55 protein-coding genes and 8 pseudogenes (1 of these 63 cut by a window edge) are annotated in these 56,734 nt (G+C 49.5%); 22 read left to right on the plus strand and 41 right to left on the minus strand.

Features of this window, described 5'->3' with window-relative positions; all coding sequences use genetic code 11:
- From glgX to MKZ32_RS15380, 6 genes and pseudogenes are all read right to left on the minus strand, one after another.
- A protein-coding gene (glgX, locus tag MKZ32_RS03850) for a glycogen debranching protein GlgX (protein ID WP_239796057.1) crosses the window boundary here: on the minus strand, nucleotides 1-947 show its beginning. The gene continues 1,228 nt to the left of window position 1, outside the view; only the first 947 of its 2,175 coding nucleotides appear in the window; its start codon is at nucleotides 945-947; the stop codon falls past the left edge of the window.
- A gap of 106 nt (nucleotides 948-1,053) precedes the next feature.
- Nucleotides 1,054-2,157, minus strand: coding sequence for a transaldolase (tal, locus tag MKZ32_RS03855; protein WP_239796058.1), 1,104 nt, complete (start codon nucleotides 2,155-2,157; stop codon nucleotides 1,054-1,056).
- 11 nt (nucleotides 2,158-2,168) lie between these two features.
- Nucleotides 2,169-2,534 carry a hypothetical protein gene (locus MKZ32_RS03860; RefSeq protein WP_239796059.1) on the minus strand — a complete coding sequence of 122 codons (366 nt, stop codon included), beginning with the start codon at nucleotides 2,532-2,534 and terminating at the stop codon, nucleotides 2,169-2,171.
- Nucleotides 2,531-2,851: an HAD family hydrolase gene (locus tag MKZ32_RS03865; RefSeq protein WP_239796060.1), complete on the minus strand. Its 321-nt coding sequence runs from the start codon at nucleotides 2,849-2,851 to the stop codon at nucleotides 2,531-2,533. Before MKZ32_RS03865 ends, MKZ32_RS03860 begins: the two co-directional genes overlap by 4 nt.
- Entirely contained in the window at nucleotides 2,848-3,207 is a 360-nt protein-coding gene (locus tag MKZ32_RS15375) for a hypothetical protein (RefSeq protein ID WP_275584245.1), read from the minus strand. The genes MKZ32_RS03865 and MKZ32_RS15375 overlap by 4 nt, the downstream gene beginning before the upstream one ends.
- Nucleotides 3,089-3,568 (minus strand): annotated as a pseudogene (locus MKZ32_RS15380) (hypothetical protein). Before MKZ32_RS15380 ends, MKZ32_RS15375 begins: the two are co-directional and overlap by 119 nt.
- A 772-nt stretch (nucleotides 3,569-4,340) precedes the next feature.
- Between MKZ32_RS15380 and MKZ32_RS03875 the strand changes: the two are divergent.
- A protein-coding gene (locus tag MKZ32_RS03875; RefSeq protein ID WP_239795800.1) for an IS5 family transposase occupies nucleotides 4,341-5,133 on the plus strand; the annotation gives its coding sequence in 2 pieces (ribosomal slippage) (nucleotides 4,341-4,612 and nucleotides 4,611-5,133; 795 coding nt in all).
- 38 nt (nucleotides 5,134-5,171) lie between these two features.
- Nucleotides 5,172-6,232: pseudogene (locus tag MKZ32_RS03880) on the plus strand (IS5 family transposase).
- 221 nt (nucleotides 6,233-6,453) lie between these two features.
- On the opposite strand, the gene MKZ32_RS03885 reads toward MKZ32_RS03880, so the two are convergent.
- Nucleotides 6,454-6,720 (minus strand): hypothetical protein, encoded by a 267-nt coding sequence (locus MKZ32_RS03885; RefSeq protein WP_239796061.1) that lies wholly within the window; start codon nucleotides 6,718-6,720, stop codon nucleotides 6,454-6,456.
- A complete protein-coding gene (locus MKZ32_RS03890; RefSeq protein WP_239796062.1) occupies nucleotides 6,710-7,306 on the minus strand; it encodes a hypothetical protein in 597 nt (198 codons plus the stop codon). The genes MKZ32_RS03885 and MKZ32_RS03890 overlap by 11 nt, the downstream gene beginning before the upstream one ends.
- Nucleotides 7,307-7,908: 602 nt before the next feature.
- Between MKZ32_RS03890 and MKZ32_RS03895 the strand changes: the two genes are divergently transcribed.
- From MKZ32_RS03895 to MKZ32_RS03905, 3 genes are all read left to right on the plus strand, one after another.
- The gene (locus MKZ32_RS03895) at nucleotides 7,909-10,350 is read left to right on the plus strand and encodes a hybrid sensor histidine kinase/response regulator (protein ID WP_239796063.1); all 2,442 of its coding nucleotides are present in this window, start codon (nucleotides 7,909-7,911) and stop codon (nucleotides 10,348-10,350) included.
- 914 nt (nucleotides 10,351-11,264) lie between these two features.
- Entirely contained in the window at nucleotides 11,265-11,882 is a 618-nt protein-coding gene (locus MKZ32_RS03900) for a uracil-DNA glycosylase family protein (protein ID WP_239796064.1), read from the plus strand.
- A gap of 34 nt (nucleotides 11,883-11,916) precedes the next feature.
- Nucleotides 11,917-12,303, plus strand: coding sequence for a DUF488 domain-containing protein (locus tag MKZ32_RS03905; RefSeq protein WP_239796065.1), 387 nt, complete (start codon nucleotides 11,917-11,919; stop codon nucleotides 12,301-12,303).
- 113 nt (nucleotides 12,304-12,416) lie between these two features.
- Here the strand turns inward: MKZ32_RS03905 and MKZ32_RS03910 are convergent, their stop codons facing one another.
- The 6 genes from MKZ32_RS03910 to MKZ32_RS03935 form a co-directional block, all read right to left on the minus strand.
- Nucleotides 12,417-12,650, minus strand: coding sequence for a universal stress protein (locus MKZ32_RS03910; protein ID WP_239796066.1), 234 nt, complete (start codon nucleotides 12,648-12,650; stop codon nucleotides 12,417-12,419).
- A gap of 681 nt (nucleotides 12,651-13,331) precedes the next feature.
- On the minus strand, nucleotides 13,332-15,068 hold the full coding sequence (locus MKZ32_RS03915) for a molybdopterin-dependent oxidoreductase (protein ID WP_239796067.1): 1,737 nt from the start codon (nucleotides 15,066-15,068) through the stop codon (nucleotides 13,332-13,334).
- A gap of 27 nt (nucleotides 15,069-15,095) precedes the next feature.
- The gene (locus MKZ32_RS03920) at nucleotides 15,096-15,404 is read right to left on the minus strand and encodes a DUF488 family protein, N3 subclade (RefSeq protein ID WP_239796068.1); all 309 of its coding nucleotides are present in this window, start codon (nucleotides 15,402-15,404) and stop codon (nucleotides 15,096-15,098) included.
- Between the two features lie 58 nt (nucleotides 15,405-15,462).
- Nucleotides 15,463-15,678: a hypervirulence associated TUDOR domain-containing protein gene (locus MKZ32_RS03925; protein ID WP_239796069.1), complete on the minus strand. Its 216-nt coding sequence runs from the start codon at nucleotides 15,676-15,678 to the stop codon at nucleotides 15,463-15,465.
- Nucleotides 15,675-15,947, minus strand: coding sequence for a hypothetical protein (locus tag MKZ32_RS03930; RefSeq protein ID WP_239796070.1), 273 nt, complete (start codon nucleotides 15,945-15,947; stop codon nucleotides 15,675-15,677). Before MKZ32_RS03930 ends, MKZ32_RS03925 begins: the two co-directional genes overlap by 4 nt.
- Nucleotides 15,948-16,004: 57 nt before the next feature.
- Nucleotides 16,005-16,520 carry a hypothetical protein gene (locus MKZ32_RS03935; protein ID WP_239796071.1) on the minus strand — a complete coding sequence of 172 codons (516 nt, stop codon included), beginning with the start codon at nucleotides 16,518-16,520 and terminating at the stop codon, nucleotides 16,005-16,007.
- Between the two features lie 232 nt (nucleotides 16,521-16,752).
- Between MKZ32_RS03935 and petA the strand changes: the two genes are divergently transcribed.
- From petA to MKZ32_RS03960, 5 genes are all read left to right on the plus strand, one after another.
- Entirely contained in the window at nucleotides 16,753-17,262 is a 510-nt protein-coding gene (gene petA / locus MKZ32_RS03940; RefSeq protein ID WP_239796072.1) for a ubiquinol-cytochrome c reductase iron-sulfur subunit, read from the plus strand.
- Nucleotides 17,263-17,271: 9 nt separating this feature from the next.
- Nucleotides 17,272-18,534: a cytochrome b gene (locus MKZ32_RS03945; RefSeq protein ID WP_239796073.1), complete on the plus strand. Its 1,263-nt coding sequence runs from the start codon at nucleotides 17,272-17,274 to the stop codon at nucleotides 18,532-18,534.
- Entirely contained in the window at nucleotides 18,531-19,172 is a 642-nt protein-coding gene (locus MKZ32_RS03950) for a cytochrome c1 (protein WP_239796074.1), read from the plus strand. The genes MKZ32_RS03945 and MKZ32_RS03950 overlap by 4 nt, the downstream gene beginning before the upstream one ends.
- A 701-nt stretch (nucleotides 19,173-19,873) precedes the next feature.
- On the plus strand, nucleotides 19,874-20,869 hold the full coding sequence (locus MKZ32_RS03955; protein WP_239796075.1) for an IS30 family transposase: 996 nt from the start codon (nucleotides 19,874-19,876) through the stop codon (nucleotides 20,867-20,869).
- A 310-nt stretch (nucleotides 20,870-21,179) separates the two neighbouring features.
- A protein-coding gene (locus tag MKZ32_RS03960; protein WP_239796076.1) for an IS3 family transposase occupies nucleotides 21,180-22,357 on the plus strand; the annotation gives its coding sequence in 2 pieces (ribosomal slippage) (nucleotides 21,180-21,447 and nucleotides 21,447-22,357; 1,179 coding nt in all).
- On the opposite strand, the gene MKZ32_RS03965 is transcribed toward MKZ32_RS03960, so the two are convergent.
- The gene (locus tag MKZ32_RS03965) at nucleotides 22,350-22,727 is read right to left on the minus strand and encodes an NAD-binding protein (protein WP_239796077.1); all 378 of its coding nucleotides are present in this window, start codon (nucleotides 22,725-22,727) and stop codon (nucleotides 22,350-22,352) included. The two genes, MKZ32_RS03960 and MKZ32_RS03965, sit on opposite strands and share 8 nt — an antisense overlap.
- 4 nt (nucleotides 22,728-22,731) lie before the next feature.
- Nucleotides 22,732-22,923, minus strand: a complete 192-nt coding sequence (locus tag MKZ32_RS03970) for a hypothetical protein (RefSeq protein WP_239796078.1) — start codon at nucleotides 22,921-22,923, stop codon at nucleotides 22,732-22,734.
- A 129-nt stretch (nucleotides 22,924-23,052) separates the two neighbouring features.
- Between MKZ32_RS03970 and MKZ32_RS03975 the strand changes: the two genes are divergently transcribed.
- The 3 genes from MKZ32_RS03975 to MKZ32_RS03985 all read left to right on the plus strand — a co-directional run bounded on the left by MKZ32_RS03975 (nucleotide 23,053) and on the right by MKZ32_RS03985 (nucleotide 26,397).
- Nucleotides 23,053-23,796 (plus strand): HAD family hydrolase, encoded by a 744-nt coding sequence (locus MKZ32_RS03975; RefSeq protein ID WP_239796079.1) that lies wholly within the window; start codon nucleotides 23,053-23,055, stop codon nucleotides 23,794-23,796.
- A 526-nt stretch (nucleotides 23,797-24,322) separates the two neighbouring features.
- The gene (locus MKZ32_RS03980; RefSeq protein WP_239796080.1) at nucleotides 24,323-24,757 is read left to right on the plus strand and encodes a hypothetical protein; all 435 of its coding nucleotides are present in this window, start codon (nucleotides 24,323-24,325) and stop codon (nucleotides 24,755-24,757) included.
- Complete coding sequence (locus MKZ32_RS03985) at nucleotides 24,694-26,397, plus strand: DUF6600 domain-containing protein (protein ID WP_239796081.1); 1,704 nt, start codon at nucleotides 24,694-24,696, stop codon at nucleotides 26,395-26,397. Before MKZ32_RS03980 ends, MKZ32_RS03985 begins: the two co-directional genes overlap by 64 nt.
- Before the next feature lie 715 nt (nucleotides 26,398-27,112).
- Here MKZ32_RS03985 and MKZ32_RS03990 read toward each other — a convergent pair.
- The 14 genes and pseudogenes from MKZ32_RS03990 to MKZ32_RS04045 form a co-directional block, all read right to left on the minus strand.
- Nucleotides 27,113-27,379, minus strand: a pseudogene (locus MKZ32_RS03990) (transposase); the annotation flags it as partial.
- A 204-nt stretch (nucleotides 27,380-27,583) separates the two neighbouring features.
- Nucleotides 27,584-27,763 (minus strand): DUF1993 family protein, encoded by a 180-nt coding sequence (locus tag MKZ32_RS15625; RefSeq protein WP_420887717.1) that lies wholly within the window; start codon nucleotides 27,761-27,763, stop codon nucleotides 27,584-27,586.
- 21 nt (nucleotides 27,764-27,784) lie between these two features.
- Nucleotides 27,785-29,170: a YecA family protein gene (locus MKZ32_RS03995; RefSeq protein WP_239796083.1), complete on the minus strand. Its 1,386-nt coding sequence runs from the start codon at nucleotides 29,168-29,170 to the stop codon at nucleotides 27,785-27,787.
- Nucleotides 29,171-29,551: 381 nt separating this feature from the next.
- A complete protein-coding gene (locus MKZ32_RS04000) occupies nucleotides 29,552-29,926 on the minus strand; it encodes a 3'-5' exonuclease (RefSeq protein ID WP_239796084.1) in 375 nt (124 codons plus the stop codon).
- Complete coding sequence (locus tag MKZ32_RS04005; protein ID WP_239798181.1) at nucleotides 29,880-30,026, minus strand: hypothetical protein; 147 nt, start codon at nucleotides 30,024-30,026, stop codon at nucleotides 29,880-29,882. The genes MKZ32_RS04000 and MKZ32_RS04005 overlap by 47 nt, the downstream gene beginning before the upstream one ends.
- Before the next feature lie 21 nt (nucleotides 30,027-30,047).
- A pseudogene (locus MKZ32_RS04010) lies at nucleotides 30,048-30,740 on the minus strand (IS630 family transposase); the annotation flags it as partial.
- A 51-nt stretch (nucleotides 30,741-30,791) separates the two neighbouring features.
- Nucleotides 30,792-31,028: pseudogene (locus MKZ32_RS04015) on the minus strand (3'-5' exonuclease); the annotation flags it as partial.
- Nucleotides 30,931-31,509 (minus strand): UvrD-helicase domain-containing protein, encoded by a 579-nt coding sequence (locus MKZ32_RS15385; protein ID WP_275584314.1) that lies wholly within the window; start codon nucleotides 31,507-31,509, stop codon nucleotides 30,931-30,933. The gene MKZ32_RS15385 and the pseudogene MKZ32_RS04015, both read right to left, overlap by 98 nt.
- Nucleotides 31,500-32,057, minus strand: coding sequence for a UvrD-helicase domain-containing protein (locus MKZ32_RS15390; protein WP_275584246.1), 558 nt, complete (start codon nucleotides 32,055-32,057; stop codon nucleotides 31,500-31,502). The genes MKZ32_RS15385 and MKZ32_RS15390 overlap by 10 nt, the downstream gene beginning before the upstream one ends.
- Nucleotides 32,058-32,330: 273 nt before the next feature.
- Entirely contained in the window at nucleotides 32,331-32,669 is a 339-nt protein-coding gene (locus MKZ32_RS04025; RefSeq protein WP_239796085.1) for a hypothetical protein, read from the minus strand.
- Between the two features lie 3 nt (nucleotides 32,670-32,672).
- Complete coding sequence (locus MKZ32_RS04030) at nucleotides 32,673-33,332, minus strand: IS630 family transposase (protein ID WP_239798090.1); 660 nt, start codon at nucleotides 33,330-33,332, stop codon at nucleotides 32,673-32,675.
- Nucleotides 33,332-33,775, minus strand: coding sequence for a helix-turn-helix domain-containing protein (locus MKZ32_RS04035; protein WP_239796086.1), 444 nt, complete (start codon nucleotides 33,773-33,775; stop codon nucleotides 33,332-33,334). The genes MKZ32_RS04030 and MKZ32_RS04035 overlap by 1 nt, the downstream gene beginning before the upstream one ends.
- A 657-nt stretch (nucleotides 33,776-34,432) precedes the next feature.
- The gene (locus MKZ32_RS04040; RefSeq protein ID WP_275584247.1) at nucleotides 34,433-35,827 is read right to left on the minus strand and encodes a heavy metal sensor histidine kinase; all 1,395 of its coding nucleotides are present in this window, start codon (nucleotides 35,825-35,827) and stop codon (nucleotides 34,433-34,435) included.
- A complete protein-coding gene (locus MKZ32_RS04045; protein WP_239796088.1) occupies nucleotides 35,827-36,504 on the minus strand; it encodes a heavy metal response regulator transcription factor in 678 nt (225 codons plus the stop codon). Before MKZ32_RS04045 ends, MKZ32_RS04040 begins: the two co-directional genes overlap by 1 nt.
- Nucleotides 36,505-36,728: 224 nt before the next feature.
- Here MKZ32_RS04045 and MKZ32_RS04050 point away from each other — a divergent pair, with 224 nt between their 5' ends.
- The 3 genes from MKZ32_RS04050 to MKZ32_RS04060 are packed head-to-tail and all read left to right on the plus strand — an operon-like array spanning nucleotide 36,729 to nucleotide 39,960.
- Complete coding sequence (locus tag MKZ32_RS04050; RefSeq protein ID WP_239796089.1) at nucleotides 36,729-37,094, plus strand: hypothetical protein; 366 nt, start codon at nucleotides 36,729-36,731, stop codon at nucleotides 37,092-37,094.
- 23 nt (nucleotides 37,095-37,117) lie between these two features.
- Nucleotides 37,118-38,554 carry a TolC family protein gene (locus MKZ32_RS04055; protein ID WP_420887718.1) on the plus strand — a complete coding sequence of 479 codons (1,437 nt, stop codon included), beginning with the start codon at nucleotides 37,118-37,120 and terminating at the stop codon, nucleotides 38,552-38,554.
- Nucleotides 38,555-38,580: 26 nt separating this feature from the next.
- Entirely contained in the window at nucleotides 38,581-39,960 is a 1,380-nt protein-coding gene (locus MKZ32_RS04060) for a multicopper oxidase domain-containing protein (RefSeq protein ID WP_239796090.1), read from the plus strand.
- A gap of 132 nt (nucleotides 39,961-40,092) precedes the next feature.
- Here the strand turns inward: MKZ32_RS04060 and MKZ32_RS04065 are convergent, their stop codons facing one another.
- Nucleotides 40,093-40,512, minus strand: coding sequence for a MerR family DNA-binding protein (locus MKZ32_RS04065; RefSeq protein ID WP_239796091.1), 420 nt, complete (start codon nucleotides 40,510-40,512; stop codon nucleotides 40,093-40,095).
- Nucleotides 40,513-40,605: 93 nt separating this feature from the next.
- Between MKZ32_RS04065 and MKZ32_RS04070 the strand changes: the two genes are divergently transcribed.
- Nucleotides 40,606-43,032 (plus strand): heavy metal translocating P-type ATPase, encoded by a 2,427-nt coding sequence (locus tag MKZ32_RS04070; RefSeq protein WP_239796092.1) that lies wholly within the window; start codon nucleotides 40,606-40,608, stop codon nucleotides 43,030-43,032.
- 378 nt (nucleotides 43,033-43,410) lie between these two features.
- Here MKZ32_RS04070 and MKZ32_RS04075 read toward each other — a convergent pair whose 3' ends face one another.
- From MKZ32_RS04075 to msrB, 7 genes and pseudogenes are all read right to left on the minus strand, one after another.
- Complete coding sequence (locus tag MKZ32_RS04075; protein ID WP_239796093.1) at nucleotides 43,411-43,944, minus strand: DUF4142 domain-containing protein; 534 nt, start codon at nucleotides 43,942-43,944, stop codon at nucleotides 43,411-43,413.
- A 384-nt stretch (nucleotides 43,945-44,328) separates the two neighbouring features.
- Nucleotides 44,329-44,472: pseudogene (locus MKZ32_RS15630) on the minus strand (ATP-binding protein); the annotation flags it as partial.
- A gap of 401 nt (nucleotides 44,473-44,873) precedes the next feature.
- Nucleotides 44,874-45,104: a hypothetical protein gene (locus tag MKZ32_RS04080; protein ID WP_239796094.1), complete on the minus strand. Its 231-nt coding sequence runs from the start codon at nucleotides 45,102-45,104 to the stop codon at nucleotides 44,874-44,876.
- 128 nt (nucleotides 45,105-45,232) lie between these two features.
- Nucleotides 45,233-45,451 carry a TMEM175 family protein gene (locus MKZ32_RS04085; protein ID WP_239796095.1) on the minus strand — a complete coding sequence of 73 codons (219 nt, stop codon included), beginning with the start codon at nucleotides 45,449-45,451 and terminating at the stop codon, nucleotides 45,233-45,235.
- 138 nt (nucleotides 45,452-45,589) lie between these two features.
- On the minus strand, nucleotides 45,590-46,216 hold the full coding sequence (gene msrA, locus MKZ32_RS04090; RefSeq protein ID WP_239796096.1) for a peptide-methionine (S)-S-oxide reductase MsrA: 627 nt from the start codon (nucleotides 46,214-46,216) through the stop codon (nucleotides 45,590-45,592).
- 18 nt (nucleotides 46,217-46,234) lie between these two features.
- Nucleotides 46,235-47,800 carry a cytochrome c biogenesis protein DipZ gene (locus tag MKZ32_RS04095; RefSeq protein ID WP_239796097.1) on the minus strand — a complete coding sequence of 522 codons (1,566 nt, stop codon included), beginning with the start codon at nucleotides 47,798-47,800 and terminating at the stop codon, nucleotides 46,235-46,237.
- Nucleotides 47,801-47,933: 133 nt separating this feature from the next.
- Nucleotides 47,934-48,479, minus strand: a complete 546-nt coding sequence (msrB, locus tag MKZ32_RS04100) for a peptide-methionine (R)-S-oxide reductase MsrB (protein ID WP_239796098.1) — start codon at nucleotides 48,477-48,479, stop codon at nucleotides 47,934-47,936.
- A gap of 261 nt (nucleotides 48,480-48,740) precedes the next feature.
- Between msrB and MKZ32_RS04105 the strand changes: the two genes are divergently transcribed.
- Together MKZ32_RS04105 and MKZ32_RS04110 are read left to right on the plus strand one after the other, a co-directional pair.
- Nucleotides 48,741-49,280: a sigma-70 family RNA polymerase sigma factor gene (locus MKZ32_RS04105; protein WP_239796099.1), complete on the plus strand. Its 540-nt coding sequence runs from the start codon at nucleotides 48,741-48,743 to the stop codon at nucleotides 49,278-49,280.
- Complete coding sequence (locus tag MKZ32_RS04110; protein WP_239796100.1) at nucleotides 49,280-49,915, plus strand: DUF1109 domain-containing protein; 636 nt, start codon at nucleotides 49,280-49,282, stop codon at nucleotides 49,913-49,915. Before MKZ32_RS04105 ends, MKZ32_RS04110 begins: the two co-directional genes overlap by 1 nt.
- Before the next feature lie 191 nt (nucleotides 49,916-50,106).
- Here MKZ32_RS04110 and MKZ32_RS04115 read toward each other — a convergent pair whose 3' ends face one another.
- Nucleotides 50,107-50,766, minus strand: a complete 660-nt coding sequence (locus MKZ32_RS04115; RefSeq protein ID WP_239796101.1) for an ankyrin repeat domain-containing protein — start codon at nucleotides 50,764-50,766, stop codon at nucleotides 50,107-50,109.
- Nucleotides 50,767-51,535: 769 nt separating this feature from the next.
- Here MKZ32_RS04115 and MKZ32_RS04120 point away from each other — a divergent pair.
- Nucleotides 51,536-51,847: a hypothetical protein gene (locus tag MKZ32_RS04120; protein ID WP_239796102.1), complete on the plus strand. Its 312-nt coding sequence runs from the start codon at nucleotides 51,536-51,538 to the stop codon at nucleotides 51,845-51,847.
- A gap of 131 nt (nucleotides 51,848-51,978) precedes the next feature.
- Here the strand turns inward: MKZ32_RS04120 and MKZ32_RS04125 are convergent, their stop codons facing one another.
- On the minus strand, nucleotides 51,979-53,613 hold the full coding sequence (locus MKZ32_RS04125) for a YncE family protein (protein WP_239796103.1): 1,635 nt from the start codon (nucleotides 53,611-53,613) through the stop codon (nucleotides 51,979-51,981).
- A gap of 274 nt (nucleotides 53,614-53,887) precedes the next feature.
- Between MKZ32_RS04125 and MKZ32_RS04130 the strand changes: the two are divergent.
- Nucleotides 53,888-54,703, plus strand: a pseudogene (locus MKZ32_RS04130) (IS30 family transposase); the annotation flags it as partial.
- 35 nt (nucleotides 54,704-54,738) lie between these two features.
- Here the strand turns inward: MKZ32_RS04130 and MKZ32_RS04135 are convergent.
- Entirely contained in the window at nucleotides 54,739-56,100 is a 1,362-nt protein-coding gene (locus tag MKZ32_RS04135) for an IS110 family RNA-guided transposase (protein ID WP_239795878.1), read from the minus strand.
- Between the two features lie 265 nt (nucleotides 56,101-56,365).
- Here MKZ32_RS04135 and MKZ32_RS15635 point away from each other — a divergent pair.
- Nucleotides 56,366-56,563 (plus strand): annotated as a pseudogene (locus tag MKZ32_RS15635) (IS30 family transposase); the annotation flags it as partial.
- Nucleotides 56,564-56,734: the final 171 nt, after the last annotated feature.

The raw sequence follows: 56,734 nt of genomic DNA on the forward strand, positions 1-56,734 counted from the left end.
CCGCGGAAACATAAGGTTGGGCCCAGTTCGTTTCCCTCCGACGTATGATTGAACACGACATCCAGGATCACTTCGATACCGGCATGATGGAGCGCCCGGACCATTTCCTTGAACTCCAGCTTCTGTTGACCCATGCCTCCCGCACTGCTGTAGGATGCTTTCGGCGCAAAGAAGGCCACGGGATCGTAGCCCCAGTAATTTCTGAGTGGCTTGCCTGTTTGCGGATTGATGCCCGGTACTTCGAATTCGTTAAACTCATGGACGGGCATCAATTCCACAGCCGTCACTCCCAGCTCTTTCAAATAGGGGATCTTTTCCATAAGGCCGCGGTATGTGCCGGGATGCTCCACGACGGAACTGGGATGAATGGTGAAACCACGAACATGCGTTTCATAAATCACTGTCTTTGACCAGGGATGTCGGAGCGGCTGGTCGTCATGCCAGTGGAAGTGCTCATTAGTGAACACGCATTTCGGCATGGCTTCAGCATCATCCACTTTCGAACAAATCAAGTCCCGCTCTGGCGTCGACAGGTCATATCCCCGCGCCGGGCCAAAATCCCAGTTGGGCACCCGCGAGATCGCTGTTGCAAAGGGGTCCAGGAGCAGCTTGTGAAAGTTGAAACGATGTCCTTCTCTGGGCTGGTACGGGCCATCTACCCGGTAGGCATAGAGTTGACCGGAACGAATTCCTTCAACCCATACGTGCCATATGTCACCAGTACGGTTGCGTGTAAAATCGAAATCAATAACCCTAGCTGGCGTTGCGTCTACGGGATGATCAAACAACTCCAGACGAACGTGGGTGGCATGACGGCTAAATAAGGAAAAGTTAACCCCTCCCTCAGATTCATGGGTTCCAAAGGGCAAAGGAACACCTCTCCGAACTTCAGTATGTTCGGAGATATCTGCTACGTAATCATGCAGTGTGCGTTCAGGCGTATTCATGATTGTATTGAATCATCGCTGCCACAGAATTGGAGCGGCTTCTACGCCGGACATTTTGTCATGCCTTGCGCCTGTAGGATCGAACCGGCAGTCAGAGTCGTGCTGCTCATGCTTGATTGGTCTTCGTCAGCGCTTCGCTTTTTGAGGCGATGCAGTACATCAGATCACTCCATGACTTAGCGAATGTTTCGGTGCCCTCGCGCTGGAGGCCGGCGGCAAGCGCCTCATCGTTGACGCCCTCGTGGGTGAATTCCTCGATGATAGCTTCCACCATTTCGGCATGAACCTCATCAAACGGTAAAACGTTATTTACTTTGCCGTGCTCGGCGAAGGCGAGCAGTGTCTTTTCCGGGATGGTATTGACCGTATCCGGCGCAGCGAGCGCTTCGACGTAAAGGGTGTCCGAGGCTGCGGGATCCTTGGTGCCGGTGCTGGCCCACAGCAAGCGTTGCGGTTGAGCCCCGAAATCGGCCAGTTTCTGCCAACGCCTGGATGCCAGCAGATCGCGGTAGGCTTTGTAGGCGCGCATGGCGATGGCGATGCCAAGACGGTTGTTGCGGAACTCGCCCTGCGCTTTCTCCTTGACGGCCACGTCCCAGCGACTGACGAAAATCGATGCCACGGAAGCGACCTTCGGATCCAGACCAGCGGCGATGCGCCGCTCGATGCCGCGCATATATGCTTCGGCCGCCGCAATGTAATGCTCGCGGGAGAACAGCAACGTGACATTTATCGGCACGCCCGCGAAGATCGATTCCTCGATCGCGTGAATGCCTGCGCGGGTACCTGGGATCTTGATGAAAAGATTGGGACGTTGCGCACGCGCATGCAGTTGCGCCGCCGCCTTTATGGTGCCAGCGGTGTCGTCCGCGAGCAGGGGCGATACCTCCAGCGACACCCAGCCGTCAATTCCACCAGTGGCGTCGTGGATCGGCCGGAAAAGATCAGCTGCCTGAATCAAATCATCCAACGCAAGCTCAAAGAACAACGCCTCGCCCGATTTGCCGGCAAGCGTTTTTTGGCGGATCGCGTCATCGTAGAAATCACCATTTTTGATGGCGTGATCGAAGATCGTGGGATTGGAGGTCAGTCCTGTCACCGCATACTCCCTGATATAGCGGCTGAGTGTGCCGCTCGTCAGCAGCTCACGCGTGATGTTGTCGAGCCAGAGGTTTTGGCCCAGATCGTGCAGTTGTTGTGTGGCGTTCATGATAGCTCCTATTATGTGAAGTCAGCATTGTGGATGCCGAGCAAGACGGGAAAATCGACATTGATCAACTCGCCGATACGGTCAATCGTTATGTCAGCCGGCGAATAGGTGGCGATATTGCTAGTGTCGAGCGCATAGTGTCCTTGGCGCGGGAAGACGGTTGTCAGACGATTACCCCAGACCTTTTTCATCGCCGCCAGAATACGCAGTTTGTCGTCCACCATGACGTAATGGCGAGCAGGGTAACTCTGTTCGACATCATCGAGCATTTGCTCTTTGTGCAGGTAAATCAGCACCCGGCCCTCGACGGCCTCCCATAATCCAGATCGCTGTACCTTGCGCGGCTGGAACACCACATCGCCATCCGACAGAATCATCGTCGGTACCCAACTGCGATGAAATCGAGCGCGCCAGGGTACAAGCGCTCTGCAAACGGATAGTCCACCAGAAATGAAGACATCTTCAGCAAGCGCGGATCATTCATGGCACCAATACGGTAGCGCTGCAAGGCGCCCAGATAGTCCGCATAGCCGAGTTCAACACGCAGCGCTTCAAAAATTTCCCAATATCGATCCCGGCTCTCGTCACCAAACTCATGCGCAAGATGGTCGCTCAGGTCGGCTACGATGCAATCGTTATCGAGCAGCGTGTTGTCCACATCCAGCAGGAACACCACCTCGCTCACCAATGTCATTTTGCCGCCTTCACCGGTATCGGGTTGTGCCAGTTTCCGTCTGCCGCAATGAGCGCGTCGGCTTGTTTCGGCCCCCAACTGCCGGGCTTGTAGGGGTGAGCCCGGTGGTGCGTGTCAAGGACTGGATCGACCACCGCCCATGCGGCCTCAACCGCGTCCTCACGGGTGAAGAGCGCACCATTACCTGCCATGGCGTCACCCAACAGCCGCTCGTAGGGTGTTTCCTTTTCCGGCTGTTCATTCCAGCAGGTAGAGCTCGCGCTGATCGCCGACGAACTCCCTGCCTGCACGCTTGAGGCGCGCGGCGAGGGCAACAGCAGAGTTGGGGGATATCCGGAAGCGCAGATAATTGGCACGCCCGGACACCGGTGCTGAATCGTCGAACAGCCTTTGTGGTGGCGGTTTCAACTCCACCAGGACTTCTGATGCTGTCGCAGCCAGACATTTGCCGGAACACAGGTATCACGGCACTCCCTCCCAGCGCCACGAGTCGATGAACAAACGCAGCGCGGAGAACGTCTCGACGTCCGATCCCTTCGCCACACCCGGCTCTTTCCGGTAACCGGCGTACTGGCCGCGCACCACGTCGTCTGGCTGCAGAGGGCGCATGGCCATCGCGTAAAGCGCCGGAAAGATCATCTTGTGGACGAGGTCGCCGGTCACGCCGAAGATCACCAGTGCATCAGACGGCATCGTGCATTTATTGGTATTACCCATATCAACACATCTCCTTGCTTCTTCTCAGTCTCGAACGCCAGAAGCTCAACAACTTATATTTATTCGGCGGCTGGACTGATAATCCTACCATCTACATGGTAGCCAGGATAGAAACGATTGCTCGACAGTCAGCCACTTCATTACCTCCATAGCTGCTCCGATTACTTCCGGCTAAAGCGATTAAACCGGGTAGGATTTACACCCACTGGAACAACGCCACCTTTTTAGGGCGTGCACCCATTCAGGTCATTCGTGCCGCCCGAAAGTGGTCATCGGAACTTTGCGTTCAGGTCAATCTATTCAAGTCATCCAGTAGCAATACGGATGACAAGAAGCCTCCAATATGAAATGAGTCTGAAGGGTTATCGTATTTCCACCGAGGAATGAGTCTGAAATTGAACTTCTGAATCGGTCATTATGCGCAGCATGGGCGATCAATATGGAAGAAGCAGTGCGACACGAAGTCGCTTGTAACAGTTGTTTCCACATTGATAAGGAGGAAACCATCAGTGTCACCTGATAAATCTAAGAGCCTGAATAAAGAGCGGCCTCGACAATGCAGCGAAATGCCGCAAGGTGTGGGGTATCAATCATGAGAGGCGTACCCTTCTGGTAGTTACATGCCGGGTCAGCGCTAGACATGAAGTCTTAACTTCTCCCATTAATTAAGGGCACCTCTAAAATTCACTGTCTCTGTAATCGAATTTGCTGTGTTTTGCGTTAATACTAAGAGCCTGTTCACGATCTTGCTGAAATCCGAGACAATGTCCGAATGCGCAAGAAAAAATACCCAAGCGACATCAGCCGCGAGCAGTTCGAGCAAATTAGGCCCTTGCTGGAAGGGGCGCGCAAGCGTACCAAGCCCCGCACGGTGGACTTATATGAGGTCTGGAGCGCGGTACTGTACCTGCTCAAGAGCGGCTGCCAGTGGCGAATGCTACCGAGGGAGTTTCCGAAATGGCGCACGGTGCACTCCTACTTTGCCAAGTGGAGTGAGCAGGACGAGGAAGGAATGAGCCTGCTGGAGCGGGCGTTAAAAAAATCAGGTTGGCGTGGCCCGTACGAGACAGGGGCGCAACGCACAGCCGACGCTATTGATTGTGGACGCGCAGAGCGTGAAAAACACGGACACGGCGGGTCAGAAGAGTTATGACGCAGGCAAGAAGATCTCTGGAATCAAGCGCCACATTGCGGTGGATACCCAAGGACTACCGCATGCAGTTGCGGTGACCACCGCTGAGGTCACTGATCGGAAAGGTATCTTGCAGGCGATGGCACGGTGCAAACCAGGCCTTGCGCAGGTACAACGTATTCTGGCTGACGGTGGTTATGTAGGTCGACCATTTGCGTTGGCAGTCGATGAAATACTGGGGGCATCGGTGCAGATCGCCAAGCGCAACGAACTGCACACCTTCGCCGTCATCCCAAAGCGTTGGGTGGTTGAGCGCAGCTTCGCCTGGTTGGAGAAATGCAGACGGCTATGGAAGAACTGCGAACGCAAACTCAATACCAGCCTGCAATTCATCCACCTTGCCTTCCTGGTTCTGCTGCTGCGAAGATCGTGAACAGGCTCTAAGGATAAATACAGACAGGGTAGGCAAACATGCAAAGCAGCTTTTTCGACTTGGACAACCGGTACGCGCAGCTGAGTAAGTTGCGCGACCCACTGATTAAATTGAACCGAGTGATCGATTGGGAGTTATTTCGTTCCACCCTGTTGACGATAGCCGAGAAGCCCCGCAAGAGCGCGGCGGGACGAAAACGGATAGACCGGGTGCTGCTATTCAAGATGCTGGTATTGCAGCGACTCTACAATTTAGCAGATGAAGCGCTGGGATTTCAAGTAAAAGACAGGCTATCATTCATGAGATTCCTTGGGCTGAGCCTCGCCGCTTCAGTGCCGGATGCAAAGACGATGTGGATATTCAGGAAGAGCTGAAAGAACACAAACTCACAGAGAAGCTGTTTGACCGATTCGACGAATGCCTACGCGCCCTGAATGTTGAATTGAAATCAGGGCAGATTGTAGATGTGACCTTTGTCATCGTTCCGATCCAGCGGAACAAGCGGGAAGAGAATGCACTCATCAAGGAAGGTGCAATCCCCATAGAGTTGGGCAAAGAACCGCACAAGCTTGCGCAAAAAGATACGGACGCACGCTGGACCAAAAAGAATGGCGAAAGCATCTACGGGTACAAGGATCATGTCAACGTGGATCGTGACACCAAACTGATCACGGCGTGGGAAGACACTCCGGCACAAGTGCATGACAGCCAAGCTTTGGAGGCCGTGCTCCGCAGTCCGGAAGAAGGGGGGGCGGAAATTCATGCAGACAGCGCCTATCGGAGCGCGGAACAGGAAACCCGACTGATTGAGACTGGACACGTCAGCCAGATTAACGAGAAAGGGTCACGCGCCCACCCGTTATCGGACGAGCAAAAAACAGTTAACCGCACGAAATCAAAAATTCGTTCACGAGTGGAGCATGTCTTTGGGGCGATGACCAACGAGATGGGCGACATTTGCATCCGCACCATTGGACGCGCACGAGCGCAAGTTCAGATTGGTTTGTTGAACCTGACTTACAACATCAAGCGTGTGGCGTTTCTGATTCGCAAAAAGCATTGGAACTTCGACAGGGTTATTGCGCCTGCTGCAAGCTGAAGTGAGGAGAAAGACGTGAAACAACTGGAGAATTAAGACATTCCGAGAAACAATCGTCATTGTTGCGTGAAAATTTATCGTCACGAAATGTGACGCGCTCCATTCATCAGAAATATTGGATTTTTAGAGATGCCCATATGTTATTTAAGCTGGCTGCTGAGGGGCATTTCTCCGCGATAGCGGCTTCGTTCAACTCGGCGGTCAACGCGGACGTTAGCGCATCAATGATTGGGTTGGGGCAGTTCTGTCGTAATTAAGTTTTCGAGCTTGTATTTTTCGATGTACTTCAGAACGGTGGGTATCTCATTTACATCTTTAGCAATGCCGCTTTCTTCTGCTGTGAGTGCAAAATCTTCAAACGAAGGATTGGTGAGCAGACAGCCATCTAAAAAATCCCATGGAATTTTTTTCTGTTCAAGGACGTTTTGCAATTTCGCAGGACTGATGACAAAAAAAGGTACGGGAGTATAGAAGATTTTATAAATCATCCGAGCTATCGCCCTTTAATTGTATGCGAGTTGGTGCATAGCCCCAATCAAATTCATCGTTAAAAATGTAGTAACGATAAATCAACTCATCGCCAAATTCCGCAATCTTTTCGACCAGGACAGGCACCAGCAATTGTTCCCGGCCATCATTGCAATCTAAGTTTTTGGTACTGGAAAGAATACGGAACGGGGAAAGAGAAAAATCGTAATTGGCGCAACTTTGCAGGGTGGCAAGAAGTTCAAAGAAAAATTCGGGCTGCTTGTAGCAAGAGAGGTATTCGTAAATTTTGTCATCCACGCCCTCTAGCCATTTGCTGCGAATGCCGAACAAGTGCGCAGTTTGATACAAAACCTCGGTGGTGAGGGCGGTTAGCAATGCGTCTTCGGATTTAAAGTCATCCAATTTGATTTGGGGTAGTAGCCGGGGGATTTGTGCGGCCTGAACGCCGTGATCATGGAAGACTTGGAGGAAACGCTGGGCGACAACATTTACCGGATTGATTTTAGTTTTTCCGTCAAAGCCTTGCCAAAATTTATTGACGCTGTGAAGAAGGGGCATGCAGTAAGGTGTAGCTTTTTTGACCATACGCTATCTGTGTCGGTTAGAATTTTACCTGATGAAATAATGACTGAGAACCACCAGTCGGATTTTATCACCACAGCTACCCTCAAATAAGTCATCCGCGCCAACCACCGCTTAAGTTTCAAGAACGAAGCATTACACCAATTTCAAGCAATATGGTCCGCTACGAAATGTAGCTGCATTCACGTTGACTTATCATTCTGCTGAATGTAGAGTTAAGAATCCATAGTTATTTAATACTTTATTTATCAGTAGGTTAGATTTAATTTGTACTGCCATAAAACATTATGACAAGGAGAATCAAGTGTAGAATGAATACGCTTATCAACAAGTTAGGGATTCGCAGGGAAGATACCGTTGCCAAAGTGCAAAAGATCGCAGCGAAGCACCCGGTTTAGTCCTTATTATTTTTGCAATGGAAGCCTGCACAGACTTGTGAACCATGGCACGATCAGCAGACCCACAAAGCGTTTCTGCGCACAAGCTCTGGGAAATACCTGCATTACTATTTCTACTTCATAGACGAAGAAGTTGGCCTGTGCTTGGTGCCGATTGTTGGGCGTCTAGATACCACCTTCAAGGCAGAGATGGAGCGAAGCTGAAAAATGATTTCAAAAAAAATCCGCAGCGAAGTAACTCCAAAGATTGGGCTGACGATGGCTATCTTCTTTGCACTTTTTGTTGTTTTTAGCTTTTACGTCATTTCCGAAAAAAAGGTTGATCGAGCTAACGAACAGCGGCTAATCTCCTTTGTGTTGGCGAATCAATTGCACCAAAGTTCAGATGATTTGACCCGAATGGCCAGAGCCTTCGTGGTGACCGGTAATCCCCGCTACAAGAAATACTATCAGGACATACTGGACATCCGTGACGGCAAGAAACCGCGACCGGAGGGGTATTTTTACGGCTACTGGGATATGGTGCTGGCAAATGCTCAACCACCAAACTCAGAAAACGGACAGGCCATTCCCTTGCTGGACTTGATGCGTCAGTCCGGTTTTCCTGACGATGAACTTGGCAAGCTGACTGAAGCTAAAGCGAATTCGGACGGGTTGACCACCATGGAATTCGTGGCCATGAAACTGGTTGAGTCCGCCGATCCGGACATGCAAGTTAAACAGGAGAGGGCGCGTCTGATGCTGCACAATGAAAATTATTATCAGGCCAAGGCAAAGATCATGGGGCCCATCAATGACGCTTATTTTTTGATGGAAAAGAGAACTCTGGATGTCGTCCATAATGCGAAATACATCGCCTTAATATTCCGACTGATATTCATCGCAGCCACGCTTGGGGTGATCTTCATGCTCTGGCGAACTTATGTTTCCTTGCGAGCAACGCTGGGTGGTTCTGCTGACGAAGTACAAACACAAATAACTAGAATCGGTCGCGGTGACTTTTCTACCATCAGCACGATTAAAGGCGGCATGGAGAACAGCGTGGTTGCTGGCCTGTCAAAAATGCAAAACAAGTTGCAAGCCAATGAGATTGAGCGCAAGCAAGCCGAAGAAGCGCTTCGCATCGCTGCCGTCGCTTTTGAATCACAAGAAAGTTTGATGATCACCGATGCCAACGGGGTAGTGTTGCGAGTCAACAAGGCATTTACAAAGACTACTGGTTATACAGCCGAAGAAGTCATAGGTCAGACTCCAAAACTATTCCAGTCTGACCTATACGATGCTGATTTTTACGATGCGATGTGGGAGACTATCCAGCTGACTGGAACATGGCATGGGGAAGTTTGGGGTAGTCGCAAAAATGGTGAGTTATATCCCAAATGGCTGACCATCTCCGCTGTCCAAGGGGACGACGGAGCGGTCACCCATTATGTCGGAGCAGACATCGACATTACGGAACTAAGTAATGCCCGAATTGCCGCAGAAAAAGCGAATCGTGCAAAATCGGAATTTATTTCCAGCATGAGCCATGAGCTACGCACCCCGCTCAATGCCATCCTCGGTTTCGCCCAATTATTGGAGCATGGTTCACCCGCGCCAACTCCCACTCAAATGATCAGGCTTAAAGAAATTCTTCGTGGTGGATGGTATTTGTTAGACTTGATCAACGAAATCCTTGACCTTGCATTGATCGAGTCCGGCAAGGTGTCGTTGTCACCAGAGCACATGTCGCTGCAAGAAATTCTGCTCGAATGCAAAACCATGATGGAACCGCAAGCGAAACTGCGTGACATCCAATTGAATTTTCCACAACTTGACCATTCACTGTTTGTCTATGCCGACCGCACTCGTGTAAAGCAAGTTTTGATTAATCTACTGTCCAATGCGATTAAATATAACTGCGAGCATGGAACAGTTGAGGTGACATGCAACGCAAATGCCCTAAAGCAGGTTCGCATCAGCATCAAGGATACCGGCGAAGGATTATTTCCGGAAAAACTTGCACACCTGTTCCAGCCATTTAATCGTCTCGGACAAGAATCCAGTGCGGTCGAAGGAACAGGCATCGGACTGGTGGTGTCCAAGAAACTAATAGAGCAGATGGGTGGCAATATCGGTGTGGAAAGCACTGTAGGGGCGGGAAGCGTGTTCTGGTTTGATCTGGCTCTGGCAGAAGAGTTGCAGCGTACAGAGGTTCCCAACGAATCCATAACACATGTAACAAAGGTTTACGATCATTCTCAACAACGCACCCTGCTGTATGTTGAAGACAATCCAGCTAACTTGTCGCTGGTTGAGCATATCATTGAGGGTCGTCCCGATATTCGGCTGTTGAGCGCGATGAACGGCAATGTCGGTATCGAGCTGGCAGGCGCTCATCTGCCGGATGTAATATTGATGGATATCAATCTGCCGGGCATCAGCGGTGTCGATGTGATGAGAATTTTACGCAGTGAGCCGTTAACAAAACATATCCCCATCATTGCCCTGAGTGCGAATGTTATGCTCCATGATATTGCGAATGCCATGGAAGCAGGGTGCTTTCGGTACCTTAGTAAACCCATCGAACTCAATGAGTTTATGAGCGCAATCGACGAGGTGTTGGGATTTGCAGACATGCTATCAGATAGAAAAATAGAGACAACGTAGAAGTTTTGGGTTAACGCTGTAAAACCGCGTCCAACAATTACTACTTATAGCAACAATTTTTACGAGGTTTAAAATATATTATATGGATTTAACAATGCAATAGAAATTTTCAATGATCATTCATGGCGCTGGTAGCTGGAAAATATTCAACGCTAAAAAACAGATGTTGGAGCGATTATCGCCCTGGGTCGACAGTAACTTTTAAATTAAATTCAGATAGTGAGAGTCGGCCTGTTTTTTAGCAATCAAATTTTTTTGAAATGCTACAGAGGAATGCTATATTTATATATTCCATGATGGAAAAAATTTTGGGGAAAAAAGCTAAAAATCCAGTGCGCAAAAAATAAACGTCTATTGCAAACATTGGCTAGACAGGGCATATAAAACAGCTTTTGCGGACTTAACATTGCCACCTCAGTCCGTGCCAGCATAGGAAAACATGGTGGACTGTTAATCAGCAGGTCCGTGGTTCGAGTCCAGGTCGGGGAGCCAATAAAAATTTAAATTCTAAACGTGCGGTTTGGTAATAGTGAATAGCGGCAATGTGTCTAAGTAATATCACGTATCACTAGTTGGCTTTTAGTATTTCTAAATATTAATCGCTGGTCTGCTAGCAATGAGTCCTTCTTTCTCGGCAAACACACAAATGAATAGTGTTGTGACGTGGGCGATAACTGTTAGCAAGTTTTGATCGGCAGTTTTCTGAGCGTTGTGGACAAAATTAGGTATACCATCAGAGATTGTTAGATTTTCTTCTTTGCTATGCTTTTTTTATCAATGCTTGAGCAGGTAGAGCGATACAGTTAATACTGATCATGTTGTTTTCTGATCCATTATCATGTTCAACAACATCAACAGGAGGTATAAGCCATCCCAGTTTTTCGACTTATCCACAGCTGTGAAATGGACGCAAAGTGAATAAGCGCGAACACTCTTCCCTCGATGTGCTTTTGACTGAGGTGCGTGCTTGTCGCGCATGCGCGCAGGATCTGCCACTCGGCCCTCGTCCGATAGTACGGGCAGAGCCCGATGCACGCATTCTCATTGTCGGGCAGGCGCCTGGCGCCCGCGTGCATGCGTCCGGCATTCCGTGGGATGACGCAAGCGGTGATCGCCTACGGAAATGGCTTGGAATAGATATTGCCTCATTTCATGACGAATCGCAGTTCGCGATTATCCCGATGGGATTCTGTTATCCGGGGCGGGGTAAGGGCGGCGATAAACCGCCGCGCCGCGAGTGCGCGCAACTGTGGCTAGATAGACTATTGGAAAAGCTGCCGGAGATTCAATTGACGTTGCTGATTGGTCAATATGCGCAACATCATTTTCTAGGCACTAATCGCAAATCATCGCTAACTGAAACAGTCAGAGCATGGCAGGAATACGCGCCTGCCATCATTCCATTGCCGCACCCGTCACCGCGTAACCAGGCATGGTTTCAGAAGCACCCGTGGTTCGAAAGCGAAATTCTTCCCATGCTGCGTGGGAGGGTCGAATCATTGGTGACGCGCGACTTGAGACAAGTTAAATAAAACGTAGCGTACGTCTTCCCGAACGGAGCAAAGAATGTCCCATATAAACCGCAAGAAGTTGAATATTTCCATCAAGCGTGCGTACGAAGATGCGACACCGGAGGACGGTTATCGTGTCCTAGTCGACCGCATCTGGCCCCGCGGACGCAATAAGGTGACACTTAAACTCGATCAGTGGGCGCGGGACCTCGCGCCAAGTGCGGATTTGCGCAAATGGTTTGGACACGACCCAAAGCGTTGGGAAGCCTTTCAGGAACGCTACCGGAGCGAACTTGATGCTGAAGAGAAGCGAGAGCAAATACGGCGCCTATTAGCCGAAGCCGATGATCGATCAGTCACACTCATTTATGGGGCGAAGGACGAAGAGCACAATCAGGCAATCGTGCTGCGGGACGTGTTATCGCATCTATATAAAGGATGATTTCAACGATCTTTGCCGCTGAGGACGTAAGGGGCATCGACGCATGCCGCAATTCCGGATAGAAATGGCGCATGGATTGTATGAGTGGCCTTCTGTTCACGATTGCTGGTGCCTCATCGAACCTCGCGCCAATGGCCCGAACAAACACCTGCATGCGAGAACTGTTCTGTCAGTGATGCTCTTGCTTCGGACACGCTACCGATCATCATCGTGCGCACCCCGCGCAGTTCATGCGCTCCCATGACGACGAGGTCTGCGCCGTAACGCTTCAGGCAGCTTGCGACGTCCTCTGTCACTCCGCCCGTTTCGGCAACTTCGACATCACCTGCCCCGTAGTTCGCAGTCATGTTTTTCTGCGCATCCTCCAGTACGACTCGCACCTCTTTACACAGCGCGAGCGGGTCGTAGTAGGAGTAGCATCAAGATTCGGAAAAAACGTACGTTAATCGTACTGAAAAATAAATTTAGTCAATTACTTAGAATTGTTATCGATTGACACAGAGATTGCCAAAGCCGGCGTTAGTGCTGAACACTTATGCAGCATGGCATGGATGAGCCGGCATAGATCCGGCCATTAAATAGTTTGAATTTTTGGTGATTTTGCATGCCATGGTTGCATGGCAAAAATAGATCCCAGAACCCTCAAAGACGAAGCACTGCATGAACGTCGCAGGCAAGTCATTCGACTACATAAGCGTGGTGGCAGCCCCGCGCAAATAGCTCAAGTTCGGAGTTGAGCGACCTCGCTGTGAGGAAGATCATTCGCCTCTATGAAACAGGTGGCACGGTTGGAATAAAATCTGTTAAGTGAGGCTGTCATGCAGGTGACGCAGCCTGACGGAATAGCAAGAGCGGTTATCGGCGTGTCAGGATCGCCTGAAATGCGTAACGGCGCTTCCTGATTCGTGGTAGTCATAAATGAGACAAAAAAGCAACCTCAAGCATTCGACAGAATGCACATTGCGGTATTTATCTGATCTCTCAGTCACGCGGCTGCCTCGGCATCGAGAGGAAACGGCACGATGGAATCAAATTGGCATGCGGTAGCCATAAAACTCGTGATCCTCGTTGTAGCCGCCTTCACCCGCGCCAAGATCGGCAAAATCGTGTACAAACTCGATGGCTGCAATCCATTTGACCATCTTGAACCCTAGCTCGTTTTCGCAACGTAACCGTAATGGCGCACCATAAAGCACACTGATCGGTGCCCCGTTCATTTCGTAGGCGAGAATCGTCAGCGCGTGCCGCATATTTTCTATCTTGTGGACGTCGTAGTAACCTCCACCTTCCGAGCCCTCGGAGAATGAATAAAAGACTGCATAGCGCGCATCTGATGTCGGCTTTACGATGTCGAGGATGAGGCGCATGGGAACACCACCCCATTTAGCGACCCCCGACCATCCCTGTATGCAAAAGTGTTCGGTGATCTGTTCTTGCTTCGGCATCACCTTGATCTCCACGTAGGAGAATTCTCTTGGGTTCTCGACCAAACCGCTCACGCGCAAACTATAGTTCGCAAAATCATCTTTCATGAGCGCATTGAATGCATCGGAGTCCGGCAGTCTGCCATTGAGCCAGAAGTACGGCGAAATGTCTTTTTCCGAATACTCGGTGCCGGGACTCCACCATTCGGCCATGCCTTTAATGGGGCCGATCATAGTGTGGCCGACTTTCTGAACCAGGCGCGCGTGCTTGATTGTAAAGGGCGAGGCGAGCACCCAAGTTACTATAACCAGCAACATCGCCGCGCAAAAGATAATAAATCCTTCCCAAGAATTGTTATCCCTACCCGCGAACATGTAGCCCAGGTTTTGCCGCATTCCGGTGATGAACACTAGTGTCACATGGGTAAAGATATAAAGCAAAAACCAGCACAACAGGAAGAAGTGGATGGTCCGGGCTGCTTGCCGGTTAAGTATTTTTGCGAACCAGCCGAGCTTGTTGGCGATGGCTGGACCCTGCATCAAGCCGGTGATGATCGCTAGGGGGGCGGCAATGAACACCGTGATGAAGTAGGTGAGTTGCTGCAGGCTGTTATAACGGGTCCAGGCATGCTCTACGGGAAAATTCAGCGACCAATACTGAAGAGTAGTCGAGAGCGCGTTGGGAAAAACCGCCCAGGTCGTCGGCACCAACCTCTGCCATTGGTCGGTCGTAAACAACAATATGAAAAAGAACGTGCCGTTTATCACCCATAAGAGATTGAAGGAGAAATGCCACCAGCGAGCGAGCCCTATCGAGTGGCGAATGCCCGGAATGCCCAGCCATTTCGGGATGGTCACCGAGTCATTCTTCGAAGTCCAGATCCGATTCCGAGGAACTTCCTTTTGGAAGCGGAACCACTCCGTGCCAGGGGTGCAATCGCGCTTCCAATATAGGCGTGGGTGGTCAGCGAGGATCTGTATACCCGCGCGGATGATGAACACCATAAAGAACAAATTGAAGAAGTGCTGCAGGCGCAGCCACCAGGGAAAGCCGGAGTAAACCGCGGGCGCGGACGCAGGTGTGCCCGGGTATCGCGCTATAAATTCCTGTACTGCCGGGATCGCGCGTAACCCTTGGCAGACAGCGACGCCGATGATCAAGATCGCGGTCACAATCGGGATAATCCACAATACATTCACCCAACGCTTGCCGATATGAAGACGAGGCACTACACCTGCTTGCGGAGGCGTCCAATCGCTCAGGCGGATGCGGTCATCCGCGGTGGTGAGACGCATCTCAAGGGAATCGTGGGGCGTCTGAACTTCGCGTGAATTTGTCATAGGAACTTCGCGTGGAAAGTAATGGGATTAGGCCGATCTCGGCGTCATGCGCGGGAAGCACAAGTGTACTCGATGTAGCCGCGCCATGGCGCGCAATGGCCTGGAGTAGATCGGCGTGTAGGTGTGATTCTCCCGCATAGCGGCAACGAAATTTACGCCAAGAGCGGGATCGTGTCCGAACCGCTCCCACAGCGCCGGGTTGAGCGCGGAGTTTTTGACGTATTTATCTAGTGCCGTATCCATCTTGTCAACGCCTTGCGGGAGCAGCAAGCAGATCAATATTCGAATACAGTCGCCACAAGTAACTTGCTCATAATGCCCGTTCCGGTTCGACATGGCTCGCGATCCGCTTCCTCATCGGCATTTCCTCGGGATCATGGTGCCGGATAGCCTCTCAGTATTTCGACTTTTTCAGCGCCGAGCCCTTATGCATGGCGATATGATCGGTCTTATCGCTCTTGATTTCATACTGGGGATCATTCGAGTGCGCGTGGTGCGTATATCCCTTGTAATCGATATCTCTTTTGTGCACCTTGATGATTGTCCCGCTGACGTGTCCAGCCTCGGAGTTCCAGGTCACGTGATCACCGACTTTGAATTTTCTTGTCATGATGGTTCGCCGCCATTGTCTTTGAGGTAATGCGTGCCGCCGACGGCGATGTTTAACCCAATGGCGGGGCCCAGCCCGAAACTGGCGGCGTTAATCAAGGCACAGCGTCCTGACGGATCAATGGCGGTCATGATGTAACTCATTTCCAAGCGGTCTTGAGGAGTCGCGGAACCTTTGCGCGCGATGAAGCAGAGCGCGCGGCACACCATGTCGCCGACCCGCACCTCGTCTAGCGCTTCACGCTCCGTCAGCGCGCTGGCAAGCAGCACCAGAAACGCCGCTTCATCAAGCTGGATGCCCTGCCAGAAAAGTTTGCCGCCCCTCCATCAATTTTGCAACCAGTGCCCATCGGCCTGCTGGGTGGCGATGAGGTAAATCAAAATGCTCTGCGCGTCAGCAATATAGCCGAGTGTCACCAGCGCGCTGGGCATCTCCACGATCGCGCGTCCACACCAGATAGTAGCTGCCGCGTCTGCTGCTGGCATCCCCCATACCAACACCAAGCTGGCTATACACGCGCCGGGAAGGGTGTGATCTTCGTGATATTTGACGACAGGCCCAGCAAAATAAATTGGAATCGCCATTCCATGCTGGAGACCCAGCATCTTGAACATGAGAGCCACGTCAATCGGCTTGGCCCCGGCGTTGCTCTTCCTTTCCTTGGCATGTACCCGTGCCAAATCAGGTTGAAAGGCTTCCCAGTTGACCTGGGTATTGAGTTTCACCAGTGGGTAACCCATCACCGTCAACTTGACGGTGCGTGTCTCAACACCAAAAAAGCTGGGTATGTGGGTATGAGCACAGAAAGATTGGGTAGAGCAGTGATGGACGTATGATCTCAAAGTTTTGACCGTAACTTATGCCTCAGGGAGCGATTGGTGGTGAATTTTTAGAAGTGCCATTAATGCGACAGAACCGGCTTGTAAGGATGTCTGAGTGTTTTCTTGAAGCGTATTTTTACTTCGTGCTCATGACCACGTCCGCTCTTTCATCGAATTTATTGTGAAGGGCAGAATGCAGGCGTAGGATGCGCCGTTAAATTAGTGATCGGTATTATTCTCAGGGGGCGGCAAGATGAAGAAAGCGATTTTAAACGATGGCGATCGCCGCAATTTTTTAATCAAACTGACTTCTGTGGTTGGTGGCGCGGGCGTAGTCGTAACCTGTATCCCATTTGTCAACAGCATGAATCCGAGTTCAGATGTGCTGGCGAAGGCAGAGACTGAAGTGGATCTATCTGATATTGCGCTGGGAGCAATGCATACCATCGCCTGGCAGGGCAAGCCAGTGTTCATTATGCGACGCACGCCAGAGCAGATCAAAACGGCGGGCGCTTCTAATGGCGGGTTCGATCCGGAGCCGGATGGCAAGCGTGTGCAAAAGCCTGAGTGGCTTATCGTGATCGGCGTCTGCACGCACATGGGATGTGTGCCGAACAAGGAAGGTCCAGGTTGGGTATGTCACTGTCACGGTAGTGAATATGACGAAAGCGGTCGCGTCATACGCGGTCCCGCACCGAAGAACCTTGAGGTGCCGCCGTATCACTTTGTGACGGAAAACAAAATCGTCATCGGAGTGACTTAGGAGACGATCATGCCCAGCCGCATCATCAATTGGATAGATCAGCGTTTTCCTCTCACCAGCTTCGTCAAGCATGAACTGGCGGGTTATCCCACACCGCGCAATCTCAGCTATTGGTGGAACTTCGGCTTTCTCGCCGGATTCGTGCTGATGCTGCAAACTGCCACTGGGATATTCCTGGCTATGCATTACAAGGCCGATATTGCGCTTTCCTTTGATTCCATCCAGCACATCATGCGCGACGTGAATTACGGCTGGCTGTTGCGTTATATGCACTCGACCGGTGCTTCCGCCTTCTTCTTAGTGATCTACATCCACATGGCGCGCACGATGTATTTCGGTTCCTACCGGGCGCCGCGCGAATTGCTGTGGTGGACGGGACAGGGTTTGTTACTGCTGTTGATGGCAACCGCCTTTATGGGGTATCTACTGCCGTGGGGACAAATGTCTTTCTGGGGTGCGACGGTAATCACCGATCTGTTTCGCGTCACCCCCTTTGTCGGCGACCAGGTGGTTATCTGGTTGCGCGGCGACTACACCGTGGGTGATGCCACCCTGACTCGTTTCTTCGCACTGCACTATCTGTTCCCATTCCTTATCATCGGCGCGGTGGTGGTGCATCTGGTGGCGCTGCACAAGGTGAAGAGCAGCAATCCAAGCGGTATCAATCTGGCCGATAAGGACAACATCCCGTTTCATCCGTATTTCACCATCAAGGATTTATTTGGACTGGGGCTGTTTTTGATCGTGTACTGCTGTTTTGTATTCTTCCTGCCTAACAGCTTAATGGAGCCAGCCAACAACATTCCGGCCAACCCCATGCAGACCCCAAACCATATTGTTCCGGAATGGTACTTCCTGCCGTTCTACGCGATTTTGCGCTCAGTACCCAACATGGTTGGCGGCGTGGTGGCGATGGGTTTATCTGTGATGATGTTTGCCTTTATGCCCTTTCTGGATCGCTCGCGCATTCCCGGCGGGGCGCATTTTCGTCCTGTCTACAGGGTGCAATTTCACCTCTTTTTGCTGGACATGTTGGTGCTGGGTTATGTCGGCTACATTCCTTCGACCAACCAAACCATTTTGATCGGGCAGGTAGCGGCGTTGTGCTACTTTGGCTCGTTCTTTTTCATCCCGTTTATATCCAAAGCGGAAGAGCGCTGGCTGATCAAACGCGGCTTGCCTCCTGAAGTGGAGACTCAGATGGAGAGCGAATCACTCGCCATGGAGAAACATAAACTCAAGAATCGCCGCCGTAGTGGCGACAAAACATGAACAGGCTCCTGAAGATTGCGATGTTTTCTTGCTTCAGCGTACATGCATGGGCGACAGACGTAACGCTGGAAAAAATACGCATAGAGACCGATGTGCCAGCCGTAAAGCGTGGCGCCGAAACCATGATGAATGCTTGCCATAGTTGCCATAGCATGAAGTACATCAAATACCGCGATTTAGTTAACTTTGGAATGGATAAGCAGAAAGTGGATGTTTGGCGTGGCAATCAATCCTTGGACGCATCGTTGCTTGCGCAGATGTCAGAGAGCGATGCCTTGCAGGCATTCGGCAAAGCACCACCCGATCTTACTCTGATGGTGAAGGCGCGTGACGGCGGAGCGGACTATGTTTATTCCTATCTGGTGGGTTATTACCTCACCCCCGAGGGAATGCAGGGCAATCATGTCTATCCCGGGACCAAGATGCCCGACATACTCAGCATCAGCATTGCTACCGAAGATGCGCAGCGTACCGAGATACAAGGCCGGGCGCGCGACATTGTATCTTTCCTTTCCTGGGCAGCCGATCCGCACGAAGCGGAGCGTATCCGGCTAGGCTACTATGTAATCGCCTATCTGGTCGTGCTGACCACGTTGCTCTATTTCGTCAAGAATCAGATATGGTCAAGGTTGGAATGAAATTTCATGGAGCGCAATATGAAAAACTGAATTTTGCAGTGCGTCGCTGTTCTTGCAAAGCTGTCATTTCCATCGCTTGCATTCTCTACACCAGAGGTTAGTCTGCACGGATGTGGACGCTGCACTTTTGGCCACGGAATGCTGCTCTGGTTATGTTGATCTATAGTTGGTTAGCAATCCTCATTTTTCCGCTTTACGTACGCCATCGAACATATAACATTTTGTGTGTAATGGACAATTCAACAGTGCGTAAAAGCTCGTAACCCGAATATTCCATAAAGTGTGAAGCTATCTCACTGATGGCTTCTGTAAAAGCGGGCTTGTCCGCGTAGCAGCCAGAAATCGCGTCCGGAACAAATTTGAAAGAATGGTTATGAGCGAACAAACAAGAATCATTCATCCCAAGGAGCTTCTTTTATCCACGGACATAGAGGGATTCGACTCCTTGGCCGAGCTAGCCCTGGACATGCGTTCGTCATGGAATGCGGTTCCACTGGAAGATGCTCATATCTTATGGCAGCGGTGATTTAGTTTTAAAACTAAATGAATGAATAAAAAAGATCTAAATATTTTTTAATAATCACAACGAAAATTAAGATACGGGGCGGATTCAACTCTGAAGTGCAACTTATGTAAGTAAATTTAGGTGGCGAGCTGCGTTAATATCGAGCCACTTAAACGACCAAGTAAAAGGAGCACAGATGAAGAAATATAAGCAGCTCACAAGCGGGCAACGATATCAGATTTACGGGTTGAAACAAGCGGGTTTGAATCAAACTCGGATTGCCCAAAAGATGGGCGTGGACAAGTCGACGATTTCACGAGAGTTCAGGCGAAACAAAGGTCAACGCGGCTGGCGACCAAAACAGGCGCAATCGTTACGTGATGAGCGCAAGCAAGCCTGTACGAATGGCAAGTGCTTCTCATCGGATGCATGGGCGGAAGTCGAGCGGTTGATTCAGGAAGACCTCAGCCCGGAACAGGCCGCAAATCGGCTTGAGTTGGAAGGTGGCTTACAGATTAGCCATGAGATCATCTACCAACACATTTACGCGGACAAACGAAATGGCGGAGACCTGCACCAACATTTGCGCAGCCAGAAACCGCGCCGCAAGCGTTATGCAAGCGGGCAAGAACGACGTGGCGCGATCAAGAACCGTATCAGCATTGATGAGCGTCCGGAGATCGTTGCGGAAAAAACACGTATGGGTGATTGGGAAGGCGACACTGTGATCGGCAAGAACCACAAAGGCGGATTGGTTACGCTGGCTGAACGCAAGTCGCGCTATGTGTTGGCGGGGCATATACGCAGCAAGCATGCTGCTGGGGTCACGGCTGTGACAACGCGCCTGCCGACGCCTTACAAGGATAAGTGCCACACCATCACATTCGACAATGGCAAGGAGTTTGCGGAGCATGAGAAAATGGCAGCAGAACTAAAAGCGGACATTTATTTTGCCAATCCCTATCACTCCTGGGAGCGGGGGTTGAACGAGAACAGTAACGGGCTATTGAGGCAGTACTTCCCCAAGGGCATGGAGCTGACAGACATCACCGAGGAACAAGTGCAGGAGGCGGTAGAGCGGATCAACCACCGACCTCGAAAAGTACTCGGATTTAGAACCCCGCATGAAGTATTCTTCGGGGTGGAATTACGCTACACCAAGCAACCACTGGCTGTTGCACTTCGAACTTGAATCCACCATTTGTTTGAGACTGGCAATAATTTTTGTACCGTGGAATACGGACACCATTTGCGTTTTAACACAGCCACGCCTCAAACCTGCCGGTTACTCTCCTTCTAAGCAGACATTCAGACTGTGTCTGCAAAAGCAGGGAGCAATTCAAAGATCAGCTGCCGCAGAAGTAAGAAAACCCCGCTTACACAGATATCGGGCATACTCAACTAAGGAATGAGAGCAGCATCTTTCGCTGCAAGGCTTTGTAGTGGTCTAATTTACGAGGACACCTCGATAGGTGGAAAATCCACCATCAGAGGAGTACTAAATGACAAAGCAACGAAAAAAATTCGACACCAGTTTCAAACTGGAAGTTGTGCGCATGATCAAGGAACAGGGACTGAGTGTTCAGCATGTCAGCCAAAGCATGGGAATCGGTCTGACTGCGATCCGTCGTTGGGTGACGCAATATAAAGCCGAGCAAAATGGACAGCGTGGTATCGGCAATCCACTCACTGCTGAACAACAGCGTGTCCGCCAACTGGAGCAAGAAAACCGTCGACTTCGTATGGATGTTGATATTTTAAAAAAAGCGTCAGCCTTCTTTGCCCGGGAACTGAAATGAGCTACCAGCTTATTTGCCTGTTGCAACAGAAGGCGATCCCTGTTCAGCAGAGTTGCCGCGTCTTGGAAGTGAGTCGTTCCGGTTTTTATGAGGCTAGAAGCCGTCTCGCCAAACCAATGATTTGCAAAACAAGCACTCATCTGCGAGCTGCTTTCATGGCCAGTCATCAAAGCTATGGCAGCCGTCGTCTGGTCACCGCATTGGAAGCGCAAGGTATTCAAGTTGGTCGCTATCGGGTGCGCTGCCTGATGCGTCAGGCAGGCTTGAAGCCAGTATGGAAGCGTAAATTCATCCACACAACTGACAGCAAACACAATCTGCCAATTGCTGCCAATATTCTGGATCGGCAATTCAATCCGGTCGCACCCAATATTGCTTGGGTGGGCGATATCACCTATATCCGCACCGGGTCAGGCTGGCTCTATTTGGCGATAGTGTTGGATTTATTCTCGCGCAAGGTGGTTGGATGGGCGATGGCGCCGAGCATGCCTGCTGAATTGGTCTGCACCGCACTGCACATGGCAATACAGCAGCGTCAACCAGCGCCGGGGTTGATCGTCCACTCCGACCGTGGCAGTCAATATGTCTGCGGCCAGTATCAGGCTTTGCTAGTGAAGCATGGCTTCGTCTGCAGCATGAGCCGTAAGGGCAACTGTTGGGACAATGCAGTGGCAGAACGCTTTTTTCTGAACCTCAAAATGGAGCGCGTTTGGCAGCGCGAATATGCCAATCAAACGGAAGCTAAAACAGATATCACCGCATACATCGTGGGATTCTATAACTGTAATCGCATACACTCAGTATTGGGCAATCTGTCGCCCTCCGTCTTTGAGCGGAACAGGGCAGCAAAAAAACCTATCGTTGTGTCCGAAATTACTTGACCACTACACTTCCTATGGCTGACCAATCGAGATTCTCACCGCCATGTGCCGCCAGATCGAGAAAGCGATCACGTAAAATGCTGGCGAACGGAAGAGCCACCTTCAATTCTTCTGCAGCCGCCAGGACTAACTTCATATCTTTTTGACCCAGATGGGCGGCAAAACCAGCAGGTTCAAAATGCCGATCAGCAATTATGGTTCCATACTTCTCGTATACAGGGATGCTGAAGAGGCTAGATGTAAGTAGATTAAGAAATTGATGTCGGTTTACCCCCCCTTTTTCCACCAGAGCCATGGCCTCACCCAGAGATTCGATTACAGTGGCGATCAGGAAATTGCCACTCAACTTCACCAGATTTGCCTTCGGCAAAGGATTACAAGTAATCGCGTTCGATCTGGAGAGAACCAAGCGCGCTGATCGCGTTTTCGATACAGGCCGCATCGCCGGAGAACTGAAGCATTTCTTCATGCGTGCAACCGGCAATAAGAACGACGCCGAGCCTTTCATCGGCCACTTCCTCTGGGAATATGCCTGTCACTTCCCAAATCGCGATAGCGCCTTTCAATCGATCACCGGTAGGACTCCGTTCTACATGGGAATCACGCTATTGCGCATTGCGCGAAACAATTGGATCGAACCGGAATATCGCCATCACTTGATCAGAGAGGCAAAAGAATGCCTGAGGAGGTTTTAAATGATCGTCAAAGGCATTATTTTCGATAACAACGGAACACTTTCGGATATCCAGACGAACGAATGGCACGACGATGTCTATCGCATCATCAGCAATCTGCTGTCATATCAAGGCATATCGCTCGCTCCGAACGTCGTTAAGTATTTTTATTTTCAGATAATGAAGGAACAACGCGCGGCATCCGGTGAGCGTCACCCGGAATTCGATGCCATCGACATCTTCCGCGAGATTGTCACGCGGCACTCGACGGACTTCACCCGCGGCCTGCCGACTGAGAAGATTGCACAGCTCCCGATACTGCTTGCCGAGACGCACCGTGCCGCATCACGCTTCCAGTTGCAGCTCTATCCTGGTGTAGAGCACATCATCCGGCAACTGCACCCGAAATATCATCTTGCAATAATTTCCGATGGTCAGACCGCCTACGCAGTCCCAGAGCTGAACGCCGTCGGGCTATCTGGATTGTTCGACCCGATCATAGTCTCGGGAGATTTCGGGTGCCGCAAGCCCGACGAACGCCTGTTCACAGCAGCATTGACTGACATGAAAATGGTGCCGTCAGAGGTTCTATATGTGGGCAACGATATGTACCGCGATGTTTATGGAGCGCAGAGACTCGGGATGAAAACGGTCTTTTTCAAGTCAAACCAGGGGACGCAGGAAAAGGAGGGCGTAAAGCCCGACTATATTATTTACAATTTCCCTGAGTTGCTAAACGCCATCCGCTTCTTCGAGGAGCTGTGACTCACGGGATAAATCGAAAAGGGGCGGCAATGAATGCCATTTTCATGGCTTTCAGAATTACATATGAATTCCTCGGAGTTTCAAAAAAAAATATTTGTGGGCACTTCTATAAATCCCTCGCTCTGACGACGGATTTATAGAAGTGCCCTTAAGTGTGACGAAATAAACAAATCTACGCTTTCATGAACTAAGGCTGTTATCTGAGCTACTATTATTACAAGTTTATTCGCACTAATATTCCGTTACTTCATCATATGTTTGCCTTGGACATTTTGTCGACGCTTCTTAAAAAGGCAACAGAGATAACATGCCTTATATACGCTAGCAAACAGACAATCTGGAAAGCGGAGTGAGAATTGAAATATACCGGTGGGGGAGGCCTCTCATGGAACCCAATCAGTTCACTATGCCGCCTCCCGCTATTCTTTTGACTGATCTGCCTAGCTGCGTACTTTCCAATGACAGGTTTGAATATAGATTGGCACAGGCAGCTGCAATCGGAATTTTTACAGAATAAGGTACGGTCATGCATAAGAATAATAGTTGTAACCGAGTCGTCGCGTTATGTCTCGGCATCATCGCATTCGTATGGGCCGCGACGGCCTGCACCGATCCGTCAGCGCGCGTTGCGCGGCTAGGTTATATCAGTGGCGCCGTGAGCTTCTCTCCGGCTGGTGATGACGTATGGGTACAAGCGACTAGAAACCGACCACTGATTACAGGTGACCATCTGTGGATGGATACTGGCGCACGCGCCGAACTACAAATAGGATCAGCCGCAATCCACTTGGATGGCAGCACCAGCGCGACGCTACTTAATCTTGACGACAGCGTCGCTCAGTTACAGCTGGCACAAGGCTCATTAAACGTAGGGTGCTGCGCCTTGGTCCTGATGATGTGTTTGAAATCGATACGCCTAATCTTGCATTTTCAATTCGCGAGCCTGGCGACTACCGGATAGACGTCGATGCAGATGGCAGTTCGACGGCCGTCACCGTGCGCAGTGGCCGGGGCGAGGTATATGGTGAGGGTTCTGCATATACCATCTATGCACAGCGGTCGTACCGCTTTTTCGGGACCGACTTGCGCCACTATGACAGGTACGCCTTTCTACCGCCACCAAATGAATTTGACCTCTGGTCTAACCAACGCAATCGTCGAGGTGAGAGCTCGATGTCCGCACGCTATGTCTCACGCGATGTGATCGGCTATGAAGATCTTGACGAATATGGCTCGTGGCGTAATGACCCAAGCTATGGCTACGTGTGGGTGCCTAGCCGGGTGAGCGTCGACTGGGTTCCCTACAATGATGGTCGCTGGGTGTGGGTCAATCCTTGGGGCTGGACTTGGGTTGACGATGCGCCGTGGGGGTTTACTGTGTCGTATTATGGCCGCTGGGCCCACATCAGAGACAATTGGTGCTGGGTTCCTGGGCCGATCATCGCCAGACCGGTCTATGCTCCTGCGCTGGTAGTATTTGTCGGCGGCAGTAATTTCCAGTTGTCGCTCTCAATGGGTAGCGGTGGTGGTGTTGCATGGTTTCCCCTCGGCCCACGCGAGGTCTACCGGCCCGCGTATCCGGTGAGCCGCAATTATTTCACCAACATCAACACTAGCAATACGGTCGTCAATAATGTCAATATCACCAATGTGTACAACATTACAAACGTGACCAACATTACTTATGTCAACCGACAAGTACCTGGCGCCGTCGTCGCTGTGCCTGCAACTACATTCGTGAAGTCTCAGCTCGTGGCGAGATCCAGAGTAGAAGTATCGGAAGAGGTCATCAGGTCAGCGCCTGTCAGCGTGACTGCCAGTGTGACACCGGATCATGAGAGTCTACGTGGTGCAGCTGCACTTGGACACAAACCACCAGCAGTAGCGATGGAGCGAGAAGTGGTGGCAAAAACAGCGCCTCCGCCCAAACCGGTGTCTTTTGCAAGGCAGCTGCCAGCCCTCGCGACCAACCCAGGCAAGCCACTGGATGAAGCTGCGCTGGCGACCGTGAAACTGGCAGCGCCCGTACCGGTAGCAACAGTCAAGCTTGTTGCTCCGTCACGCTCAAGAGATGTAGCTGACAAACCGCAAGCCGATCCATCAGCGCGGCAACAAACACCGTCCACTCCGACACTATCACTTGACCGCAAAGGGCAATCTGAACCGCGCAGGCCGCTAGGACAGACTGCTGAACCAAAGACTATTGCACCGATTATTGCACCGTCAGGTATAGAAAAGCCAGCTGAACCGGCCGTCGCACCGCCATCAAAGGTAGAGCCTGACCGCAAAGAACAACCCGAACCGTTCAAACAACGAGAGCAGATTACTGATCCAAGGACTACTGCCCCGACTATTGCACCAGCAGGCATAGATAAGCCAGTTGAACATTCCTCCGCACTGCCATCGATGATAGAGCCAGCCCGCCCACCGATGAACCGCGAAATCAGGCAAACTCCACAACCACAAACCCCTGCCGAACAACGCGTCTTGGTACCTAAACCTGAAACCATTAAAGGCGGAGTGCAGATGTCCAAAGAGCAATTGAAGCGCGAGGAGGAGTTGAGGAAGGGCGAGATGGAAGACAAGAGGCTCAACCAGTAGCCATGCTGCTGAACTTATTCTGCCTAGTATTTTTTGAGATGACGCTAAACAACGCCGTGAATAAATTGGCATGATAAGTTGTAGTCATTGTTGGATCAACGGCAATACAAATTTAATGTATCAGCGGCTCAATCTAGCATGCATTCTAATACATGCGTACTCCTGCCAATCTTATAGAATATTATTACCTGTTGACGTTTTAACCGTAAGGTATGCTAACTAGGCTTTCCTAAATCAGGAGCAAGTCCTATGTAGCAAGGCTTCTAGAACCAATCAAGACAATGACACTTTAGTTTTCCAGTGCCCAGCTTCATCTCGGGCGCACCAAATAGTGTTTCAATATAAAATGGTTGACGCTGTAGAAAATCCCCATCCATCACACCACTGAATGACTACTGTTCGCAGCCATATTGCTGCCGGTCGAACAAGGTGTGGCCACCGTCTCCTTATGGCACAATGTGGAAGTAACGACCTCAAGGTCTCAATGACTGCTACGGCCGAAAAGCTGACTAACGAGGCTGTAGAAAAACCCCATTTTGAACACCTGATTCAGCTTTGGGTAGAAATTTTTCAAACCAAACCGTCATCTTCATTTCCTGCTCCCTGTTCTTTTCTTGCTCCCTGTTCTTTTCTCGAATATCCTCATTGCAGACCAGGCTAGTCTGACAGGCATATGCATACGACACATAGGTAAGGATGCATTCTCCTGGCATCCTTACCTCGCATAACCATAATTCGCCAGCTTCTCAATATTATGCATCATGCAGTACAATTTCCACTGCCCATCTACCTTGGTTTTTCCGCGCAGCGTAAAGCGATGCAGACGTTTATTGCCGCGCAGGTTGCCAAACACCGGTTCCACCGTCGCAAAGCGGCGCGTGATCATCTCTCGCCCCGTATCCGTATCGATTTTCACCTTCATCCGCTCAACATGATTTTCTTGTTCATCTCGTTTGCCTTGCAAGAAAGAAACCTGCCGCATGAATCGTGCCGATATCGTGTCGCTCCCAGTAATGGCTTTGATCTTCGACTCGTTCCAGCGACGTCCATGCTCTGTTTCGATGGCGCACACTAATCGAGCGCCCCTGAGTACTGCAAGGTATGCATTGCGTTTGCATCTATTATCACGATAAGTTAGTCAACTAACGATAATAGTCGTTATCGCTAGTTGGTCTGCCATAAGTTATCAATTTAACCGGACACTTATTGACAAAATCTGGCTAAGTGATGCAATTTGAATCTGGCGTGAAAGCGGGAGCATATCTGGGTAGAGTTTTGCATTGATCAGAACCGATGGGGCATTTTTTAGCCTCTGCGTACGCGCCAACTTTCTCAAGTATCGCCCTAAGTTACTTAATGGCAGCATGGTCAAAGCTATCTTGACCAGTTAGTGTGGAGTTAAGCCCATTGAACTCCAAAGAAACGCATAGGAAATGGCACGACGTCCCTGCTCCGCCGCCTGAGCGTTCTCACTCGCCTTATAGCTTCTCAGCAAACCTTTCACGCGTTCAAGACCTGCGGGGGTAACAATAGCTTGTCTTGGTGATTTTCCATCCAGTGCTGGAATGGGTTCATCCGGCCAATTGGCATACATGCGATGAATTGTCTTTTCAATTATATCCGCAGCAACTTCGGGAGGAATCTCCGCCTTGCTTGGCAACGATTTTTTGGACTTGCCCGTAGGCATATTTTTCATCAAACCCTTTGGATCAGAGATCACCCGTCCAGCGAACTCGGCGGATTTGCCAGCCAGTTTTTCAAACCACTTGCCGCCTTTGTCAGCGTCTCCCTGCGTCTTGTGAAACAGTTCGATCTTATCTTGACCATCGCCAATATTGATCGAGGATATTGCGCGGGTTAAGCCATCGCGACTATTCTTCAGACGAGTCCAACCTGATTCACGATCACCATCGACATCCTTTTTGTCTGTCAGTGCTTGTGACAGTGCATCCCAATCTTTCACCCGATAGTGATCCGTAACCAAAAGGATGGGGTCACCAGATTGGGAGTCCATCATGGTCGGTAATTCCATCGGTCTGATGTATTGCTCAAGCCATTTTCGTCGAATGAGAAAACTTAGAAAGCCCGACAGAGGTTCAGAATGCTCGTGAAACTCATTTTCGGTCTCTTTCACGGCATCCACAACAGATGCTCCCCCGAAACGTGAAAACGGATAAACCCCACCAGACAATTCGTAGTGTCCATCAACCTTCATGAGCCGAACACCTATTTGAAAGCCGATGAGAGATGCTTGGCTACCAGACTTTTCTAGAACGACGATCGGTGGGGCATTGGTGTCCAAGGCATCGCACAGAGTCATTTGCTGCCCTGGCACGACGTCAGTTACATCATATAGGCGCATCGGACGTTCTGATAACTGCTCTATCCATCGGCGCTGATATACAGTAAATAAAGGGCCTCCAATACCGAGCAACACATCAGTCACCAACCGGTATTTATCCTTTATCAGAATCTGCCCTTCAGCAATCAGCCACTCCATTGAATTGAGCTGGATACTTTGCCACGTTTCGGCATCAAGTGATTCAAGATTATCCTGTTCCTCATTAGTCAATCCGTCAAAAAGCATTTCGTCGATTGCAGTCATTACTGCTTTTTTGTGACGTGTCAACAGCCAGTCAACTGCCCGTTCAACTGCACCGTCGTGACCTTTATTCGCTGTGATTTTTTCATTTTCTTTAAGAAGACAGCACTGCTTGTATTTTCTGTCGCTGCCGCATGGACAGGGATCATTGCGTCCGATTTTATGTGTCATTGTCTGTGTTGAACGTACGCGTTTTGAAGTGAAACAACCAACCCTGCTTCAACAATCAGTAGCCGCATTGTAAATATAGGAAGTAGTAGGGTTTCATTGACCGTTTCTTTGAATAAGTTTATACGCTCGCTGATTTAAGTTCGAAGTGCAAGTAGATGTTAATAGTTGACCGATCTAACCGAATCACCATGCTTTAAGCTATTAATTCTAACACCCTCTCCCGATCCATCTCAGAATCGGGAAAGACATTCCTTCTCCGTCACCTAGCCCGTAACTTTTTACGCACTGCCGGTATCAATGTCTACAATCTGATCGGCCACAATTCCTTATGTGTGGTCGATCTACCTGAATTTTCCAACTGGCGATGAGGTCGGAGTTGTGTTAATCAAGATTGATTCCCAGAACCGAATCCTCCCAATTGTTGGGGCTTGAATATGTGGCCCGCTGGAGTGCGCGATTGTGAGTGATTTCATCAAACAAACCTTCCGGTAAGTCATTGAAAAAGTAAGTTTCTGCGGCCTCGTCTTTATTCTCGGCGGGAAGCGTCCATGCAGAGTAACTCTGCCGAGTAACAATCAGATTGTCCATGGCACGGGTTAGCGCTACATAGAGTACACGGCGTTCTTCTTCAACTTTATCCATATCACCCACCGCATAGGCCGAGGGAAAAGAACCGGGGCTCATATTGATGACATAGCAGGTCTTGCATTCAGTACCCTTTGTCGAGTGAATTGTGATGAGCGATGACTGCGTCATCGGTTTCTCTTTTTTCGACAGCAGATGTGTGGATCGGATTGAGTATATATTCTTCAATAAATGCCAGGATGCTGGTGTGCTTCTCCGCCAATTTCGCCACTATTGATCCGGCACGAATTATTCATGAAGCCGCGTAGGCGACTTTTGGGTCGCGGAAATAACGGCGCACGCGTTCGGGGTTTTGCTCAAGCATGATCATGTGATCAGTCGCAGCAGCTCTGAGTTTTGCCTTGGTGCGCACTGGCACCTTTGAAGTGATGACGTGCTTGAGATCTGCATTCAGTCTTTCTTCGGGGTTGAGTTCAGGGCTGTAGCTGGGCAAGTAGAACAACTCGATTTTCTGTGCGTTCTCGGCAGCCCAAGCCTTTACAGGTTTGCTGTGATGAACTCTCAAGTTGTCCAGTATCAGAAACACCTTGCGGTCTGTATCCTTGATGAGCGCCTCCAGAAATTCAATGAGCTTGTCGGAGTTAAATGCCTCATCAATAATCATCCAGCGCGTTTTACCCTGATTGGTTACCGTCGCAATCATCGATAGCTTGTGGCGCGTGCCGCCTACTGCGAACGTCACAGGTGTCTTGCCCACCGGCGCATAGCTCCTGCCTCTGACATCCGTGTTGACTAGCGCCGTCTCGTCGCCCCAGTGAATTTCCGCACCTTCGGCTTTTGCTCTGGTTTCAATGGCCGGATACTGTTCAACAAGCCAAGCCTGGACGGCTTCAGGCCGCTGCTCGTATGCTTTTTTAATGGGTTTTTGTGGTGTAAAACCCCAACGTGCCAAGTAGTTGCCTACTGCCCGAATAGCAGCACGGTTGGCCGTGGCTTCGCCTACTCCAGGAAACAAGGTGAGGTAGCGCATGATGGCAATCTCATCCAGCGGATTGCCAATGATACGAAGTAAAGAGAGGGCGTCGCGGACGTGAGCTGACTCAAGCAGTTTGACACCACCAATAAATCTATAAGGTATTTCAGCAGCAATAAGGCTGCTCTCCACAGCGCGTGCACTATATGTAGAGCGTGCAAGAATCATATCGCCAGTTGTCGCCGTCCTCCCGACGCCGCAAAATGTCTTCAGTAATCCATCGACTTTCCTCCCATTCATTGGTAAAGCTGTGGAGCTGGGGCAGCTGTCCTGCACCTCGCGCCGCATTCAGATTTTTGCCATAATCGAGTGGACTTTTGAGCAACAACCAGTTGGCCACATCCAGGATTTCCTGTGTTGAACAGTAGTTCTTCGTGAGTTTCAGGACTGCTGATCCTGGCACGCGCTCCTGGAATGAATGGATATTCTTGAAGTCTGCACCCCGGAATCCGTAGATAGATTGCGCATCGTCACCAACGCAGAAAAGGCAGCAGTTTTCTTTCAACAGGCTCAACAGTGACCATTGCAATGGGTTCGTGTCTTGCATTTCGTCCACAAGCAGATGATCGTACTGCTTGCTAACCCACTGACACACCTTAGGGGACTCGCGAATGCGTTGTGCAACAAATGATAAAATATCGTCATAATCCAAGTAGTGACGCTCTCGTTTTTTCTGCTCGTAGCCTTTCAGAACAGGAATAATTTCGCTCCTTATAGCCAGATATTCTTGATAGTTGTGCTTGAGTGCTTGAGTGCTTGAGTGCTTGAGTGCTTGAGTGCTTGAGTGCTTGAGTGCTTGAGTGTTTGAGTAAGGTTGAGGCCGGTATTGCGGGCAAACGAATAGATATCGCATAGTTGAGCTGCTGTCGGTAGCTTGTTGCCCTTTCCTTTGCCGCGCAATATCCGAAAAAGCTGAACCTGATCATCGCGATCAATGATCGAAAAGTCTTTCGCCCCGAAAATGGCGGGAGCGCGTCGGATCAGCGAGATGCACCACGTATGGAACGTGCTGGCGCGAAGTTGAGATGCCTTTTCCCCTAAATGGGTTTTTACTCGCCCAACAATCTCCGACGCAGCATGGCGCGTAAAAGTCAGTATCTGGATACGCAGGGCCGGCACTCCCTGCGCTATCAGAAAAGCAGCCTTGGATACGATAGTTTTGGTTTTGCCTGAACCCGCCCCCGCTAGAACCAGGGCATGTTGATTGTCCAACATGACCGCAGCGCGTTGGCGTTGATTAAGCGACGCAATTAATGAATCGAGAGACATGCTGTATCCTTTCTTATTAAATGGCTTGTGCGGCATAAAGACACAACACTCAGCTCACGATGGTATTCCCTGCACCTCGTCAGAACTTTCCATTTCCACATTGCACGCCAAATGATTCACGTTCCCGACGCAACACTGTTCTCCTACTCATATGAAGCGAGCGAGATGCATGATGGGGTGGTTTTCAGAACGTGCGAATCAACGGTGCTGTCCAGCCAGAATTTTGATGTTCATGTTTCCGACTGACAGCACCGAATGTTTTTTTCCAATTGGTTACCGAGGCGGTTTGAGCCTTTGCAAAGCCGCAAGACCTATGGGCTTTTCATTTAGCTTACGGCGCTGCGTACGCTGGCCAGGTACATTAATCGGCACAATGCCGCTTACGCGTTCTGATCGGCAAGATGATGGTCTGTGCGCATGTACTGGCTTGGGCAACTGCTTCGACTTTTGCTTGACCAGCAAGGGTTTAGTGCTCCGTTTAGTCAGCTCAGGCTCTGGCAGTTTCGTGGATGCAGTTGGTTTATAGGGTTCGCGCAAATCAATACCTAATTCGAGGAAGAATTTACGGTGGCGCTGACAGCTGCGCTGGCTATGCCTAGTATAACAACCCATTAATTACAAAACATAATGTCTAGCCATTTTTGTATCTGCATCCTGCCGAGTGAACGTCCACTCAATGCCACGTTGCTCCATGTTACGGCGCAACTGCCAAGCATTCACTTCGGCGGTGAGCGTAACACGGTCTGGCAGGCGTCGATCAAGGCACTGGCGGTCAAGAATACCGATTTCGATTTCAGCCATGTTGAGCCAACTGGCATGTTTCGGCGTGTAGTGAAAGACTACACGTCGCAGCAGTGCCTTTGCTTCCTTGGCACCGAGCACTTCCTCGAAGCACTTGCGAAAGTGGGTGTTGAGATTGTCCATCACCAGATGGATACGCTGCGCCGTGACATAAACCTGCTTGAGCAGGTGCTGTATGAAAGCCACGAAGTCGGTCTTGGCGCGATGATCGGTGATCACGACCGTCCGCCGCCCTCCTTTTGGCTCGACCGCCACGAACAGGTTGCAAGTACCGGCGCGGACATACTCGTAATCCTGCTTCGCGGACGAGTTGGGCTGGGTTGGCAAAGGGGGCCGCGTATCCTTGAGCAGCTGCTTGCTCTTCTCGTCCAAACAGACCACGGGTTCTTCCGCCCGGAACGGACGGGCATAAAGATCGAGCAGGTCATACATTCGCTGCCGGTATTCTTCGGTCAAAGCGCCAATGCACCACATCACCTTGCACCATGGCTTGAGACAGTTTTTTTTAGCAGCCGGCGAATAGTCTCGCGGCTGATCGGACCAATATCCGCCTGCCTCTGCGCTGCCTGTTCCAGCAACTCGAGCGTCCAGCGCCTGGCACCTTCCGGCGGCTCCGAGCAGGCCAGAGCGGTAATCTTCGCCTCGACGTCGGTAGCAAACTGCCGAGGCTTGCCGGGACGCGCGACATCGCACAGTGCATATTCGGCACCATCCTCCAGATATGCGCTTCGTGTCCGCCAGATGGCGGTTCGTCCAACGCCGAGAACTGCCATGATCTGGGCTTCGGGGATCCCGCGATCAAGGGCAGATAAAATATGTGCCCGATTGACTTCTCGGGCGTGGTGCAAACCCTTTGCACGATATGTCTCGATCAACTCACGATCCTCGTCGGTAAGATACAGTTCAGTCTGTCGCATGGCAGGCTCCTCATCATGGGGTGGGTATGCGACAGTATAATATATGTTTCGTTATTTATGAGTTTAGATACTAGTGTTCATGAATGATCATTTTTTATAATATTTCGAGAATGACTGTAAGCGTTTTTGTCGAATATGTTTAACAGAGGGCTATTAGGCGCCGGTGAATTTTTCCTGCCAGTTGGTTCGTACGCGAATCAAACACATCTTGTATCACCCAGCTCCAGCTTAAACGCCAGAAGGTCCTGGCCATGTAAAATTTTGGCTTGAGCCCAGCAGTGCGGGCGATTTCGGCCTTGTTGATACCCCCGTTCCCTGAGTTGAGAGAGACAGGGGATCGAAATAAAATGGCATACGTTCTCAGTTCAAAATGAACCACGCATTTGAATCCGAGTGGCTTTCGGGGTCGGGTGTTCAGTTTGTTTGCGGAGCACGCCTCGCCGCGCTTATCTACACCGTGAATTGCGAAAACTTATTTTGCCCAATCAATGCTAATTGTCAAAATCTTCATGATGGATGGGGTCTTCTTTGTTTAGTAGAAGTAATGCCACTGTTACTTTGGCACATAGGTGCCGTGAGAGTCCATCCCATTATTCCTAGTGGAAAATATCGGGAGAAAATAAAAAATGAATTCTCGTCCATCAGAGGTAGTTACTATTATGCTTGCATCATCCAGAATTCAAAACGTATTCGACCACTCTTGGTGCTAACAGAAATGCCTCCACCATGGGCCTCTATAATGGATTTGGTTATGGCTAGTCCAAGCCCTGCACCCTCATTATTTCCTTGACGTGATGGATCAATATGATAAAAACGATCAAACAACCGGTCCAAATGCTCTTTATCAATATCCACACAGGGGTTTTCAATTATTAGGCAAATCTTCTTTTCATCTTTCACTCGGATATCAACTGTGATCACCTGATCAACGGATGTGTGTTGTATCGCGTTGGACATCAGATTATTGATCGCCCGACGAATCATGAGCTTATCACCCGAAATAATGGCGGCTCCATGACTAACAATATGTATGCACTTTTCCTCGGTAAGGGGTTCATAGAACTCAATTAATTGAGCAACCTCTTTAGCCAAATCTATGGGTTCCCGGTGTGGAATAATTAAGTCATTTTCTGCTTTAGCCAGAAATAACATATCTGAAACCATTCGGGCCAGCCTGTCATATTCCTCAAGATTTGAATACAATATTTCTCGATAGTCCTCCAAGGATCTGGGCTTAGTTAACATGACTTGAGTCTGCGTCATTAAATTACTGACCGGCGTACGCAACTCATGCGCTAAGTCGGAAGAAAAATCTGATAGTCGTTGAAAGGATTTTTCAAGTCTGGATAACATTTTATTGAAGGACTCAGCCATATGCATCAATTCTTTAGGGAGACTTTCAACCTTCAATCTTTCAGAAAGACGATTGGCTGTGATAATTTGGGTGATACGATTAAAATCGCGAATTGGGGATAAGCCTCGACGGACAGCCAACCAACCCAGCAAACTCATAAGCAAGGCTCCTATAATGAGAGAGAGCCACAATGTTTGATTGAAGCGAGTAATGAATTTTTGGTGATGCGCAATATCCAGCGCAATTGCAACGATCAGGGCGGGGCTCTGTTTGTCATGAGAAGACATTGAAACTGCAAGGCCACGATAAGTTTGAGAGCCATCTTGCCATTTATACAATTTGGCTTTTTCATTGTCACCAGATAAGGAACGTTGGTCGATAAGTGTCTTAGGGAAATTCGCCTCACCTCGGCCATAGACTTTTTCACCCGTGACTGTGTACACTGCAACCGAAAGTGCATGATGGCCAACTAAGGCGTCATTGAGCTGCGAAGGTACAGATTTAAGCGCTGATACGGATTCAATCTTCTGGAAGGCATAACGGATTAGTTCAAGCTTGCCATGAATTTCGACTATATCTTCTTCAGCAAAATGGCGTTCAACAGACAATCCGGCGATAGTACCCATGGTGATAAGAACGGTACTTGAAAGTGCCGCAAACAGAAAAGTAATTCGCCATGTGATTGATTGGTGCAACATTAGTCATCTAGGCCCATAAGTACATAGCCCATGCCACGTACAGTTCGAATGAGCTTGGGTTCGAAGTGATCATCCATTTTAGCTCGTAGACGACGAACAGCTACCTCAATGACATTTGTGTCACTGTCAAAATTCATGTCCCAAATTTGGGATGCGATCAAGGAACGAGGTAAAACTTCACCACGACGCCTAAGCAACAATTCCAACAAAGCAAACTCTTTTCCCGTAAGTTCTATCCGCTTTCCGCCCCGCGTGAGTTTCCGACGTTGAAGATCCAATACCAAGTCAGCGACTTGTATAATGTCTGGGTCTCTTACCTTACCTCTCCGTAGCAATGTCCTCACTCGTGCCAACAATTCTGAGAAGGCAAACGGTTTTATCAGATAATCATCTGCGCCCAGCTCCAACCCTTTGACTTTGTCATCTATCCCATCTCTGGCTGTCAGGAATAATACTGGCGTATTTTTGTCAGCTCGACGTATGGTTTGAATGATCGCCCAACCATTGACGTTCGGCAGCATGACATCCAGTATTATCAAATCATAAGCCTCAGTCAGCGCCAGATGTTTTCCATCTAAACCGTCTCTTACGAGATCGGTGACAAAGCCTGCTTCAGATAAACCTTGTTTAAGGTATTTACCTGTTTTTGGTTCGTCTTCAACAATCAGAATTCTCATAAATAGATGGGTCCAATGGTCAATCTGAATTCTGCATGAATATTTCTTTGACCGGTACCATTTTGCCTAATTTGTGGACATTAACTTCAAAGCTAGTTCTTTCAGGTTTGACACTTTGCCCAATCTTACAATTTTGTAATCTTCAGGTAATCATTTTGACAGCTTCGAAGTTCTAATATGTTCGCTAGGTAACTAGAAATTAAATTCACATTTAAGGGATGAGGATGTATTTGCCTAATATGGTTTTATCGCTAAGTCTATTAACTGCATTTAATGTTTTTGGGGCTCAGAATGATAATTTTCCTACATTCCACTTAATCACTTCAGCTCCAATCAGTGTGCCATATCAATCTTCATTTTCTAGTTACAAACCTTATGTCGAAGAGGAGCTTTCTTCATGGCGTGCTCTCAATGAGCAAGTAACTGGGGGAGGCACTGCTGACCATTTCAAGGGCAATATGAAAGGCATGGATCACGAAAAAATGAAATCTATGCCATCTGGTCACGCTATGACTGAGATGACAGACATGCCTAACGACACTGGCAAGCTTTCTTCCAAAAAATTATCAAAACCGGCACATCAACATTAATGGGATGGGATTTGAATTTGAGTATGACTACTCTTATGGCCTCAAGTTGGGTGAGTATGCCACGAGTGCTGATTACCTTGCTTTTCATCAGTGCGACCCTCAGCGGTTGTGCTACTTTTTCCAAAGATGGAGGATTTGGCGCAGTTCAGAAAACCACTAAGGATCTTATAAGTAAGGAGGTTCAGTGGGTCAAATCTGTAGATGACCAGGATTCTGTGCAATCTTATACTGAAGAGCTATTAAAAAACCCACTCACGGTAAATGATGCAGTGCAGATTGCTTTATTCAACAATAAAGGTCTACAGGCGGCATTCTATGATTTAGGCATCTCTGAAGCAGACATGGTACAGGCAGGCAAACTACCTAATCCACGCTTTACCATGCTGCACGCCAAAAATAATGATGACTACAAGATCGAACAGTCATTCACATTTAATATTTTTTCTTTGCTGACCATGCCCAAAGCACTTCAGATCGAAAAACGACTGTTTGAGCAAACACAACGACAGACTGCGATGGAAGTATTGCGGTTGGCTAATGAGACCCGCAAGGCATATTTCAAGGCAGTGGCTGCAGATCAAAGCACGCATTACATGCAACAAGTTAGAACTGCGGCAGAAGCCAGTGCAGAACTGGCCCGTAATATGGTGAAAGCGGGCAATTGGAGAAAACTAGACCAAGCACGGGAACAAGGATTTTATGCAGATGCTGCACTGGGAGTTGCTCGTGCCGAGCGAAACAAAATCACTGCCTATGAAGAGCTGACCAGGCTTATGGGCTTATGGGGCAAACAGACTCAGTTCACGTTCCCTGAAAGATTGCCGGACTTACCCATAACTGTAGATGAATCAAACAACATCGAACAAACCGCCATGGATCAGCGCCTTGATCTACAGTCCCTACGATTACAAACTGAAGCGTTAGCCAATCAGCTTGGATTAACCAAAGCCACGCGCTTCATCAATGTATTGGAAGTTGGGCCTGCACGCGTGCTTGAAGGTAAAAGATCAGACCCTTACAAGAAAGGTTTCGAGATTACCTTTGAGATTCCCATTTTTGATTGGGGCACTGCTCGGGTAGCCAGAGCCGAAGCAATTTATATGCAGGCTGTAAATCTTCTTGCTGAGACTGCGGTGAATGCACGTTCAGAAGTGCGCCAAAGCTACAAGCTATATCGTTCAAATTATGACATTGCAAAGCATTACCGTGATGAGATTGTACCCATCCGCAAACGCATTTCTGCTGAAAACCAACTTCGTTACAACGGCATGTTGATCAGCGCGTTTGAATTATTGGTGAATGCCCAATTACAAATCAACAGTGTGAATAGTTATATCGAAGCGCTGCGTGATTTTTGGTTATCGCAAAGCGATTTAGAAATGGCCCTGATTGGTAAGCCCCTGTTTTCCAGTAGCACCGGCTCACCCATGAGGGATAATCAAATGAGCATGGGCCATTAAGCAAGTATTCCAGAAGGATATTAAATATGGTAACAAGGCGTGATTTCCTGTGGGGAGCAAGTGCGGCAGGGGTTGCTTTATCAGCAGCAACGGTAAGTTCAGTGGCAATGGCTGCTTTGCCTCAAATTGTCTCGATGGAAACCCCCGATACACAGCCGCCATTAACGCCAGAAAATGGACGCCCTTACAACCCTGTTGTCACGCTCAATGGCTGGACTTTGCCATGGCGTATGAACAACGGCGTCAAAGAATTCCATCTGGTGGCAGAGCCGGTAGTGCGCGAGATGGCCCCGGGTATGAAAGCGCATCTATGGGGCTATAACGGCCAAAGCCCAGGACCTACCATTGAAGTTGTAGAGGGTGATCGAGTGCGCATATTTGTTACCAACCGTTTACCTGAACATACGTCCATCCATTGGCATGGGCAGAGGTTACCGAACGGTATGGATGGCGTGACAGGGTTGACCCAAGCTGGTATCAATCCCGGCAAGACATTTGTTTATGAATTTGAAGCCAAACGACCCGGCACTTTCATGTACCACCCGCATGCTGATGAAATGACGCAAATGGCCATGGGTATGATGGGCTTCTGGGTGACCCATCCAAAAAATCCCCAGTTCATGGCAGTAGATCGTGATTTCGTATTTTTACTCAATTCTTTCGACATCGATCCTGGTAGCTATACGCCAAAAATTACCACCATGCTCGACTTCAACTTATGGGCATTTAATAGCAGGGTTGCTCCTGGGATTTCGCCGATGGTTGCTCGCCAGGGAGACCGGGTACGTATCCGTGTCGGTAACCTAACGATGACCAACCATCCAATGCATTTACACGGTCACGAATTTGTTGTTGTGGGGACAGACGGAGGCTGGACGCCGCCAAATTCTCGTTGGCCGGAAGTTACCGCCGATATAGCAGTGGGCCAAATGCGCGCGTTTGAATTTATTGCTGATGAGCTTGGGGATTGGGCATTTCATTGTCACAAGAGCCATCACACTATGAATGCCATGGGTCACGACGTTCCTACGATGATTGGTGTAGATCAAAGCAAGCTTGTCGACAGAATAACATCGCTGGTTCCTGATTACATGAGCATGGGTGAAAGCGGTATGGCGGATATGGAGAAGATGGAGATGCCTTTGCCAGATAACACCTTACCGATGATGTCCGGCCAGGGGCAGTTTGGGGGCATCGGAATGGGAGGGATGTTTACGACCGTTAAAATCCGCGAAGGTCTTGCGCGTAACGATTACAAAGACCCCGGTATTTATAAGCATCCTGCAGGTACCGTGGCATATGAAATTAATAGTGAATTACCGCCTGTGCAAAGGCAAACTGAAACCCCATCCGAAGATGGGGTGGAATTTAAAGTGCGTAAACCCATGGGTCACAGCGAACATTAAAACATTGGCCCATTAAATTTCATCATATTTCTGTTTTCACTCGTTGCTGCTGAACATAATTGCCAGTTCGATGATGTGCTCCCAGCCCAATGTTCCAGCCCGTTGTAGAAAGGCGAAATCAAATAATCGATATCAATGTGCTGTAGACCCACCTGTAAACGCTGAGATGATAGGGCACGGCTTGGTTCGACCCGTCATTTCGCATTCGTGGATTAGATGTGTGAGAATACTTTGCATGCGTTCAAGGTCGACGATCCGCTTATTGATGTCGCCAAGACGGATATTTGCGATCTTGCGGATCGCCGCTCTGTCAGTACCGCCCTCCAATGCAAGCAAGGATGCAATCTCTCCCAGCGTAAAACCAAGATCTTGTGATCGCTTGATAAATCGGATGCGCTCAATGAGTGCAAGCGGATATTGCCGGAATGTCATGCCATTCGGCGCGGGTGTAGGTAGTAAATTCAATTTTTGATAGTAGCGGATCGTCTCAATACCCACTTCAGCAGCGCGTGCTAAGCGGCCAATTGTTAATTGCTCAACTTCTTTTTTCATGAATTTGCCTGGTAAGTAAAAAAAGATTGACTCTGGGGTCATGCACAGAGTGTAGGATGAGCCTGTCTTTAAACTACGACAAGGGGTTGAGCCATGAATCAGAAAAATCAAAGCACCTGTTGCGGTCATACCAGTCCTGAAAAAAAAGTTGTTGTAGCACCGGCCGGCAGCCCGATTTCCGAAAAAACATACATCGATCCCGTCTGTGGAATGAAAGTGTCGGCCAACAGCAAGAAGTCGGTTGAGCATGACGGCACCACATACTATTTTTGTAGTGAAAGCTGCGTTGCCAAATTTCGGACCAATGCCAAGCAATACCTGAGCAAGCCGACATCCAGCGATATCGCCCCCAAGGCGTCTCTGCAAGCAGTTACAAAGGACGCGATCTTTACCTGCCCGATGCACCCTGAGGTCCAGCAAGTCGGTCCCGGTAGCTGCCCGAAGTGTGGGATGGCACTGGAGCCGATGGAGGCGACTGCGGAAGAAGATACCACCGAGCTTGACGACATGACCCGTCGTCTTTGGGTAAGTACAGCATTGACCGTACCGTTGCTGATTTTGACAATGGGTGAGATGGTTCCAGGAATAGACTTTCACAGTCGGTTAGGAACGACTGTGTTTAACTGGTTGCAAGCTGCGCTTGCGACACCAGTCGTTCTGTGGGCGGGTTGGCCGTTTTTCGAGCGCGCCGGGGCATCGTTCCGTACTTGGAATCTTAATATGTTCAGTCTGATTGGACTGGGCACCGGGGCGGCCTTTGTATTCAGTGTAGTGTCGCTCTTGTTTCCTGAATTACTTCCGGTTGATTTCAAAATGAACGGCATGGCGCCGCTTTACTTCGAGGCCGCTGCCGCCATTATCACGCTCGTGCTCGTGGGGCAGGTGCTGGAACTGCGAGCGCGGTCACGTACCAACAGCGCGATCAAATTGCTTCTGGGGCTCGTGCCAAATACGGCCGTTCGCCTCAGGCTCGACGGTAGTGAAGAAGAAGTACATCTGGACGAGATCCATGTAGGCGATCGATTGCGTGTGAAGCCGGGCGACAAAGTGCCGGTCGATGGTGAAGTGGTCGAGGGCAGATCAAATATCGACGAATCGATGATCACCGGCGAACCAATACCATCTGAGAAAACGGTTGGAAGTAAAGTGTCTGCTGGCACCGTTAATCAGACCGGTTCATTCGTATTCACGGCGCAGAAAGTGGGCGCGGAAACGCTGCTTGCGCACATTGTAAAAATGGTCAACGACGCCAGCCGCTCGCGTGCACCAATCCAAAAAATTGCCGATGCTGTTGCCGGATGGTTTGTGCCGGTGGTAATGGGAGTCGCCCTCATGGCCTTCGTTATCTGGGCTTTTTTTGGCTCACCGCCTGCGCTTGCGCATGCACTTGTAGCAACCGTCTCGGTACTTATCATTGCCTGCCCTTGTGCTCTTGGTTTGGCCACGCCGATTTCGATCATGGTAGGCATTGGCCGTGGCGCGCAAGAAGGCATTTTGATTAAAGACGCAGAAGCGCTGGAACTGATGGAAAAAGTGGATACCTTAGTGGTTGATAAGACTGGCACGCTTACCGAAGGACATCCCAAAGTGCAGGACGTAGTCGCTATCAATGGATTTACTGAAAATGAGGTTTTATCATTGGCGGCTTCTCTTGAACAAGACAGTGAGCACCCTCTTGCGCAGGCTATTGTCGGGTACGCTAAAGAAAAGAATATTAAGATTGTAGAAGCCAAAGATTTTGATTCGATTACCGGCAAGGGAATACGAGGGGTTATTGATGACAAGTCGGTTGCTGTGGGCAACGCCGTGCTCATGTCTGATGTTGGCGTCGACATTGCGTCACTTCAAAGTAAAACACAAGAATTGCAGGCGTTAGCAAAGTCGGTGATGTTTCTAGCCATTGATGGAAAGGCAGCAGGACTGGTGAGCGTTGCCGATCCAATCAAACCTACGGCAGCACGTGCTATAGCAAAACTGAAGGCTGCTGGCATTCGGATAGTATTACTCACGGGCGATAACGTTGCGACCGCTGCATCGGTTGCGCGGCAACTTGGCATTGATGATGTCAAAGGAAACGTCATGCCAAGTGATAAATATCGACATGTGCAAATGCTACAGGCAGCGGGCCACATCGTGGCGATGGCGGGCGACGGTGTCAATGACGCGCCAGCACTTGCTCAAGCGAATGTTGGCATCGCTATGGGGACCGGAACCGACATTGCGATGAATAGTGCGCGCATTGTCTTAGTGAAGGGCGACCTATTGGGCATAGTCCGTGTACGTTTGCTCAGCCAGGTAACTATGCGAAATATTAAACAGAATTTATTTTTTGCATTTGCTTATAACCTGATTGGTGTGCCCATTGCTGCGGGAGCACTATACCCCTGGTTTGGTCTGCTATTAAGCCCGATGATTGCGAGTGCTGCGATGGCGTTAAGTTCGGTATCAGTGATAGGCAATGCTCTGCGGTTGCGCAGTGCGACTCTTGCCCACACACCGCGGTATGGTTGCCATCGTTAATAAAAAAGGCATGCGAATAGCAAGGATTGCCCATTGACCCATATTTAAGGAATGGCTAAAAAGTTCATTGGCTGACGTAGCCAAAATGTAACCTGATAAGGCTGGTTGTACTGTCTTTCAGGCTCTATGAGACTGTAAATGGCAGTGACAGGATTGCCGATTGTTTGACTGTCTTCACTGATACATACCGCATGTTCGGTCTATTGACCGCTCTACTGAGAATGGGCTTGATGTGTTAATTGTTTTTACTCAATGTGCGCCAAGCGTTTGGGTATAAACATATTAAGAAGTCAACGATGAACAAATTTGAACAAAGGATTGTTCCGCGCCGCTACGAAAGCCAGCGCAGAACACTGTCCCGGCTTGCATCGGGTTCCATTAGTGCTTGTCGCCAACCGTGCCCTGGATTGTCTCTGCATACTCCAGATGGGCGGCAAGGGCGGTGTGAACCTTGACCAGCAGGGCTTTTAATTCCTCATTCTTCACGTCGTGTATCAACTGAATATCAACCACATCGATGACCTTTCGATGAAGCTTGATTTCCGTATCGATATAGGCTTTGTCGAATTCGCTGCCGCTGAAACTCTTAAGTTTATTGAGACTCTTTTTGCCGTCGGCTTTCAGACTCTTGCTGCTGGAATTATCCTCTGGGATCACATGGAGCTTGGCGGCGAGACTCTTCGCCTGTTTGTTGATGTCCGTGGATTCCTTGATCATGCGGCGTGCGAATGCGTGCACATTTTTGTTTGTTGCTTTCTTTTCCGCGAGCTCACCATTTTCAATATGAATCTGATTGGCAGTCACGATAATGTGGGCGATTTCCGCATCATTGAGTTCGCTTTTACCAGGGGATTCGGCTATGGCAAATGCGGGAAGTATCAGCGCAATTGCAAACATTAGTACTTTTTTCATTTCTATCTCCTTATTGATGGGTAGATGCGCCGCGTTTAGCGGCGAGATACGTGGAGCGCTTACTTTGGCCAGAAAACTGGGCAAAAGCTCTGCCCTTTTTATGATGACGAGGTAGCTAACAGTTTTCTGTTCGCTAGCATACAAAGCCATCTGAGTTAATCCTATTTAACCTATTCATCATTAATTTATGGGCATTAAAATTAAGTTGATGGCTCCGCAGTTTGTATTGCTATGTAGAAACGAACAAGAGCGACGACATGGCAGATACAGAAGCGATTATTTTTATATGAAATTTTCTACTTAATGTTCAAGCTGAGAGAACACAAGCCATTAAATCAGAGCGAGAAATTGTAAATTGATCAACATGCACCGCACTGGCCAGCTTTAGGGGAAAGTGATTGTAAAGGTGGACCCTTTAGATGGAACGCTATCGATTTCGATTGTCCAACCGACTTTCTCACAAATACGTTTGACAATGTCGAGTCCTATGCCCGATCCACCAGATCTATTTCCACCACGGTAGCTGCGTTCAAAAGATTTGAGGCAACTCCTCGGCGATGATGCCTATTCCTGAGTCGGACACCATAAGTTGTGGGGGAGTATATTTGACGTGAATGAATCCATGTTCAGTGAAATAAACAGCATTTCTAAGCAGATTCGTTAACACCAAAAAAAACGCTTGGCGACTTACGTCAATTATTGCGTCTGGAGGGGATTGGAGAAATCACCCGAGCGTGTCAAAAAATCCTTTCAGGATGCTCGTATGAAATATGCAGCATGAAAACTTCAACTGGCTGGATCAATAGCTTAACAGAGCTCGCGGGTATCCATGCAACAACGCTTAATTTGGTGAGTCTGTTACAGATGGGCAAGGAACGAGCGGCACTAATACATATAATAAAACTAATAAATTACACCATGAAAATAAACTACAATTTAAACCTGCCTACCGTAGCACGCATATCGCTCGCTAGTTTTTCGAGTTGAATTGCAGAGCTTGCGGTCTGGCCAGCAGCAGTATTTTCTTCTGCCTGTTGAGCCACCCGCTCAACGTAAACAGCAATATCTTGGCTTGCACTATTTTGTTCATTGAGCGAGTCGGAAATATTATTCACTACTGCCACCCCTGTGATTGGATGATTAATTGCTGCAATATCCATTAGGCGATTGCGACCATGAGTAGTACTACCCCATATAGTGCTGATGGCGCCGCGGCAAAATGATTCTCTCCCATCCAACCCGTTGCGAATGGAATCAGCGATAGCCAAAACAAGAGATACAGGTTGGCCTAAAGAATCGGCCCTGTCACTTTGCCAGTTGCATGTAGGTGATTGTTCCAATAGATGCCCAAGTAAACGAAGCTCAATACATAGCTCAAGAACACTGGGATCAATGGTACAAGAGCCCCAATGCTCTCGCCATGAGGCACCTTCAACTCCAACACCATGATGGTAATGAGGATAGCGATCACGCCATCACTGAATGCTTCAAGTCTGTTTTTTCCCATTACTAGCTCCATCATTCTCAAAGAATCTCCACTTCACCAAGACCTCTACCTCGGCTGGTAGCAAGAATATCAACATGAAGATTGGCAGTTCCTCCTGGGTGGTCTAATTGCGTTTAACATACTGCCCTCGCGATAAGATTAATGATACAGACCTTGAAATTGTTTACGTAATTGCGCCAGCTTGGGCATGTCGTGGTGGACGATATAGGGCTGGTAAGGATGCAAAGCCAGATAGTTTTGGTGATGCTCTTCGGCCGGATAAAACTGCTGCAGCGGCATGACTTGCGTAACGATAGGAGCAGCAAAAGTGCGCGTGGCGGTGAGATGCTGGATATAACTTTGCGCAATTTTCTGTTGCTCGGCACTGGTGTAAAAAATCGCAGAGCGGTATTGACTGCCGATATCCGGGCCTTGGCGATTGAGTTGGGTGGGATTGTGCGCCACGCTGAAAAATACTTGCAGTAGTTGCTGATAGGACACCTGAACCGGATTGAAATGAATGCGCACCGCTTCAGCATGTCCGGTATTCCCCTTGCTGACTAGTTCGTAATGCGCTGTTGCCGCACTGCCGCCCGTATAGCCGGACACCACGTCAGAGACGCCTTTAACGTGCTTGAAAATTGCATCTACACCCCAGAAGCAGCCACCGGCAAATACCGCCGTTTGCTCGTTTGGTGCTGCCGTGGCGGCTGATAATGTGCCTGAGCTGAGCATGAGACATAGACTACTGAAAATAAAACCGCGGAGATCTTTGATAGTTAGCATGGTGGCACTCCTTAAAAATCAGCCAAAGGTAAAGGCAAACGCTTCTGCGTCGCCATCTAAAAATTCAATACGGAAGGTGTGAAACCCAATCTTCCCGTTTTGCCGTATGAGCTGGTACAGCCGCTGTTCGAGGATTATGCCGTTGCCTAGTGCGTCAATATCTACGCCGTGATCGGCACCGGGGGCGGCCCCATCCAGGGTGACTTTAAATCGTACCGGCTTGCCACTGCGCGAACCCAGCACCAGATGCAGATCGCGTCCCTGAAAGTGATAACTGATTGCCCCGCCTGCAGTTGGCAATGCAGCTGATTGCTCGGATACCAGCCATTTCCCCTGCAATGCCCACTGATTCGGTTTGAGTACGCGCGGCGTGCTGTACGAACTGACCACATCGTTGCGTAATACTTCAGGTGAAGCCAGGTTTTTCTGGCGGGCATAACCCAGATAGGTTTCCGGCGAACGTTCTATATTCGCAGCCGCCGCCGTTGCGCCTGTCCCTGCTACATTTACTAACTTATCACCCATGGCCAGCACGTCCTGATGTGCCTCCTTGAGTAGGGTCTGGATCATCTGCTCAGTTTCTTTATATGCACCTTCGCCAAAGTGTTTATGGCGAATTTTCCCATTTGCGTCGAACAAATAATGTGCTGGCCAATATTCATTTTTATAGGCATTCCAAATAACGTATTGGTTATCCATCGCCACCGGGTAAGTGATGCCTAGATCGCGGATGGCCTGCTGAACATTACGTTGATCTTTTTCAAAGGCGAATTCCGGGGCATGGACACCGATGATGACCAAACCCTGAGCGCGATATTTATCATCCCATGCTTTCAGGTATGGCAGGGTGCGCAAACAGTTGATGCACGAGTATGTCCAGAAATCCACCAGCACCACTTTGCCGCGCAACATCTCACTGCTCAGCGGCGGAGAATTCAGCCACTGCGTCGCACCGGTCAATGGCGGCATCGTGAGGGTCTCGGCGACGATAGTTGCACCGGGTTTCTGTGCCAATTGCGCAATCAATTTTTGTTCGGTGTTGGCGGTGTTTAAATAACTAAACTGTGAAAGGAAGCGTGTATCCCAGCCCAACGCGATGACCACCACGCCTGCCACCACTGCGATGCCCAATCCCCGTCGCACCCATTCCTCTGCTCCCAGGCCGCGCTTCATCAGTTTGAACATTCGTCCTCCCGCCAACAGAGCAAAGCCTAATGAAGTGGCGGCACCGGCGGCGAACACCAGCAGCAATAAGGCACTGTAAAGGTTCGCGCCGTTCAGCGCAGCACCTGCTAATACCAGACCCAAAATCGGCCCCGCGCAAGGCGCCCATAAAAAGCCCACGGCCACACCCAGCAGCAGCGAGCCTTTGAAGTTGCCTTGCTGATCGGCGTGTTGCTGTAAACGGCCTCCCAGAGAGACAAATGGACGCATCAGCCGTTCCGACAAGGCGGGAAAGATCAGCGCTGCTCCCAATAGCAGCAACAACAACATCGCCACATAACGGCCATATTGATTGACTTCGACCAGCCATGCTCCGCCCACCGCTGCAAAGCTGGCGAGCAGTGTGAAAGTTGCTGCCATGCCGAACAAGATTGGCAGGCCGGAACGACTGATCCGAGCGGGCAAAGATAAACGGTAATACTGGCAACACGCACGGGCTAAAAATGGTCAGCAGACCGCCCAGATACGCTAAGAAAAATATCAGCATGATGTATTAGTTTGTCTTTGGTTTAGGCACAAAGCGCATTGCCACCGTGTTCATGCAATAGCGCAATCCAGTGGGCTTTGGGCCATCGTCAAATACATGACCCAAGTGTGCATCGCAGCGCATACATTGCACTTCGGTGCGCGCCATACCAAGCTGGCGATCGGAGACATTACGTACATTCTCTGGCGCGATGGGTTGCCAGAAACTGGGCCATCCCGTGCCGGAATCGTATTTGGTACTGCTATCGAACAGCGCATTGTCGCAGCACACGCAACGATACAAACCTGCCTCATGCCTGTCATGACCAGGCACCGAAAACGCCCGCTCCGTGCCTTGTTCGCGGGTTACCTGATAGGCTAATGGTGACAGCACCTTGCGCCATTCGGCATCTTTATGCACCTTTAACAGGCTGACGCGGCCCAACGGTTTTCCGTCATCTGAAAATTGCATAATGGTCACCTTGTCGCCACCGGATGCTGCGCTGGCAGAAGCTCGGGTGGTCAAGAATACGGCGGCACTGGATAAAGCGAATAAAAATTGTCTGCGGTGCATGATGAGTCCTCCTGCGTATCAATTTTGTCCGAGTAGCAAATCCTGCATTCGGTTTAAAATAACTATCGAAATTAATGCTGATTCGCGCTGCTTGCTCATGTATTCGAATTAAGTTGTTAAATAGTTACATTGTCTACGTGATATACGTCAGACACTACAGTCTGCCCGAAGCAGAACGGTACAACGTAAGATGATCAGATGCCATCTAGATAGATTCAGACATGTCCGAAGAAAGTTAAGTAAAAAATTTGCGACACTCGGATGACGGATAGAACCGACAGTTTTGAAGTATTGATGCGGCAGTCTCAGAATGGAGACCAGCGGGCTTATGCTTCATTGCTAAAACAAACTTCACTCTTCCTTCATATCTTCCTTGCGAATCGTCTTCGCTACACTCACGAGGTGGATGACTTGTTGCAGGAAATCCTAATTTCCATCCATAAAGCTCGCCATACCTACGACAGCAACCGTCCTTATAAACCTTGGGTATACGCCATTGCCAAATTCCGTTTGCAGGATTATCTACGCGCACATTATTCCGATCAGCTACGTCATGCCATTGATTTCGACGATATGGAAGAAAATTTGCAGGAATCTGTAACCGAAACCGCCATTAGCTTCGAATCTATCAGTGGGGAAATACAAAAATTGCCCGAAAAACAGGCGACCATCCTGCAACTGATACATCAGGAGGGCTACACCGCTAAAGAAGTAGCGGAAAAGATGGGAATGAATGAGTCTGCCGTAAAAGTCGCGGCGCACCGAGCTTATAAAATATTAAGAAAGAAGCTGGAAAAATAATGGCAAACATAGACAACCTTATTGCGAGACTCGCCCAAGATGGGATAACTGTGAAGCTTGTGCCGCATCCGTTCATACTGAGCCTCCAGTGGTTGGGAGCCGCCGCGATCTATCTTGCGGTATCGCTCGCGCTTTCCGGCCTGCGCCCGGATCTACTGGAAAGATTTCACAGCGCGTGGTTCGTCGCCGAGATCGCTGTGCTGCTCGGCATCTTGATCGTCACTTCGATCAGCGCTGCCCTGTTGGCATTCCCTGATCTGCACCAGAAGCGCAATCTGGCCTGGGCACCGGTATGGATGTTCGCACTATTCCTGCTGACCTTGTTTCTTGCCTGGCGTGCAGACAGTTCGCCCATACCGCTGTCTGTCCATAACTTTGAGTGCACTCTCGGTATCACGCTAATAGCATTACTACCAACAGTGTGGATTTTCTATTCGATGCGTAAATATGCCAGTACGCACTATCGGCTGGCGGGCAGCGTTGCACTGCTCTCTGCTTTTAGTGTCGGCGCATTGTGGCTGCGGCTGCACGAAGTGAATGACTCCATCGTGCATGTCATCGAGTGGCATTACTTGCCCATGCTCGCCATAGGTATCATCGGTTTATGGCTCGGACAACGCGTACTGAAGTGGTGATATTTAGAGTTGCAATAGCATTTATCCCCCGAATATCCCGGCTTTAATAAAATACTTCATCATTGCACCCAACCAAAGATTGGTTCACATGTTCTAGGGGGCTTGAGTCGTAGACGGTGTGCTTGTTCGCCAGCCAATCATTTGTGATAGGACAGGTAAACTCCCTCTGGTTGCTCTCGTTAGATAGCAAATCAGCGTGCTCCGTTCTTGCGTAGAAGAGTGGCGATGGGTACATAGCCGCGATGCATGGCGTGTTGGAGAGGGGTGGTGCCTTCTCTGTCGGGCAGGTTCACATCAGCGCCTGCGGCAATCAGCAGACGCACGATTTCCTGATGCGCTGCCCCGCCATCGGACAGTAGGATGGCTTCGAGTAATGCGGTCCAGCCGAGACGGTTGATGTGATCGACCTTGACGCCGGCGGTAATGAGGGTGCGTACCACTTCCACGTGGCCGCGTTCGGCCGCAGGAATCAACGCCGTGCCACCGTAGCGGTTAGTACTGGCCAGGTCGGCGCCATGGGCCAGACTCATCTTGAGTATTTCAAGCCGGCCCTCGGCGCCGGCGAGCAGATAGGGACTGTCCTGCTTGGCATCCGTGGCGTTTACGTCGGCACCGGCATCGATCAGCGCTCGGGCGATATCAACCCTGTTCAGTTCCGTGGCTAGCAGTAGTGGGGTACGACCAATTTCATCTCGTTCCTCACGCAGCGACCGACCGGACGGACTGGTGAGCAAGCGTTGCGCTGCAGGCAGGTCATCTGCGCTAACGGCTACATGGAGGGGAGAGGCTGTGGCAAGTGAAGCGAACAGGATGCAAAACACAAAAATGAAGTTGTAAAGATGTTTCAACATGGCAATCCAGTGGTCAATCTGAATAAGTAATTATTATAGGGATAATGCTTGTACATTTTCCAGTCATGATTATAGTTCCCTTAAAAAAGACGGCTGACTGGCTGGCTTGTTCGCCGAATAGTAATAATGATTTTTATTACTATTTGTATATTAACAAATACCTGTAAGTTTTTTGTGAAATTTATGAAATTCCCGAGATTTTTTTGTGAAGTGTCTTCATTGCTAAGTGAATACAGTGCGGTAATCTAGTGTTGACGTTTTTGTGAAGAATTTTTGATAAGTATAAAAGCGCCGGTTTTACTTGTGGTTTTGTTACAAACTTACGTTGTATGGTTCTTTGGCTGTTTAGTCAAAACGGTATCACTGTTACGCTCTATGAGAGCCTTTATAGTTGTTTGGGACTATTTGGGAGTGTGGCGAACACTACGATTAATATATTGTATTCGTTAGTCTTCAATTCTGCGAACCAGGGGATCGGGCACTCCAGGCGCCCCAGGAATTACGGTTGGCTATTTACGCGGCAAGTCAAATATTTTTGATCGACAGAACCGAAATTATGCCTTTAATTAATATAAATGCTGTTAATGAAGGCCTTAATGATTAATATCTTTAAATGTCGGGTAACGCACAGAATATTTTGAAAGGGTTTGATATGGTGCAGTTAAGATTGTGGTTAATCCTACTTAATACGTACTTATACGTAAATTGAAGTATCAACCCCATCTTATTTCATAAATATTTTGCCTATACAAATATGGAGGAGTTACTCATGAAAGTAATTGTTATGAACTTGGCAATTGCGTCATGTTTTGTAGTGGGCATTACCTTAGCTCAAGCTGATTCCCAAGAAGACCATGGAGATGTAATGAATAAAAAGTCTGGCACATTTGGAGGAAACAGCACCGTTGGCACATCGGGAGGAATGAGTATTTCTGATTCATTCGGTGTAATTGATCCTTCTGGTTCATCCCGTGTAGTTGATCCGTCGGGCACATCCAGTGTAATGGGTCTGCCCGGTACATCCGGTGGAACCAGTAGCTTTGGCTTTAGTTCCGGCTCAGTCAGAGGGTCTGGACATTAACCTTACAAGTTTTAATATAAATGACGCGTCCTCCGCGTTGTGAACAATCCAGTAAGTCTTTTGCGAGCTTCATGCACAATTGGCTATGTAAACCCAGTTATTTAATATGTTGTGTGTTGCGCGTATTGCAATTAGTTCGGTGCACACATAACGACACCTTCATTTATCCAGCCCCGATTGATCACTTCTTGTATGGCGGCTGGGCTTGTACTGATGCGATGATTACTGTCGATGCCTCGCGTAAATCCGTTGTTGTATGCTCGATAAACTGGCAGCAACCCGCTCGCACAAGTGCCGTCGATGGGAAGGGTTGAAAGAAAGTCCAGGTTCTCAAGATTCCATCGTTTTTCCGTAGCCGGTATGTTTGCTTGCAACTGTTTGAGGTTGTCGCATTCCGCACCGAGCAGAGTATAAAAATGTGAATTCGGGCCAGGTGATTGACTCCCATAGAAACGGCAGACAGCGGTACTACCCCCAGATTTGAACGTATTGCCGGTACGTATCCAACAAGGCCCCGCGCTGCCGCCGTCGATGGCGATCGCTTCACTTGTATTGGCGGTAAGAAAGTAATTGTCGAGTTGGGTGTTGTAGAATTCGACAACGATGCTGCTGTCGATCACGGTGACGGCGTCATCATCTTCGCTTGTCACATAAACCTTGTTGGTCTCCGGGTTCACTGCCAAAGAGTTTGGATGCGTCCCGACGGTCACGGTGGTCGTGGTGTTGGTAGCGCCGTCGATTACTGTGACGCTATTACTGCCATAGTTTGCCACGTAAATCTTGTTCGTTTTTTCATTTAGGGCAACTGCACGTGGCGTAACTCCGGTCGCCAACGTGCTGGTGGTGTTGGTAGCGCCGTCGATGATAGTGATGGTGTCGTTGCCTCCGTTTATTACATAAATTTTGTTGGTCACTGGATTTACTACAAGTGCTTGCTTGAAGGAGGAGTTATCTGATCCTACGGCCAAGGTGCTTATGATGGAATTGGTCGCACCATCGATGATGGTGACGCTATTGTCATTATTCGTAACATAAATTCTGTTTGTCACAGTGTTCACTGCCACAGCGAAAGGGTGTTTTCCTGTAGCCACGGTACTCACGGTTCTGGGGGGGATAGTCGCACCGTTTATGATCGTGACGGTGTCGTCACCCCCGTTTGTTACATAAATTTTGTTGGTCACCGGATTTACTACAATTGCGTGCATGAACGTGGAGTTATCCGATCCAACGGCCACGGTGCTTAGAATGGAATTGGTCGCACCATCGAGGATGGTGACGGTATTGTTATTGTTCGTAACATAAATCCTATTTGTCACGGGGTTCACTGCCACAACGTGTGGGGATACTCCAGTAGGCACGATTTCGAAAGTATTATTCGTGCCATCTATCACTGCGACGACCCTGAAGTCAGCCACGTAAATCTTGTTCGTCGCGAGGTTTACCGCCACTGCAATCAAATCCGGTGACGCGCCACCACCAGTTAGAAAAGTAAGGGAATATAGGAAATCAGTAGCAATCTGATTGGTCGCGCCATCGATGACGGTGACGTCTGCATATTGGAATTCGTAAGAGTCAATTCTACAAGTATTATTCGCAAAAACCATGTTCGCGGCATAAATTTTATTGCTCGCGGGGTTAACCGCAATGGCATGCTCATGCTTGTAGTTAAGAGGGTAACAAAAAGCTAGCGCCGATGTTGAAGCAGCACTGAGCGCTAGCCCGACCAGGAATTGGAGCGAAGTAAAATTTTTCGGAAAGTTAAACATGAGACCTTGAGTGGTTAAGATTGCTGGGTAAAATACGAATTTCAAAAGTAAGGCTGATCTATTCATGTTCTATGACATCAGTCAAACCAAAAGTATCTGATCAGTTGAGCTAGGGAGAGGCTGATCAATTCAAAATTTGGCGGAATTGCGCACGTAACAAATTGATTCTTAATTGGGCGGATTCAACTCTGAAGTGCAATTTCTGTAAGTGAACTTAGGTGGCGAGCTGCGTTAATATCGGAGCCTCTTAAACGACCAAGTAAAAGGAGCACAGATGAAGCAATATAAGCAGCTCACCAGCGGTCAACGATATCAGATTTACGGATTGAAACAAGCGGGTTTGAATCAAACTCGGATTGCCCAAAAGATAGGCGTGGACAAATCGACGATTTCACGAGAGTTCAGGCGAAACAAAGGTCAACGCGGCTGGCGACCAAAACAGGCGCAATCGTTACGTGACGAGCGCAAGCAAACCTGTATCAATGGTAAGCAATTTTCATCGGACAGCTGGGCTGAAGTCGAAAGGTTGATCCGAGAAGACCTCAGCCCAGAACAAGCCGCCAATCGGCTTAAGTTGGAAGGCGAACTGCAGATCAGCCATGAGGCGATCTACCGGCATGTCTACGCGGACAAACGTGATGGAGGAGACCTGTGCCAGCATTTACGTAGCCAGAAACCACGCCGCAAGCGATATGCAAGTGGGCAAGAGCGGCGAGGCACGATCAAGAACCGTGTCAGCATTGATGAACGTCCGGAAATCGTTGACCAAAAGACACGCATGGGTGACTGGGAGGGTGATACCGTCATCGGCAAGAATCACAAAGGGGGGCTGGTTACCCTGGCTGAAAGGAAGTCGCGCTACGTGTTGGCGGGACACATACGCAGCAAACATGCCGAGGGTGTAACGGCCATGACAACGAGTTTGCTGAGTCCCCATAAAGACAAATGCCACACCATTACATTCGATAACGGCAAAGAGTTTGCGGGGCATGAACGGATCGCAGCCGAACTACAGACTGCAATCTATTTCGCGCATCCATACCGTTCGTGGGAGCGAGGTCTGAACGAGAACAGTAATGGGCTCTTAAGAAACACCTCCCAACCAACTGATTTTAAAAAGTAGAGTTAAGCGGGCTGTTCATTGACGACGAGTTTCATCCCCATTTTTTCAGCGCGCTGGGCTAGTTGCCGCAACACTCTTTCGCGATAGCGTTCTTCGTAGTAGTCCTGCCCTTGGTCGGTATATTCTTCTCCCTTGGTAAGCATGGTGTAAATCAGGCGTGCCAACTTGTGCGCGGCGGCGGTTACGGCTTTAGGTTTGTCCATGCGCCCGCACATCCTGCGGAAATATGCGCCCAGCGCCGACTGGCTGCTGCGCAATGCTGCTGCGGCCAATCTCAAGGCTTGGGCCGCCCGGTTGGCTACGCGCTTGGTCTTGCCGCTCATCACTTTGCCTCCGGTAATCTTGGTGCCGGGGCATAGCCCCAGCCAACTCGCGAAGTGCCCTGCCGTGGGGAAGCGCGACATGTCCGCCCCGGTCTCGGAGATCACCGCAAGCGCGGTGGTGACGTCGATGCCGTCGATGCGCGTAAGATCAACTCCGCACATCCTGAACAATTGCGTGCGCAGATCAAACTTCGGCGCGTTGCGGGCGCGACCACGCTTCTTTCCCTTCGCTGGTTCGCCGTCATGAACTTGCAGGCTTTGCAATTGCCCCTCGATCTCACGGTCGCACTCGGCTAGCTGTGTGCCGATGAAATCGAACATATCCAGCGCTTGCTTGAGCGCAAACAGATGCTCTGCGCGCCAGTTGCCTTGCAGGCTTTTTGCGATTTCGTCAGCGGTAGCGCGAATGCGCACATTCTTCATTGCGGCCAGCACTTGACCGTCGCGCTCGCCAGCGACAATGGCGCGCAGAATCTTTTGCCCCGTCTCGCCGACCACGTCCGAGATGACGTTGGTGAGCTGGATGTTCATCTGCGTGAGCGCCTTTTGCATGCGCTGCACATGCGTGCCCTGGCTTCTCAAAAGCATCCCGCGCTGGCGCCATAGAGAGCGCAATACGCACACGGCTTCGGTAGGACGAAATGCGCCGCGAAGCAAACCGTAGGTCATGAGTTGCTGCAACCATTGGCAGTCCAGCACGTCAGACTTGCGGCCCGAGACATTTTTGACGTGGCGCGCATTGACCAGAAACACTTTGAAGCCGCGCGATTCCAGAAGCTCGAACAAAGGGATCCAGTACACGCCCGTGGATTCCATCGCGACCGTGTCCACCCCGCAAGCGTCGAGCCAGTCGGCCAAGGCGTTGAGGTCAACCGTAAAGCTCGAAAACTCCCGGACAGGCTCGTCGTCCCTGTCCGGCGGCACAGATACGTAATGGGACGAACTACCGATATCGACTCCAGCCGCATGGGGATGGGTGATCGTTAAAGGCTCTCTGGATTTGCCGGGTTTGATACTGATTTTTTGCTTGCGTTGCACCATGATTATCTCCATCATTCGTTTTGGAATGTGGTGCCACATCGGGTACGTCGTCAAGCTCACTCTCTTAAACGGGATATCGGCCAAGCGTCCCAACAACGCCAAGCCAATTAACCAATGTCGATGACGTCACCCATGACCACGCTAACCCTCGGGCAATATGCACCATTGCTATTCCGGTCTTCCGTGGCACCTCATTCCACTTTGCCACATTCGGAGAGCGACGTGTTTCTTCGGCGCGATTTGCGGCACGGGGCCGATTACTACGCTAATCCGGCAGTACTTCCCCAAAGGCATGGAGTTGGCTGACGTTACCGAAGAGCAAGTGCAGCGAGCGGTAGAACGACTCAACCACCGGCCACGCAAAGTGCTGGGTTTCAGATCACCGCATGAAGTACTATTCGGGGTGGAGATGCGCTACACCAAGCCAGTATTAGCTGTTGCACTTCGAACTGAATCCGCCTAATTTAAATACATCTATCTGATTATTATATAAAATTCGTTATGAATAAAAAATAATAGCTTCGAACATTTGTTACCTTCATTTATCAATGATTTTAGGCTGTACTCTTGGGCAGCTCCATTATCCACTTATCGTGCTCGGGTAAATGTCTAAGATGAAGAAAACGTAGTTTAG

The organism is Candidatus Nitrotoga arctica, from assembly GCF_918378365.1.
In the GTDB taxonomy this organism is placed as follows: domain Bacteria; phylum Pseudomonadota; class Gammaproteobacteria; order Burkholderiales; family Gallionellaceae; genus Nitrotoga; species Nitrotoga arctica.

Bases quoted from the DNA above. Each gene is read 5' to 3' on its own strand.
- tal (WP_239796058.1), bottom strand. From the start codon at position 2,157: ATGAACGCCACACAACAACTGCACGATCTGGGCCAAAACCTCTGGCTC.
- MKZ32_RS03860 (WP_239796059.1), bottom strand. From the start codon at position 2,534: ATGATTCTGTCGGATGGCGATGTGGTGTTCCAGCCGCGCAAGGTACAG.
- MKZ32_RS03865 (WP_239796060.1), bottom strand. From the start codon at position 2,851: ATGACATTGGTGAGCGAGGTGGTGTTCCTGCTGGATGTGGACAACACG.
- MKZ32_RS03885 (WP_239796061.1), bottom strand. From the start codon at position 6,720: ATGATTTATAAAATCTTCTATACTCCCGTACCTTTTTTTGTCATCAGT.
- MKZ32_RS03890 (WP_239796062.1), bottom strand. From the start codon at position 7,306: ATGGTCAAAAAAGCTACACCTTACTGCATGCCCCTTCTTCACAGCGTC.
- MKZ32_RS03895 (WP_239796063.1), top strand. From the start codon at position 7,909: ATGATTTCAAAAAAAATCCGCAGCGAAGTAACTCCAAAGATTGGGCTG.
- MKZ32_RS03905 (WP_239796065.1), top strand. From the start codon at position 11,917: ATGTCCCATATAAACCGCAAGAAGTTGAATATTTCCATCAAGCGTGCG.
- MKZ32_RS03910 (WP_239796066.1), bottom strand. From the start codon at position 12,650: ATGACTGCGAACTACGGGGCAGGTGATGTCGAAGTTGCCGAAACGGGC.
- MKZ32_RS03915 (WP_239796067.1), bottom strand. From the start codon at position 15,068: ATGACAAATTCACGCGAAGTTCAGACGCCCCACGATTCCCTTGAGATG.
- MKZ32_RS03920 (WP_239796068.1), bottom strand. From the start codon at position 15,404: ATGTCGAACCGGAACGGGCATTATGAGCAAGTTACTTGTGGCGACTGT.
- MKZ32_RS03925 (WP_239796069.1), bottom strand. From the start codon at position 15,678: ATGACAAGAAAATTCAAAGTCGGTGATCACGTGACCTGGAACTCCGAG.
- petA (WP_239796072.1), top strand. From the start codon at position 16,753: ATGAAGAAAGCGATTTTAAACGATGGCGATCGCCGCAATTTTTTAATC.
- MKZ32_RS03945 (WP_239796073.1), top strand. From the start codon at position 17,272: ATGCCCAGCCGCATCATCAATTGGATAGATCAGCGTTTTCCTCTCACC.
- MKZ32_RS03950 (WP_239796074.1), top strand. From the start codon at position 18,531: ATGAACAGGCTCCTGAAGATTGCGATGTTTTCTTGCTTCAGCGTACAT.
- MKZ32_RS03955 (WP_239796075.1), top strand. From the start codon at position 19,874: ATGAAGAAATATAAGCAGCTCACAAGCGGGCAACGATATCAGATTTAC.
- MKZ32_RS03975 (WP_239796079.1), top strand. From the start codon at position 23,053: ATGATCGTCAAAGGCATTATTTTCGATAACAACGGAACACTTTCGGAT.
- MKZ32_RS03980 (WP_239796080.1), top strand. From the start codon at position 24,323: ATGCATAAGAATAATAGTTGTAACCGAGTCGTCGCGTTATGTCTCGGC.
- MKZ32_RS15625 (WP_420887717.1), bottom strand. From the start codon at position 27,763: ATGCTGCCATTAAGTAACTTAGGGCGATACTTGAGAAAGTTGGCGCGT.
- MKZ32_RS03995 (WP_239796083.1), bottom strand. From the start codon at position 29,170: ATGACACATAAAATCGGACGCAATGATCCCTGTCCATGCGGCAGCGAC.
- MKZ32_RS04000 (WP_239796084.1), bottom strand. From the start codon at position 29,926: ATGACGCAGTCATCGCTCATCACAATTCACTCGACAAAGGGTACTGAA.
- MKZ32_RS15390 (WP_275584246.1), bottom strand. From the start codon at position 32,057: ATGTCTCTCGATTCATTAATTGCGTCGCTTAATCAACGCCAACGCGCT.
- MKZ32_RS04025 (WP_239796085.1), bottom strand. From the start codon at position 32,669: ATGGGTTGTTATACTAGGCATAGCCAGCGCAGCTGTCAGCGCCACCGT.
- MKZ32_RS04030 (WP_239798090.1), bottom strand. From the start codon at position 33,332: ATGTGGTGCATTGGCGCTTTGACCGAAGAATACCGGCAGCGAATGTAT.
- MKZ32_RS04035 (WP_239796086.1), bottom strand. From the start codon at position 33,775: ATGCGACAGACTGAACTGTATCTTACCGACGAGGATCGTGAGTTGATC.
- MKZ32_RS04040 (WP_275584247.1), bottom strand. From the start codon at position 35,827: ATGTTGCACCAATCAATCACATGGCGAATTACTTTTCTGTTTGCGGCA.
- MKZ32_RS04045 (WP_239796088.1), bottom strand. From the start codon at position 36,504: ATGAGAATTCTGATTGTTGAAGACGAACCAAAAACAGGTAAATACCTT.
- MKZ32_RS04050 (WP_239796089.1), top strand. From the start codon at position 36,729: ATGTATTTGCCTAATATGGTTTTATCGCTAAGTCTATTAACTGCATTT.
- MKZ32_RS04055 (WP_420887718.1), top strand. From the start codon at position 37,118: ATGACTACTCTTATGGCCTCAAGTTGGGTGAGTATGCCACGAGTGCTG.
- MKZ32_RS04060 (WP_239796090.1), top strand. From the start codon at position 38,581: ATGGTAACAAGGCGTGATTTCCTGTGGGGAGCAAGTGCGGCAGGGGTT.
- MKZ32_RS04065 (WP_239796091.1), bottom strand. From the start codon at position 40,512: ATGAAAAAAGAAGTTGAGCAATTAACAATTGGCCGCTTAGCACGCGCT.
- MKZ32_RS04070 (WP_239796092.1), top strand. From the start codon at position 40,606: ATGAATCAGAAAAATCAAAGCACCTGTTGCGGTCATACCAGTCCTGAA.
- MKZ32_RS04075 (WP_239796093.1), bottom strand. From the start codon at position 43,944: ATGAAAAAAGTACTAATGTTTGCAATTGCGCTGATACTTCCCGCATTT.
- MKZ32_RS04080 (WP_239796094.1), bottom strand. From the start codon at position 45,104: ATGGATATTGCAGCAATTAATCATCCAATCACAGGGGTGGCAGTAGTG.
- MKZ32_RS04085 (WP_239796095.1), bottom strand. From the start codon at position 45,451: ATGGGAAAAAACAGACTTGAAGCATTCAGTGATGGCGTGATCGCTATC.
- msrA (WP_239796096.1), bottom strand. From the start codon at position 46,216: ATGCTAACTATCAAAGATCTCCGCGGTTTTATTTTCAGTAGTCTATGT.
- MKZ32_RS04095 (WP_239796097.1), bottom strand. From the start codon at position 47,800: ATGGCAGCAACTTTCACACTGCTCGCCAGCTTTGCAGCGGTGGGCGGA.
- msrB (WP_239796098.1), bottom strand. From the start codon at position 48,479: ATGCACCGCAGACAATTTTTATTCGCTTTATCCAGTGCCGCCGTATTC.
- MKZ32_RS04105 (WP_239796099.1), top strand. From the start codon at position 48,741: ATGACGGATAGAACCGACAGTTTTGAAGTATTGATGCGGCAGTCTCAG.
- MKZ32_RS04110 (WP_239796100.1), top strand. From the start codon at position 49,280: ATGGCAAACATAGACAACCTTATTGCGAGACTCGCCCAAGATGGGATA.
- MKZ32_RS04115 (WP_239796101.1), bottom strand. From the start codon at position 50,766: ATGTTGAAACATCTTTACAACTTCATTTTTGTGTTTTGCATCCTGTTC.
- MKZ32_RS04120 (WP_239796102.1), top strand. From the start codon at position 51,536: ATGAAAGTAATTGTTATGAACTTGGCAATTGCGTCATGTTTTGTAGTG.
- MKZ32_RS04125 (WP_239796103.1), bottom strand. From the start codon at position 53,613: ATGTTTAACTTTCCGAAAAATTTTACTTCGCTCCAATTCCTGGTCGGG.
- MKZ32_RS04135 (WP_239795878.1), bottom strand. From the start codon at position 56,100: ATGGTGCAACGCAAGCAAAAAATCAGTATCAAACCCGGCAAATCCAGA.